At 70.6% G+C, this 56,346-nt stretch carries 54 protein-coding genes (1 of these 54 only partly in view); 20 read left to right on the top strand and 34 right to left on the bottom strand.

Annotated features, from left to right (window positions below):
- Positions 1 to 56: the start of a suppressor of fused domain protein gene (locus BIV23_RS30090; protein WP_071384139.1), read on the bottom strand. The gene continues 529 nt to the left of window position 1, outside the view; only the first 56 of its 585 coding nucleotides appear in the window; its start codon is at positions 54 to 56; its stop codon lies beyond the left edge, outside the window.
- A 504-nt stretch (positions 57 to 560) separates the two neighbouring features.
- Between BIV23_RS30090 and BIV23_RS30085 the strand changes: the two genes are divergently transcribed.
- Positions 561 to 1,682, top strand: coding sequence for a magnesium and cobalt transport protein CorA (locus tag BIV23_RS30085; protein ID WP_071384138.1), 1,122 nt, complete (start codon positions 561 to 563; stop codon positions 1,680 to 1,682).
- A 23-nt stretch (positions 1,683 to 1,705) separates the two neighbouring features.
- Positions 1,706 to 2,248, top strand: coding sequence for a hypothetical protein (locus tag BIV23_RS30080; protein ID WP_071384137.1), 543 nt, complete (start codon positions 1,706 to 1,708; stop codon positions 2,246 to 2,248).
- Positions 2,249 to 2,260: 12 nt separating this feature from the next.
- On the opposite strand, the gene BIV23_RS30075 is transcribed toward BIV23_RS30080, so the two are convergent.
- Positions 2,261 to 3,019, bottom strand: a complete 759-nt coding sequence (locus BIV23_RS30075) for a hypothetical protein (RefSeq protein WP_177240086.1) — start codon at positions 3,017 to 3,019, stop codon at positions 2,261 to 2,263.
- Between the two features lie 236 nt (positions 3,020 to 3,255).
- Here BIV23_RS30075 and BIV23_RS30070 point away from each other — a divergent pair, with 236 nt between their 5' ends.
- From BIV23_RS30070 to BIV23_RS30060, 3 genes are read left to right on the top strand one after another with little or no spacing between them, the layout of a single operon-like run.
- Complete coding sequence (locus BIV23_RS30070) at positions 3,256 to 4,554, top strand: magnesium transporter MgtE N-terminal domain-containing protein (RefSeq protein WP_071384136.1); 1,299 nt, start codon at positions 3,256 to 3,258, stop codon at positions 4,552 to 4,554.
- On the top strand, positions 4,544 to 5,149 hold the full coding sequence (locus BIV23_RS30065; protein WP_071384135.1) for a DUF1003 domain-containing protein: 606 nt from the start codon (positions 4,544 to 4,546) through the stop codon (positions 5,147 to 5,149). The genes BIV23_RS30070 and BIV23_RS30065 overlap by 11 nt, the downstream gene beginning before the upstream one ends.
- Before the next feature lie 43 nt (positions 5,150 to 5,192).
- A complete protein-coding gene (locus tag BIV23_RS30060) occupies positions 5,193 to 6,326 on the top strand; it encodes an Mrp/NBP35 family ATP-binding protein (protein WP_071384134.1) in 1,134 nt (377 codons plus the stop codon).
- Positions 6,327 to 6,407: 81 nt separating this feature from the next.
- On the opposite strand, the gene BIV23_RS30055 is transcribed toward BIV23_RS30060, so the two are convergent.
- The 5 genes from BIV23_RS30055 to sigE form a co-directional block, all read right to left on the bottom strand.
- The gene (locus tag BIV23_RS30055; RefSeq protein WP_071384133.1) at positions 6,408 to 7,073 is read right to left on the bottom strand and encodes a hypothetical protein; all 666 of its coding nucleotides are present in this window, start codon (positions 7,071 to 7,073) and stop codon (positions 6,408 to 6,410) included.
- Between the two features lie 228 nt (positions 7,074 to 7,301).
- The gene (locus BIV23_RS30050) at positions 7,302 to 7,751 is read right to left on the bottom strand and encodes a sec-independent translocase (protein WP_071384132.1); all 450 of its coding nucleotides are present in this window, start codon (positions 7,749 to 7,751) and stop codon (positions 7,302 to 7,304) included.
- Between the two features lie 84 nt (positions 7,752 to 7,835).
- Positions 7,836 to 9,806: a trypsin-like peptidase domain-containing protein gene (locus BIV23_RS47080; RefSeq protein ID WP_245790704.1), complete on the bottom strand. Its 1,971-nt coding sequence runs from the start codon at positions 9,804 to 9,806 to the stop codon at positions 7,836 to 7,838.
- Between the two features lie 135 nt (positions 9,807 to 9,941).
- Complete coding sequence (locus tag BIV23_RS30040) at positions 9,942 to 11,012, bottom strand: zf-HC2 domain-containing protein (RefSeq protein ID WP_079173487.1); 1,071 nt, start codon at positions 11,010 to 11,012, stop codon at positions 9,942 to 9,944.
- Complete coding sequence (gene sigE, locus BIV23_RS30035; RefSeq protein WP_079173486.1) at positions 11,009 to 11,719, bottom strand: RNA polymerase sigma factor SigE; 711 nt, start codon at positions 11,717 to 11,719, stop codon at positions 11,009 to 11,011. Before sigE ends, BIV23_RS30040 begins: the two co-directional genes overlap by 4 nt.
- Before the next feature lie 235 nt (positions 11,720 to 11,954).
- On the opposite strand from sigE, the gene BIV23_RS30030 reads away from it, so the two are divergent.
- Positions 11,955 to 12,653, top strand: a complete 699-nt coding sequence (locus BIV23_RS30030; RefSeq protein WP_079173485.1) for an O-methyltransferase — start codon at positions 11,955 to 11,957, stop codon at positions 12,651 to 12,653.
- 117 nt (positions 12,654 to 12,770) lie between these two features.
- Here BIV23_RS30030 and BIV23_RS30025 read toward each other — a convergent pair whose 3' ends face one another.
- A complete protein-coding gene (locus tag BIV23_RS30025) occupies positions 12,771 to 12,938 on the bottom strand; it encodes a DUF3117 domain-containing protein (protein ID WP_003985072.1) in 168 nt (55 codons plus the stop codon).
- A 372-nt stretch (positions 12,939 to 13,310) separates the two neighbouring features.
- On the opposite strand from BIV23_RS30025, the gene chcB reads away from it, so the two are divergent.
- A complete protein-coding gene (chcB, locus tag BIV23_RS30020; RefSeq protein ID WP_071384129.1) occupies positions 13,311 to 14,114 on the top strand; it encodes a 2-cyclohexenylcarbonyl CoA isomerase in 804 nt (267 codons plus the stop codon).
- 4 nt (positions 14,115 to 14,118) lie between these two features.
- On the opposite strand, the gene BIV23_RS30015 is transcribed toward chcB, so the two are convergent.
- Together BIV23_RS30015 and BIV23_RS30010 are read right to left on the bottom strand one after the other, a co-directional pair.
- Entirely contained in the window at positions 14,119 to 14,715 is a 597-nt protein-coding gene (locus BIV23_RS30015) for a DNA-3-methyladenine glycosylase I (protein ID WP_071384128.1), read from the bottom strand.
- The gene (locus BIV23_RS30010; protein ID WP_071384127.1) at positions 14,712 to 15,068 is read right to left on the bottom strand and encodes a DivIVA domain-containing protein; all 357 of its coding nucleotides are present in this window, start codon (positions 15,066 to 15,068) and stop codon (positions 14,712 to 14,714) included. Before BIV23_RS30010 ends, BIV23_RS30015 begins: the two co-directional genes overlap by 4 nt.
- Positions 15,069 to 15,191: 123 nt before the next feature.
- Here BIV23_RS30010 and folP point away from each other — a divergent pair, with 123 nt between their 5' ends.
- A complete protein-coding gene (gene folP, locus BIV23_RS30005; protein ID WP_071384126.1) occupies positions 15,192 to 16,052 on the top strand; it encodes a dihydropteroate synthase in 861 nt (286 codons plus the stop codon).
- Between the two features lie 22 nt (positions 16,053 to 16,074).
- Here the strand turns inward: folP and BIV23_RS30000 are convergent, their stop codons facing one another.
- Both BIV23_RS30000 and dapE read right to left on the bottom strand, forming a co-directional pair.
- Positions 16,075 to 16,833, bottom strand: a complete 759-nt coding sequence (locus tag BIV23_RS30000; RefSeq protein WP_071372952.1) for an LOG family protein — start codon at positions 16,831 to 16,833, stop codon at positions 16,075 to 16,077.
- A 115-nt stretch (positions 16,834 to 16,948) separates the two neighbouring features.
- On the bottom strand, positions 16,949 to 18,028 hold the full coding sequence (gene dapE / locus BIV23_RS29995; RefSeq protein ID WP_071384125.1) for a succinyl-diaminopimelate desuccinylase: 1,080 nt from the start codon (positions 18,026 to 18,028) through the stop codon (positions 16,949 to 16,951).
- Positions 18,029 to 18,146: 118 nt separating this feature from the next.
- On the opposite strand from dapE, the gene BIV23_RS29990 reads away from it, so the two are divergent.
- A complete protein-coding gene (locus BIV23_RS29990; RefSeq protein ID WP_177240085.1) occupies positions 18,147 to 19,136 on the top strand; it encodes a VldE C-terminal domain-containing protein in 990 nt (329 codons plus the stop codon).
- Positions 19,137 to 19,422: 286 nt separating this feature from the next.
- A complete protein-coding gene (locus tag BIV23_RS29985) occupies positions 19,423 to 19,845 on the top strand; it encodes an ATP-binding protein (RefSeq protein WP_071384123.1) in 423 nt (140 codons plus the stop codon).
- A gap of 73 nt (positions 19,846 to 19,918) precedes the next feature.
- Here the strand turns inward: BIV23_RS29985 and BIV23_RS29980 are convergent, their stop codons facing one another.
- The gene (locus tag BIV23_RS29980; RefSeq protein ID WP_071384122.1) at positions 19,919 to 21,010 is read right to left on the bottom strand and encodes a bifunctional succinyldiaminopimelate transaminase/glutamate-prephenate aminotransferase; all 1,092 of its coding nucleotides are present in this window, start codon (positions 21,008 to 21,010) and stop codon (positions 19,919 to 19,921) included.
- A 159-nt stretch (positions 21,011 to 21,169) separates the two neighbouring features.
- A complete protein-coding gene (fdxA, locus tag BIV23_RS29975) occupies positions 21,170 to 21,496 on the bottom strand; it encodes a ferredoxin (RefSeq protein WP_071372957.1) in 327 nt (108 codons plus the stop codon).
- A gap of 140 nt (positions 21,497 to 21,636) precedes the next feature.
- Between fdxA and BIV23_RS29970 the strand changes: the two genes are divergently transcribed.
- Positions 21,637 to 22,668, top strand: a complete 1,032-nt coding sequence (locus tag BIV23_RS29970; protein WP_079173484.1) for a GNAT family N-acetyltransferase — start codon at positions 21,637 to 21,639, stop codon at positions 22,666 to 22,668.
- Positions 22,669 to 22,675: 7 nt separating this feature from the next.
- On the top strand, positions 22,676 to 23,542 hold the full coding sequence (locus tag BIV23_RS29965) for a transglutaminase family protein (protein ID WP_071384120.1): 867 nt from the start codon (positions 22,676 to 22,678) through the stop codon (positions 23,540 to 23,542).
- 18 nt (positions 23,543 to 23,560) lie between these two features.
- On the opposite strand, the gene BIV23_RS29960 is transcribed toward BIV23_RS29965, so the two are convergent.
- From BIV23_RS29960 to BIV23_RS29910, 11 genes are all read right to left on the bottom strand, one after another.
- Positions 23,561 to 24,175, bottom strand: a complete 615-nt coding sequence (locus BIV23_RS29960) for a response regulator transcription factor (RefSeq protein WP_071384119.1) — start codon at positions 24,173 to 24,175, stop codon at positions 23,561 to 23,563.
- Entirely contained in the window at positions 24,172 to 25,365 is a 1,194-nt protein-coding gene (locus BIV23_RS29955) for a sensor histidine kinase (protein ID WP_071384247.1), read from the bottom strand. The genes BIV23_RS29960 and BIV23_RS29955 overlap by 4 nt, the downstream gene beginning before the upstream one ends.
- A 5-nt stretch (positions 25,366 to 25,370) precedes the next feature.
- Positions 25,371 to 26,108, bottom strand: coding sequence for an ABC transporter permease (locus BIV23_RS29950; RefSeq protein WP_071384118.1), 738 nt, complete (start codon positions 26,106 to 26,108; stop codon positions 25,371 to 25,373).
- On the bottom strand, positions 26,105 to 27,034 hold the full coding sequence (locus tag BIV23_RS29945; protein WP_071384117.1) for an ABC transporter ATP-binding protein: 930 nt from the start codon (positions 27,032 to 27,034) through the stop codon (positions 26,105 to 26,107). The genes BIV23_RS29950 and BIV23_RS29945 overlap by 4 nt, the downstream gene beginning before the upstream one ends.
- Before the next feature lie 167 nt (positions 27,035 to 27,201).
- Positions 27,202 to 29,559 (bottom strand): peptidoglycan binding domain-containing protein, encoded by a 2,358-nt coding sequence (locus BIV23_RS29940; RefSeq protein WP_071384116.1) that lies wholly within the window; start codon positions 29,557 to 29,559, stop codon positions 27,202 to 27,204.
- A gap of 154 nt (positions 29,560 to 29,713) precedes the next feature.
- Complete coding sequence (locus BIV23_RS29935) at positions 29,714 to 30,130, bottom strand: DUF6113 family protein (protein ID WP_071384115.1); 417 nt, start codon at positions 30,128 to 30,130, stop codon at positions 29,714 to 29,716.
- Entirely contained in the window at positions 30,127 to 30,984 is an 858-nt protein-coding gene (gene mshB / locus BIV23_RS29930) for an N-acetyl-1-D-myo-inositol-2-amino-2-deoxy-alpha-D-glucopyranoside deacetylase (RefSeq protein WP_071384114.1), read from the bottom strand. The genes BIV23_RS29935 and mshB overlap by 4 nt, the downstream gene beginning before the upstream one ends.
- Positions 30,985 to 30,993: 9 nt before the next feature.
- Positions 30,994 to 31,689 (bottom strand): hypothetical protein, encoded by a 696-nt coding sequence (locus tag BIV23_RS29925; RefSeq protein ID WP_071384113.1) that lies wholly within the window; start codon positions 31,687 to 31,689, stop codon positions 30,994 to 30,996.
- 144 nt (positions 31,690 to 31,833) lie between these two features.
- Positions 31,834 to 32,460: a Uma2 family endonuclease gene (locus BIV23_RS29920; RefSeq protein ID WP_071384112.1), complete on the bottom strand. Its 627-nt coding sequence runs from the start codon at positions 32,458 to 32,460 to the stop codon at positions 31,834 to 31,836.
- Between the two features lie 49 nt (positions 32,461 to 32,509).
- The gene (locus BIV23_RS29915) at positions 32,510 to 33,415 is read right to left on the bottom strand and encodes a helix-turn-helix domain-containing protein (protein WP_177240084.1); all 906 of its coding nucleotides are present in this window, start codon (positions 33,413 to 33,415) and stop codon (positions 32,510 to 32,512) included.
- Between the two features lie 225 nt (positions 33,416 to 33,640).
- Entirely contained in the window at positions 33,641 to 34,117 is a 477-nt protein-coding gene (locus BIV23_RS29910; protein ID WP_071384110.1) for an ATP-binding protein, read from the bottom strand.
- Between the two features lie 97 nt (positions 34,118 to 34,214).
- On the opposite strand from BIV23_RS29910, the gene BIV23_RS29905 reads away from it, so the two are divergent.
- Together BIV23_RS29905 and BIV23_RS29900 are read left to right on the top strand one after the other, a co-directional pair.
- Positions 34,215 to 35,075: a helix-turn-helix domain-containing protein gene (locus tag BIV23_RS29905; RefSeq protein ID WP_071384109.1), complete on the top strand. Its 861-nt coding sequence runs from the start codon at positions 34,215 to 34,217 to the stop codon at positions 35,073 to 35,075.
- Positions 35,072 to 35,281, top strand: coding sequence for a DUF397 domain-containing protein (locus BIV23_RS29900; RefSeq protein WP_071384108.1), 210 nt, complete (start codon positions 35,072 to 35,074; stop codon positions 35,279 to 35,281). The genes BIV23_RS29905 and BIV23_RS29900 overlap by 4 nt, the downstream gene beginning before the upstream one ends.
- A gap of 13 nt (positions 35,282 to 35,294) precedes the next feature.
- Here the strand turns inward: BIV23_RS29900 and BIV23_RS29895 are convergent, their stop codons facing one another.
- The 4 genes from BIV23_RS29895 to BIV23_RS29880 all read right to left on the bottom strand — a co-directional run bounded on the left by BIV23_RS29895 (position 35,295) and on the right by BIV23_RS29880 (position 42,371).
- Positions 35,295 to 36,878 carry a type I restriction-modification system subunit M gene (locus BIV23_RS29895; RefSeq protein ID WP_071384107.1) on the bottom strand — a complete coding sequence of 528 codons (1,584 nt, stop codon included), beginning with the start codon at positions 36,876 to 36,878 and terminating at the stop codon, positions 35,295 to 35,297.
- Entirely contained in the window at positions 36,875 to 38,485 is a 1,611-nt protein-coding gene (locus BIV23_RS49010; protein WP_143079145.1) for a restriction endonuclease subunit S, read from the bottom strand. Before BIV23_RS49010 ends, BIV23_RS29895 begins: the two co-directional genes overlap by 4 nt.
- On the bottom strand, positions 38,482 to 42,087 hold the full coding sequence (locus BIV23_RS29885) for a DEAD/DEAH box helicase family protein (protein WP_071384246.1): 3,606 nt from the start codon (positions 42,085 to 42,087) through the stop codon (positions 38,482 to 38,484). The genes BIV23_RS49010 and BIV23_RS29885 overlap by 4 nt, the downstream gene beginning before the upstream one ends.
- A gap of 89 nt (positions 42,088 to 42,176) precedes the next feature.
- The gene (locus BIV23_RS29880; RefSeq protein ID WP_071372972.1) at positions 42,177 to 42,371 is read right to left on the bottom strand and encodes a hypothetical protein; all 195 of its coding nucleotides are present in this window, start codon (positions 42,369 to 42,371) and stop codon (positions 42,177 to 42,179) included.
- 164 nt (positions 42,372 to 42,535) lie between these two features.
- Here BIV23_RS29880 and BIV23_RS29875 point away from each other — a divergent pair, with 164 nt between their 5' ends.
- Positions 42,536 to 44,656, top strand: a complete 2,121-nt coding sequence (locus BIV23_RS29875) for a S9 family peptidase (protein WP_071384105.1) — start codon at positions 42,536 to 42,538, stop codon at positions 44,654 to 44,656.
- Between the two features lie 150 nt (positions 44,657 to 44,806).
- Here BIV23_RS29875 and BIV23_RS29870 read toward each other — a convergent pair whose 3' ends face one another.
- Genes BIV23_RS29870 through BIV23_RS29850 form a run of 5 tightly spaced genes read right to left on the bottom strand, consistent with a single transcriptional unit; the run spans position 44,807 to position 50,398 of the window.
- Positions 44,807 to 45,901 (bottom strand): ABC transporter ATP-binding protein, encoded by a 1,095-nt coding sequence (locus tag BIV23_RS29870; protein ID WP_071384104.1) that lies wholly within the window; start codon positions 45,899 to 45,901, stop codon positions 44,807 to 44,809.
- The gene (locus BIV23_RS29865; protein ID WP_071384103.1) at positions 45,885 to 46,868 is read right to left on the bottom strand and encodes an ABC transporter ATP-binding protein; all 984 of its coding nucleotides are present in this window, start codon (positions 46,866 to 46,868) and stop codon (positions 45,885 to 45,887) included. Before BIV23_RS29865 ends, BIV23_RS29870 begins: the two co-directional genes overlap by 17 nt.
- Before the next feature lie 7 nt (positions 46,869 to 46,875).
- Positions 46,876 to 47,856 (bottom strand): ABC transporter permease, encoded by a 981-nt coding sequence (locus BIV23_RS29860; RefSeq protein ID WP_071384102.1) that lies wholly within the window; start codon positions 47,854 to 47,856, stop codon positions 46,876 to 46,878.
- Positions 47,849 to 48,772 carry an ABC transporter permease gene (locus BIV23_RS29855; RefSeq protein ID WP_071384101.1) on the bottom strand — a complete coding sequence of 308 codons (924 nt, stop codon included), beginning with the start codon at positions 48,770 to 48,772 and terminating at the stop codon, positions 47,849 to 47,851. Before BIV23_RS29855 ends, BIV23_RS29860 begins: the two co-directional genes overlap by 8 nt.
- A gap of 6 nt (positions 48,773 to 48,778) precedes the next feature.
- Positions 48,779 to 50,398, bottom strand: coding sequence for a peptide ABC transporter substrate-binding protein (locus BIV23_RS29850; protein ID WP_071384100.1), 1,620 nt, complete (start codon positions 50,396 to 50,398; stop codon positions 48,779 to 48,781).
- Positions 50,399 to 50,863: 465 nt separating this feature from the next.
- Between BIV23_RS29850 and BIV23_RS29845 the strand changes: the two genes are divergently transcribed.
- From BIV23_RS29845 to BIV23_RS29825, 5 genes are all read left to right on the top strand, one after another.
- On the top strand, positions 50,864 to 51,895 hold the full coding sequence (locus BIV23_RS29845; RefSeq protein ID WP_079173483.1) for an ABC transporter permease: 1,032 nt from the start codon (positions 50,864 to 50,866) through the stop codon (positions 51,893 to 51,895).
- 89 nt (positions 51,896 to 51,984) lie between these two features.
- Complete coding sequence (locus BIV23_RS29840) at positions 51,985 to 53,769, top strand: ABC transporter substrate-binding protein (protein WP_071384099.1); 1,785 nt, start codon at positions 51,985 to 51,987, stop codon at positions 53,767 to 53,769.
- Between the two features lie 92 nt (positions 53,770 to 53,861).
- Complete coding sequence (locus BIV23_RS29835) at positions 53,862 to 54,845, top strand: ABC transporter permease (protein ID WP_071384098.1); 984 nt, start codon at positions 53,862 to 53,864, stop codon at positions 54,843 to 54,845.
- Between the two features lie 11 nt (positions 54,846 to 54,856).
- Positions 54,857 to 55,882 (top strand): ABC transporter ATP-binding protein, encoded by a 1,026-nt coding sequence (locus tag BIV23_RS29830; protein WP_071384097.1) that lies wholly within the window; start codon positions 54,857 to 54,859, stop codon positions 55,880 to 55,882.
- Between the two features lie 26 nt (positions 55,883 to 55,908).
- A partial coding sequence (locus BIV23_RS29825) for an ATP-binding cassette domain-containing protein (RefSeq protein ID WP_143079144.1) occupies positions 55,909 to 56,346 on the top strand: 438 nt, incomplete at its 3' end.

Here is a 56,346-nt window from a genome sequence, read left to right as displayed (position 1 = left end):
GGTTCGCCCAGTGCGGTGCTCAACCGCGCCTCGACCAGAGGAAGAACATCAACCATGCGGCGAGCATAGAACTCGCCAGTGCCGGGCAAAGCGGCGCCTTGACAGTTCGGGCGGCTGCTACTCTGAGCCGGTGGCCCGGGGCGGCACGCGGAAGCATCGCACTCGCCCCCGGCGACGACGGGGACTCCCTTACGAGGGACCGGCCGGAGGAGGTGGGGCTGTCATGGATCGAAGTCGACCTGGTAGTACCACCCGCTCTTCCGACCACTGATCCGGTCACTGACTGAAATTCCCGGCCGACCGGCGCCCTTTCGTGCGCGCCGTGGTCCGGCCGCCGTTTTCGAACAGCTCCGGAAGATCCGGAAGAGCACGTCACTCGCTTTGCCTGATCCGTCTGATCAACGTCAGTTCCGCATCAGCAGCGAAGCCGCCACCGCGACGGTGCGGTGCTCCCCGCTTTGTGGACGTGCCAGACATCCCGTAGCCAGGACCGTCCTCATTCCGGGTGGTTCCACCCGTCGTCACGCGCTCTCGCTGCCCGCCCGCGAAGGAGCCCGCCCATGTCGATGATCCGCGACCTGCGCGCCGTGGTCCGCCCGTCGTCGCGTTCCTCGCTGCGCGGGGACGCCGCCCCGTACGACACCACCCGTGACCCCGGCACCTCCTCGGCCGTCGTGGACTGCGCCGTCTACCGCGACGGCCGCCGGCTCGAGAGCGGCAAGCCGCTGAGCCCACACGAGGCGATGCGCCAGGTGCGGCGCGACGGCGGCTTCGTCTGGATCGGGCTGCACGAGCCGACCGAGGCCGAATTCGCCGGTATCGCGGGCGAGTTCGGGCTGCACCCGCTGGCCGTCGAGGACGCAGTGCAGGCCCATCAGCGCCCGAAGCTGGAGCGCTACGACGACTCGCTCTTCACGGTCTTCAAGACCATCCACTACGTCGAGCACGACCGGCTCACCGACAGCAGCGAGGTCGTGGAGACCGGCGAGGTGATGTGCTTCACCGGCCGGAACTTCTTCATCACCGTCCGGCACGGCGGCAAGGGCTCGCTGCGGGCGCTGCGCCACCGCCTCCAGGACGACCCGGAGCTGCTGGCGAAGGGCCCCTCGGCGGTGCTGCACTCCATCGCCGACCACGTCGTGGACGGCTACATCGCGGTCGCCGACGCCGTGCAGGACGACATCGACGAGGTGGAGACCGAGGTCTTCTCGCCGGGCCCGGGCGGCAAGGTCTCGCGCGGTGTGGACTCGGCGCGGATCTACCAACTCAAGCGCGAGGTACTGGAGTTCAAGCGGGCGGTCGCGCCGCTGCTGCGGCCCATGCAGCTGCTGAGCGAGCGGCCGATGCGGCTGGTCGACCCGGACATCCAGAAGTACTTCCGGGACGTCGCCGACCACCTCGCCCGGGTCCAGGAACAGGTCGTCGGCTTCGACGAGCTGCTCAACTCCATCCTCCAGGCCAACCTGGCGCAGGCCTCCGTCGCGCAGAACGAGGACATGCGCAAGATCACCGCCTGGGCCGCGATCATCGCCGTACCGACGATGGTGACGGGCGTGTACGGCATGAACTTCGACAACATGCCGGAGCTGCACTGGAAGTACGGCTACCCGCTGGTCCTGAGCCTCACCATCGGCATGTGCGTGGGCATCCACCGGGTGCTGAAGCGCAACGGCTGGCTGTGAGCGCCGCTCGATAGGCTGGGCGCATGACGAGCGATCTGCCCGGCCGGGCCCCCCTCGACCAGGCCCTTCTCGACCAGGCCCTCATCGAGGAGGCCGCGAAGAAGTCCGGCCTGATCTGGGTCAGGGGTACCGGTGCTCCGGCCGCGCGTGCGCTGTGGCACGTGTGGCACCAGGGCGCGGTGTACCTGGTCGGCGACGGGCCCGGGGAGCAGCCGCTGCCGGCGCTGGTCGACGGCGGCTTCGCCGAGGTGACCGTGCGCGGCAAGGACAAGGGCGGCCGGCTGGTCACGTTCCCGGCGGCCGTGACCGAGCTCGCGGCCGGCTCCGAGGAGTGGGAGGCGGCCGTCGCCGAGCTGAAGGGCAAGCGCCTGAACGCCCCGGACGGCGAGGGGATGCCGGGGCGCTGGGCCCGCGAGTGCCGGGTGCTGCGCCTGGCTCCGGCCGGGTCCGTGGTGCCGTTGCCCGACGGCAGCCTGGCGGAACGTCCGGTGCCCACGGCGGCGACCACCCGGGAGCCGATTCCGGCGGGGCTGCCGAAACTGCTCGGGAAGCGGCGGAAGACGTAACCCGAAGGAGCGCTACGACGTCGGCAGCTGCTTGCCGTAGTCCACCGTGTCCCCCTGGTCCGGTTCCGTCACCGTGAAGTCCTTGCCCCAGTCCGAGAAGCTGAGCGCGCCCGCACCGCCGGCGCGGACCAGGCGGAGCGGGTAGGGGGTGCCCCGGAGGGAGACGTCGAGGGTGCCGCCGGAGCCGTTGTCGCCGGTGATGCGGATGGTGGGGGTGCCCGACTGGTCGTGGTGGCCGTCGGTCGCCAGGCTGCCGTGCAGCGTCAGCAGCCCGTCGAGCAGGACGGACTTGTCCGTGAAGCCGCTGAACTTCTTGTACGCGGGGTCCGCCTGCGGCACCTTCACGTACTTGCCGTTCAGCTTGCCGGCCGTGCTGTCGGCGCCGCCGCCGCTGTCGCTGCCGCTCGCGTGGCTCCAGAAGTCCGAGTCGGCCTTCAGATAGAGCTGCTGACCGACCCGCAGCAGCTGGAAGGTGGCCCCCTGCGCGGTCACCGAGCCGCTGCCGCCGTCCTCCTTGAGGCGCATGTCCAGCTGATACGTGCGGCCGCTGGTGACCACCGTGCCGGCCAGCCGTACCGCAGCCGCCCCGTCCGCCGCCGCGCGGGTCTTCGTCTGGATCTGCTCGGCGGGCAGCTTGCCCACACCGTTCGTCCCCGCGTCCGGATCGTCGCCGCCGCAGCCGCCCAGCACCGCCACCCCTGTCACCGCCAGTGCGCAGATCGCGGTCGCCCGCGCCGTCCGGCGGGTTCGGCCCTGGGGAATCGCAGTCACAGGTGGAGTCGCCTTTCTGACGGGTCCTGAGCGGCGTACGGCAGCGTACCGGTGCCCCGGCCGCCCGGCGGAGTCAGTCCGTCCGGACCCCCCACCAGGGCGTGTCCGACCGCCACGGGCTAGCCTGAAGCGCACCCGAGCGGGCAAATCCGAGCAATTCACTGATCACTTCACAAAAAAAGCGGAACACCCCCTAAGGGAGATTCCCAGGCCACGTCAGCAGAGGAAGCACAGCCATGGCAGCCGGCGCCCCCCGGATCTTCGTCTCGCACCTCGCCGGGGTCCCCGTCTTCGACCCCAACGGCGACCAGGTGGGCCGCGTCCGCGACCTCGTCGTCATGCTCCGCGTCGGCAGACGGCCCCCGCGCGTGCTGGGGGTGGTCGTCGAGCTGTCCACCCGGCGCCGGATCTTCCTGCCCATGACCCGGGTGACCGGCATCGAGTCCGGCCAGGTCATCATCACCGGCGTCATGAACGTCCGCCGTTTCGAGCAGCGGCCCACCGAGCGGCTGGTCTTCGGCGAGCTGCTGGACCGGCGGGTGACGCTCACGGAGACCGGCGAGGAGGTCACCGTCCTCGACGTGTCCGTGCAGCAGCTGCCCGCCCGCCGGGACTGGGAGGTCGACCGGGTCTTCGTGCGGAAAGGCAAGAAGGGCGGCGCCTTCCGGCGGGCCAAGGGCGAGACGCTGACCGTCGAGTGGTCGGCCGTCACCGGCTTCTCGCTCGAGGAGCACGGGCAGGGCGCCGAGAGCCTGCTCGCCACCTTCGAGCAGCTGCGCCCCGCCGACCTCGCCAACGTCCTGCACCACCTGTCCGCCAAGCGCCGCGCCGAGGTCGCCGCCGCGCTCGACGACGACCGGCTGGCCGACGTCCTCGAAGAGCTCCCGGAGGACGACCAGATCGAGATCCTCGGCAAGCTGAAGGAGGAGCGCGCGGCGGACGTGCTGGAGGCCATGGACCCCGACGACGCGGCCGACCTGCTCTCCGAGCTGCCCGAGGCGGACACGGAACGGCTGCTGAGCCTGATGCAGCCCGCCGACGCGGCCGAGATGCGGCGCCTGATGTCGTACGAGGAGCACACGGCCGGCGGTCTGATGACCACCGAACCGATCGTGCTGCGCCCGGACGCCACCGTCGCCGACGCCCTCGCCCGGGTCCGCAACCCCGACCTCTCCCCCGCCCTCGCCGCCCAGGTCTACGTCTGCCGCCCGCCCGACGAAACCCCGACCGGCAAGTATCTCGGCACGGTCCACTTCCAGCGGCTGCTGCGCGACCCGCCGTACACGCTGGTCAGCTCGATCGTCGACACCGATCTGCAACCGCTCGACCCGGACGCGGCGCTGCCCGCCGTCGCCGGGTTCTTCGCCACCTACGACATGGTCGCCGCGCCCGTGGTGGACGAGGCCGGGCGGCTGCTCGGCGCGGTGACCGTGGACGACGTGCTGGACCACATGCTGCCCGAGGACTGGCGGGAGCACGAGTTCCATCTGGACGAGGGATACGAGGGAGAGGGGGCGGCCGCGCATGACTCCTGAGCGCGAGAGCGGCACCCGCGAGCGCACCCCGGTGGGCGCGACGGCGGCCACCCGGCACCGCACGCCCCGCCTGGACCAGCCGCGCCCGCCCCGGCGCCGGTATCTGCCGGAGTGGGACCCCGAGGCCTTCGGTGTGATGTCGGAGAAGATCGCCCGGTTCCTGGGCACGGGCCGCTTCATCGTCTGGATGACGGTCGTCATCATCCTGTGGGTGCTGTGGAACGTCACCGTGCCCATGGCCCTGCGCTTCGACCAGTATCCGTTCATCTTCCTGACCCTGGCCCTGTCCCTCCAGGCCTCCTACGCGGCCCCGCTGATCCTGCTCGCGCAGAACCGGCAGGACGACCGCGACCGGGTCAACCTGGAGCAGGACCGCAAGCAGAACGAGCGGTCCATCGCCGACACCGAGTACCTGACCCGGGAGATCGCCGCGCTGCGCACGGGCCTCGGCGAGGTGGCGACCCGCGACTGGATGCGCTCGGAACTCCAGGATCTGCTGAAGGAGCTGGAGGACCGCCAGGGCCGCAGCGACCGTGTCGTATTCCCGGCGGAACGGTCAGAACGGTCGCCCGGACGTGACACAGACGACCGCTGAGGGGCATCCCGAACGCCCCGCACCGCGCCGTACCATCGTCCTTATGGCTACGGAAGACGCGGTGCGCGAGGCACTGGCGACGGTGAACGACCCCGAGATCAACCGCCCCATCACCGAACTGGGGATGGTCAAATCGGTGGAGATCGGCGCGGACGGAGCGGTCGCGGTCACCGTGTACCTGACGGTCTCCGGCTGCCCCATGCGCGACACCATCACCCAGCGCGTCACCGAGGCGGTCTCCCGGGTCGAGGGCGTCACCCGCGTCGACGTCACGCTGGACGTGATGAGCGACGAACAGCGCAAGGAGCTGGCGAGCGCCCTGCGCGGCGGCCAGGCCGAGCGCGAGGTCCCCTTCGCCAAGCCGGGCAACCTCACCCGCGTCTACGCGGTCGCCTCCGGCAAGGGCGGCGTCGGCAAGTCCTCCGTGACGGTCAACCTGGCGGCGGCCATGGCGGCCGACGGCCTCAAGGTGGGCGTGGTCGACGCCGACATCTACGGCCACAGCGTGCCGCGCATGCTGGGCGCGGACGGCCGTCCCACCCAGGTCGAGAACATGATCATGCCGCCGTCGGCGAACGGCGTGAAGGTCATCTCCATCGGCATGTTCACGCCGGGCAACGCCCCGGTCGTCTGGCGCGGCCCGATGCTGCACCGCGCCCTCCAGCAGTTCCTGGCGGACGTGTACTGGGGCGACCTCGACGTCCTGCTCCTGGACCTGCCGCCCGGCACCGGCGACATCGCGATCTCGGTCGCCCAGCTGGTGCCGAACGCCGAGATCCTGGTCGTCACGACCCCGCAGCAGGCGGCGGCCGAGGTCGCCGAGCGCGCCGGCTCCATCGCCGTACAGACCCACCAGAAGATCGTCGGCGTGGTCGAGAACATGTCCGGCCTGCCCTGCCCGCACTGCGACGAGATGGTCGACGTCTTCGGCACGGGCGGCGGCCAGCTCGTCGCCGACGGCCTGACCCGCACCACGGGCGCGACCGTCCCGGTCCTCGGCTCGATCCCGATCGACGTCCGCCTGCGCGAGGGCGGCGACGAGGGCAAGCCGGTGGTCCTGACCGACCCGGACTCGCCGGCGGGCACCGCCCTGCGGGCGATCGCCGGAAAGCTGGGCGGCCGGCAGCGGGGCCTGTCGGGCCTGTCGCTGGGGCTCACCCCGAAGAACAAGTTCTAGCCGTACGGGCACACCGTCCCGCCGCATGACACAGGGCGCCGAGAACGATCGGCGCCCTGTGTCATGCGGTCCCGCGCGTCGTCACGCGTAGGCGGCGACGTCCTTCACCACGGCGAACCCGAGTCCGTACGCGCTCATGCCCCGGCCGTACGCGCCCAGGTGCACCCCCGCCTCGGTCGTACCGGCGAGCACCCAGCCGAACTCGGACTCCCGGTAGTAGAAAGAGGCCGCGACCCCGTCCACCGGAAGGGACAGCGTGGACCACTCCGGTCCCTCGAGATCGTCGGCCAGCGCCCACGCGGTCTCGGTCTGCTGCTCCAGCCAGTCGTCCCGCAGGCTGTGGTCCATCTGTCCGGGCCAGGTGAACGACAACAGGCCCACCCCGGCCAGCCACGCCGCCGAGGACACGGAGGTGGCCTCCAGCAGTCCCGTACCGTCGGCGCTGCGCCGCGACGGCTGCGCGGCGACCGTGACCACCACCGCGAACTTCTCCCGCGGCTCACCGGCGGAGCCGGTCTCGCCGCGCACGGAGGGCTCGTCGCCGTGTCCCGTCGATCCGTGCTCGACGGCGCCGTCCGCCGCCGTGGCGACCTGCATCAGCCAGCGCGGCCCGGTGAACGCCTCGTCGAGGCCGTACCACGGGAAGGACGCCTGAAGATAACCGTCGACCGTACGCCGGGCGGAGGAGAACTGCTGTCCGCCCTCCGCGGCCGGCGCCTGTGCGCCCACCCGACTCGTCGTCTCCATCTTCCCGACGCCTCCTCGCTCTCGTCGGACCGGGGCGGCCCGCCCCCCTTCGGGCGTACTCCTCCGGTCCGGACAACAACTCGGCAGCATATCCACACGAACGAGTGCGGCAGGGCAGGCAGTAGGTGCGTTGGTCACACGAACGGCCTGTTCAGGCCGTGCACGCCGGGGGTGCGTTATGAAACGCGTCACGTGCGCGGCGCACGCCCGCGCGCGTGTCGGCGACGGTCAGGTGGCGTCCGCGTCGAAGGGCGGCCGGTCGTCGTTGCCGGGCTCCTCGGGCTTCTTGGTCATGTCGACACGCCCGCCGGACCCGGAGTTCGAGGACGGCGAGGACGACGACGAGGCCTCGGTGTCCCGGCTGTTGACGGCGTCCGTGACCTCGGCCATCTCCTTCTTCAGGTCGAAGCCGTTGCGGATCTCCTTCAGCCCCAGTTCGTCGTTGTCCAGCTGCTTGCGGATGAACGTCTTGGGGTTGAGGTCCTCGAACTCGAAGTCCTTGAACTCGGGACCCAGTTCATTGCGGATGTCCTGCTTCGCGCTCTCCGAGAACTCGCGGATCTTCCGGATCGTGCGCATCACGTCCTGGATGACCTTCGGGAGCTTGTCCGGACCGAAGACGAGCACGGCGATCACGACGATCGTGAGCAGCTCGAGTGGTCCTATGTCATTGAACACCTGACGCTCCTATTGATGTCCTCGGTCGCTCAACGGTACCCGGCGTTCCCGTCCGACCGGTACCGTCCCGAGGTGAGACTTGTGTCAGTTCTGCTCCGCCGCGCCCAGGACCAGCGGGACCTCCCGGTCGGTGCCGTCGCGCCGTACCGTCAGCCGTAGCCGGTCACCGGGCCGGTGGGCGCGGATCCTGACGATCAGCTCCCGGGCGGAGTGCACGGGCTGTCCGTCGACCTCGCCGACGACGTCGCCCGCCTTCAGACCGGCCCGGTCACCAGGGCCTCCCGGGGTGACGGCGGGGCCGCCGCTCGCGCTCTTGCTGTCGATACGGGCGCCGTCGCCGCTGTACGCCATGTCGAGCGTGACGCCGAGCACCGGATGGGTCGCCCGGCCGTGGTTGATCAGTTCCTCGGCGACGCGCTTGGCCTGGTTCACCGGGATGGCGAAGCCGAGGCCTATGGAACCGGACTGGCCGCCGCCCGAGTCCGAGCCGCTGTCGGCGGACCGGATGGCGGAGTTGATGCCGATCACCCGGGCCTCGGAGTCGAGGAGCGGGCCGCCGGAGTTCCCCGGATTGATGGGCGCGTCGGTCTGCAGCGCGTCGACGTACGACACGTCGCTGCCGTCGCCCTTCTCGCCGCCGGCCGTGATGGGCCGCTCCTTGGCGCTGATGATGCCGGAGGTGACGGTGTTGGCCAGGTCGTAGGGAGCGCCGATGGCGACGACGGGGTCGCCGACCCGGACACCGTCGGAGTCGCCGAGGGGCAGCGGGGTGAGTCCGTGCACGCCGTGCACCTGGACGACGGCGAGGTCGTAGCCGCTGTCCCGGCCCACCACCTTGGCCTGCACGCTGTCACCGCTGCTGAAGGTCACGGATATCGCGCCGCTCGATCCGGCGGGGGCGACGACGTGGTTGTTGGTGAGGATGTGCCCCTGGGTGTCGAGCACGAAGCCGGTGCCGGTGTCGGTCTGGTCGGTCCCGCTGACATGCAGGGTGACGACGCTGGGCAGGGCGCGGGCGGCTATCCCGGCCACGCTGTCCGGCGCGCGCCCGGCGGGCACCCGCCCGGCCTGCGGCAGACGCACCTCGCCGTCGAGCCCCTGCCGCTCGGCATACGCGCCGACGATCCCTCCGACACCGGCGGCGACCAGGGCGACGACCGCCGTCCACCCCACCACCAACCGCCTCCTCCCCCGCCCGGCCCCGCCGTACTGGAGCACCCCCCGCCGAGCCGCCTGCTCCTGCGGGGACCCGGGCGCCCAGGGGTCGTACCGCCCCCAGGGATCGTCATCGACCCCGCCGAGCCCACCGGGGGCGGGAGCGCCGAGTGCGGGTACAGCAGGTGCGGGGGGCGTCGGACCGTGGGGTGCGGGCCCGGGGGCCGGCGCCTCGGTACCGGGCACGGGTGCGGGGGGCGTCATGCCGAGGGACAGCGCCCCGGTGCCGGGCGCCGGGGCCGGGGCTTCGGGGTGTGAGACCAGGGGGACGGGGGCGGACGCACCGGGCGTGGGGGCGTTCGGCGTGGGCGGGGTTGCGCTCGGCGCCTGCGTCCCCGGTGCCGTCGGTGCGGGCGTCGGCCGGGCCGCCGGGTGCTGGACGGGCGGTGCGGGGGCCCAGGGGCCCGGCTCGCCGTACGGCGGGGTGCCGTAGGGATCCGGGGCGTGCAGGGGTCTGGGGCGCTCGGTGGGGGCCGCCCAGGCGTTTTCTCCGAGGACGCTCTCAGCCGGTACGTCGGCCGGCCGGGCGGTGCTCTCCTCAGCCCTGCCCTCCTCCGCTCCGCCTTGTTCAGCCCCGCCTTGCTCAGCCCCGGCTTCCTCCACCTCGCTCGGCCCGGCCAGTTCGAAGTCGGCGTCGGCCACAGCCTCCGGCGCCTCCGGCCGCGCCAACTCGAAGTCGGCCGACGCGGAATCAGCCGGCCCGGAACCCATCGCACCGGAGGTCCGTGCCGAGTCGCCCGGCGTGGTCTGCGCGCGGTGCCCGGCCGGCCGGCCGGTCGGCTCCGGCGCCGCCGGTCCCTCCGGCTCCTCCCCCGGCGGGACACGGTTCCCCTCGTTCATGCTCTCCCCACAGCTGGCCGCGGCCGCACGCCTCGGCGGCGGACGCGGAACGTCGACTGCGCCCCCGGGTCATCGCCGCGGGAACGGCCCTCACAGGATTCAACCAGGTTCCCGGGGCCGGGGCGCTGTGGCAGGTCAGGGGGTCTGCGTCGGTGGGGAGGGGGAAGGCGTGGCGGACGCCGTGGGGGACGCGGGGGTGGGGACGGGGCCGGGCAGCAGGCCGGAGCCGGTCGCTCCGGGGATCGCGGACCATGCGGCGAGCGGATAGGCCACGGTGTCGTCGAGCGGACGTATCAGCGGGGAGAGGGCGGCCACGCCGGCCATCACCGGCGACGTGAGACCGCGCAGCGCGCCGCTCTGGGCCAGTCCCGTACCGGGGGGCGGCACTCCGGGCACCAGCGGCGCGGACATCGAGGTCGGTGCCACCGAGGTCTGTCCGAGCAGCGTGCTGCCCTGGACGGCCAGCGGGCCGGTCGCACGGCGGCGCTGGCCGTCGGGCGTGACCGCGCCCCCGCCCGCGCCCGAGCCGGCCGAGCGGGCCGGGACGACGCTGCCGCTGCCGCGCGCGTCCGCCGTCGTGTCGGAGGGGAGGGCCGCGGTCACGCTGCCGAGGGCGACCGCGGCCAGGGACACCGCACCGGCGGCGGCGACCGCGAACCGCAGACCGCGCGAGGCGCCGCGCCCGTCGTCCGGGCGGCCGACGGGATGGATGCGGAAGCCGCGCTCGGGGTCCGCGGGGACGGCGGGCCGCGAGGGGGCGGGCAGGTAGCCGAGGGCGAAGCGCTCACCGCCGCGCCGCGATCCGAAGATGCCGGAGCCGCCGAAGACCCCGCCCGGTACGGCGGTCAGGCCGGACGGACCGGGCTCGTCGCCTCGCGTGGCGCTCTCCTCCCGGGGATCGCCTCCGAAGAGGCCGCCGCCGGGCGGGGACATGCCGTCGCCGCCGGGCAGGCCCTGGAGGCGGGCCAGGAAGCTCGCCGAGGGCGGGGGCGGGGCCGCCTCCGCGAACACGTTCTTCAGCCGGCGCTGGGCGTCCGCCTCCGCCTTGCACCGGGCACACGTGGCCAGGTGCGCGAGGACCCGCTCACGCGACTCATGACCGAGCTCTCCGTCCACCAGGGCGGAGAGTCGGTCTCCCAGATGCTGTTCGGCGAGATGCGCCTTCTGATGCGCCTTCTCCACAGGTTTCGGCCGGGATCCACTCACGCGGTCGCGCCCCCTCCCCCCAGAGCGGGGACACGGGCCACGAGGGAGCGCCGCTCGGCCGCACGAGCCTGAGGGGAACGGTGCGCGAGGGCCTTGCGGAGCTGGGAGCGGCCGCGGTGGATACGGGAGCGGACCGTGCCGAGCTTCACGCCGAGGGTCGCGGCGATCTCCTCGTACGACAGTCCTTCGATGTCGCACAGGACGACGGCGGCGCGGAACTCCGGCGCCAGGGTGTCGAGGGCCTGCTGGACGTCGGCGTCGAAGTGCGCGTCGTTGAAGAGCTGCTGCGGGGTGGGCTCACGGCTGGCCAGGCGCTCGGCCGCGTCCTCGCCGAGGGCGTCGAAGCGGATGCGCTGCTTGCGCCGGACCATGTCCAGGAAGAGGTTGGTGGTGATGCGGTGCAGCCAGCCCTCGAAGGTGCCGGGCGAGTACGTCGACAGGGAGCGGAAGACACGGACGAAGACCTCCTGGGTGAGGTCCTCGGCGTCGTGCTGGTTGCCCGTCAGGCGGTAGGCCAGGCGGTAGACCCGGGCGCTGTGCGTGCCGACGATCTCCTCCCACGTGGGCGGAGTCCACGCCTGCCCGTCCGCGTCGGTGGAGAAGGTCGCGGTCTGGGTCTCGCCTGCGGCGAGACCGGCGTGGTGGTCAGCAGCGGTGTCGGTCACGGATTTCGGCCTGCCCGCCGATCCGAGGAAGCGCCGCAGCACTCCGCCCCGGTCCCCGGGCGCAGCCGCACCTCCCCTGTCGGCTCTGGTGGTGTCCAGTGGAGCCCCTACCATAGCCACCTCGCCCGTTAGCTCCGGATAAGCGGTTTTACGAGAATTTGATACTTGCTGGCACGGCTCATGCGGCTGCGTCAGCAGTTGCTCGCTGCCCTGATCCACCTCATACCCCCCGTCGCGCATCCGGCCACCGGTCTCTTCCCCTTAAACGTCCGGTCCCATCTGCGGGTTCCCGCCGCCAACGGATACAGTCACGCCCAGGCAACCACGGGGACAGGAGAGGGTCATTACCGGCAACCGGCAGACGAGCTGGGCGTTCGCCGACGCCTACGTCGCCGAGGACGCAGCGCTGCTCTGGGCCCGTGACCGGGCCCGCGAGGCAGGGCTGCGCTCGGTGTCGCCGGCCACGGGTGCGGCCCTGCGACTGCTCGCCGCCTCCGTGGACGCCAAGGCCGTCGCGGAGATCGGCACGGGCTGCGGGGTGTCCGGAATTCATCTGCTGCACGGCATGCGCCCGGACGGGGTGCTCACGACGGTCGATCCGGAGCCGGAGCACCAGCAGTTCGCCCGGCAGGCCTTCCGCGCCTGCGGTTTCGCCAGCAACCGGGCGCGGTTCATCCCGGGCCGCGCGCTGGACGTCCTGCCCCGGCTCGCGGACGCGGGCTACGACCTCGTCTTCTGCGACGGCGACCGCCAGGAGTACGCGGACTATCTCGCTGAATCGTTGCGCCTGTTGCGGCCGGGCGGTCTCGTGGTGTTCGAGGGCGTCCTCGCCAACGGCCGTACGGTGGACTCCGCGCCGCAGCCGACGGAGGTGCTGCGCCTGCGCGAGCTGCTGCGCTCGGTGCGCGAGAGCCAGGAGCTGCTGTCGTCGCTGCTGCCGGTCGGCGACGGGCTGCTGTGCGCCGTCAAGAGGTGAGCACGGTGCGCACGGTCGGCACTCGGCCGACAAGGCCGGGCGGCGGGGCCGCGAACGCGTCTGCCCCGACACCGCGTACGATGCCGGGGCAGACGTAAGGACAAGATCGCTGGCGCGTCAGACGGTGACCTTCTCCAGGGCCTCGCCGAGCGCCTTGGCCTCGTCAGGGGTCAGCTCGACGACGAGTCGACCGCCGCCTTCGAGCGGAACGCGCATGACGATGCCCCGCCCCTCCTTGGTCACCTCGAGCGGGCCATCGCCCGTCCGCGGCTTCATGGCCGCCATGCTCGTTCCCCTTCCTGAAACCAGCTCATCGTCTGCCGACAGCCCCGAGGAGGGCATCCGCGGCCCGGGATCGGACACACGCCACCGGCATCGAACACATTGCTTCCCGGCCATTATCCCGCATCGCAGGACCCGATGACCAACATCAGTCGGCATCGCTTGGGCAACGCGCGCGAGCAAAACCACCCAATTCGGGGATGTGGCTGCGATACTGCGCCACCGCACCGACGCCCACCGGCGGACTCCGCTCCGTTTTTCTTTGACGCAGGTCACACGTCCGGTCCGGTCCTTGGCCCGTGATCTCCGCCATGCTGTGCTCGTACGCGGACGTACTGAGCGGTACGTCACCCGCGACCCCGAGGAGGATGTCCCATGGCCGACACCGTGCTCTACGAGGTGAGCGACGGACTCGCGACCATCACGCTGAACCGCCCCGAGGCGATGAACGCGCTGAACATCGCGACCAAGGTCGCCCTGCGGGAGGCGGCGGAAGCCGCGGCCGGGGACACGGCCGTACGAGCGATCCTGCTGACCGCGGCCGGGGAGCGGGCGTTCTGCGTGGGCCAGGACCTCAAGGAGCACATCGGGCTGCTCGCGTCCGACCGCGAGACGGGGGCCGGGCAGACGATGAGCACGGTCAAGGAGCACTACAACCCGATCGTGACGGCGCTCGCCGGGGCACCGAAGCCGGTGGTCGCCGGGGTGAACGGCGTCGCGGCCGGGGCCGGCTTCGGCTTCGCGCTCGCCGCGGACTACCGGGTGGTCGCGGACACGGCCGCCTTCAACACGTCCTTCGCGGGCGTCGCGCTGACCGCCGACTCCGGCGTCTCCTGGACCCTGCCCCGGGTGATCGGCCCGAGCCGCGCCACCGACCTGCTGCTCTTCCCGCGCAGCATCGGCGCGCAGGACGCGCTGGAGCTGGGCATCGCCAACCGGGTCGTACCGGCGGCCGAACTGCGCGCGGAGGCCGAGAAGGTGGCGCGGGAGCTGGCCGAGGGGCCGACGGTGGCCTACGCGGCGCTCAAGGAGGCGGTGGCCTACGGGCTGACGCACTCGCTGAAGCAGACCCTGGAGAAGGAGGACGAGCTCCAGGCCGGGGCCGGGCAGTCCGAGGACCACGCGATCGCCGTGCAGGCCTTCGTGAAGAAGGAGAAGCCCGCGTACCTGGGCCGGTGAGCGGTCAGCGGGCGTGCGGACCGGTGCGGCTCACGCAGTCCGCCAGGTGGTCGTCGACCAGTCCGCACGCCTGCATGAGCGCGTACGCCGTCGTCGGGCCGACGAACCTCAGCCCGCGCTTCTTCAGGGCCTTGGACAGGGCCGTGGACTGGGGGGTGACGGCCGGGACCTCGGCGAGGGTCCGCGGGGCGGGGCGGCCGGCCGGGTCCGGGGCGTGGGACCAGATCAGCTCGTCCAGCTCGCCCTGCGCCCAGTCCGCGAGCACGCGCGCGTTGGCGAGCGTGGCGTCGATCTTGGCGCGGTTGCGGATGATGCCCGCGTCCGCCAGCAGCCGCTCGCGGTCGTCGTCCGTGAAGGCGGCGACCTTCTCGATGCGGAAGCCCGCGAAGGCGGCCCGGAAGCCCGGGCGGCGGCGCAGGATGGTGATCCAGGACAGGCCCGACTGGAAGGCCTCCAGGCTGAGCCGCTCGAAGAGGGCGTCGTCGCCGTGGACCGGGCGGCCCCACTCCTCGTCGTGGTACGACACGTAGTCCTCGGTGGACAGGGCCCAGGGGCAGCGCAGGGCGCCGTCGGGTCCGGCGAGGGCACTTCCGTCGCTCATCGCTGGTCCTCCGGGTGCTCGGGCTTCTCCAGGTGGACGTGTGCGGCCGCGGCTCTGGCGCCGGCGAGCGCCGACTCCAGGTCGGCGATGCGGGCGTCGCGCTCGGCCAGCTCGGCGCCGAGGCGGCCGAGGGCGTCGTCGACGTCCGCCATGCGGTAGCCGCGCGGGGCGAGCGGGAAGCGCAGGCTCTCCACGTCGGCACGGCCCACCGGGCGGTCCGGGGGCAGCGGGTCCTGGAGCCGCTCCGGCGCCACCTCGGGCAGCGGGGCGCTCTCGCCGCCGCCCACCACGGCGAGCGTCACCGCGGCGACCACGACGGCCAGCGCGACGACCAGGAACAAGAACATCACCATCGCCAGGGCCCCACGCTCTCTGCCGGACACAGAAACTGTCAGGGTCCGATCGTGCCATGCGAGTCTGACAGTTAGGGTCGCAGGCGGCCGTAGTGCGGGACGTTCTGGGAGAGGTCACAGCGGATGCTCAGGCTGGGCAAGCGGGAATTCGGGGCGCACGAGCCGGTGATCATGGCGATCGTGAACCGGACGCCCGACTCCTTCTACGACCAGGGGGCCACGTTCCGCGACGAGCCGGCCCTCGCGCGCGTGGAGCAGGCGGTGGCCGAGGGCGCCGCGATCATCGACGTCGGCGGGGTGAAGGCCGGGCCGGGCGAGGAGGTCACGGCCGAGGAGGAGGCGCGGCGGACCGTCGGCTTCGTGACGGAGGTGCGGCGGCGCTTCCCGGACGTGATCATCAGCGTGGACACCTGGCGGGCCTCGGTCGGCGAGGCGGTGTGCGAGGCGGGCGCGGATCTGCTGAACGACGCGTGGGGCGGGGTCGACCCCGCCCTGGCGGAGGTGGCGGCGCGGTACGGGGTGGGCCTGGTGTGCACGCACGCGGGTGGCGCCGAGCCCCGTACCCGCCCGCACCGGGTGACGTACGACGACGTCATGGCCGACATCCTGGACGTGACGGTCGCTCTGGCGGAGCGGGCGGTGGCGCTGGGCGTGCCGCGGGAGTCGGTGCTGATCGACCCGGGGCACGACTTCGGCAAGAACACCCGGCACAGCCTGGAGGCGACGCGACGGCTGCCCGAGATGGTCGCGACGGGCTGGCCGGTCCTGGTCTCGCTGTCCAACAAGGACTTCGTGGGCGAGTCCCTGGACCGCCCGGTCAAGGAACGGCTGATCGGCACGCTGGCGACGACGGCGGTGTCGGCGTGGCTCGGGGCGCAGGTGTACCGGGTCCACGAGGTCGCCGAGACCCGTCAGGTGCTGGACATGGTCGCCGCCATCGCGGGCCACCGCCCCCCTGCGGTGGCCCGCCGCGGCCTGGCCTGACCGGCCGGCCCGACGAGAGGTCCTAGCGGGCCGCCTCCTTGGAGACCAGAGCCACCGCTTCCGAGACCTCGTCCGTGACGTGGAAGAGGAGGAGGTCCTTCTCCGCGGCCTTGCCCTGGGCGACCAGGGTGTTCTGGAGCCAGGAGACGAGGCCGCCCCAGTACTCGCTGCCGAAGAGGACGATCGGGAAGCGGGTGACCTTCTGGGTCTGGACGAGGGTCAGGGCCTCGAAGAGTTCGTCCAGGGTGCCGAGGCCGCCGGGCAGGACCACGAAGCCCTGCGCGTACTTCACGAACATCATCTTGCGGACGAAGAAGTAGCGGAAGTTCAGGCCGATGTCGACGTAGGGGTTCAGGCCCTGCTCGAAGGGCAGCTCGATGCCGAGGCCGACGGAGGTGCCGCCGGCCTCGCAGGCGCCCTTGTTCGCCGCTTCCATGGAGCCCGGGCCGCCGCCCGTGATCACCGCCCAGCCCGCCTCCACCAGGCCCCGGCCGAGCCGGACGCCCGCGTCGTACTCCGCCGAGTCCACCGGGGTGCGCGCCGAGCCGAACACGCTGATCGCGGGCGGGAGTTCGGCGAGCGTGCCGAAGCCCTCGATGAACTCCGACTGGATCCGCAGGACCCGCCAGGGGTCGGTGTGGACCCAGTCCGTGGGGGCGCGCTCGTCCAGCAGCCGCTGGTCGGTGGTGCTCGGGATCACCTGCCCGCGGCGTCGGAGGACCGGGCCCAGGCGCTGCTCGTCCGGCGGGATCTTCTTTCCCTCAGGGTTGCCGGTAGGCATGTGCGCTCCCTCCACTTGCGGGTAGTTCGATCTCAGACTAGATCGCCTCGGGTTACGGAGGGGGGACGTGCGCATGTCCGGACCGGCACCAGCGGTTCCGGCGCCGTGGCGGTCCCTACGCCGTCAGCCAGTTCCGCAGGCGCTCCTCGCCCGCGAGGATCCTGGCCGTCTCCACCCGCTCGTCCCGCTTGTGCGCCAAGTGCGGGTTGCCCGGGCCGTAGTTGACGGCGGGGACGCCGAGCGCGGAGAAGCGGGACACGTCGGTCCAGCCGTACTTCGGCAGCGGGGTGCCGCCCACGGCCTCGATGAAGGCCGCCGCGGCCGGGTGGGAGAGGCCGGGCAGGGCGCCGCCGCTGTGGTCGTCGACGACGAACTCCGCCACCCCGCAGTCGGCGAAGACCTCGCGGACGTGCGCGATGGCCTCCTCCTCGGTGCGGTCGGGGGCGTAGCGGAAGTTGACCGTCACCACGCACGCGTCGGGGATGACGTTGCCCGCGACCCCGCCGCTGATGCCGACCGCGTTGAGGCCCTCGCGGTACTCCAGGCCGTCGATGACCGGGTAGCGGGGCTCGTACGCCGCCAGGCGGGCCAGGATCGGGGCCGCCGCGTGGATGGCGTTGGCGCCCATCCAGGAGCGGGCCGAGTGCGCCCGCTCGCCCTCGGTCTTCAGCAGCACGCGCAGCGTGCCCTGGCAGCCGCCCTCGACCTGGCCGTCGGACGGCTCCAGCAGCACGGCGAAGTCGCCCTCCAGCCACTCCGGGTGGGCCTCGGCGACGTGCTTGAGGCCGTTGAGGTCGGCGGCGACCTCCTCGTTGTCGTAGAAGACGAACGTCAGGTCGCGGTTGGGGGCGGGGACCGTGGCCGCGATGCGCAGCTGCACCGCGACGCCGGACTTCATGTCGCAGGTGCCGCAGCCCCACAGCACGCCGTCCTCGTCCAGCCGCGAGGGGACGTTGTCCGCGATCGGGACGGTGTCGATGTGGCCGGCCAGGATGACGCGCTCGGCACGGCCCAGGTTCGTCCGGGCGATGACGTTGTTGCCGTAGCGGTCCACCGTGAGGTGCGGCAGGGCGCGCAGGGCGGCCTCGATCGCGTCCGCGAGCGGCTTCTCGGTGCCGCTCTCGGAGCGGAGGTCCACGAGCTGCGCGGTGAGCGCGGCGGCGTCGAGCGTGAGGTCAAGCGAGGTGTCGGCCATGCCAGCGACCCTAACGCGTCACCCGCGGCCGCCGGCTTCCCCGCGCTGCTCCGGCCTGGCCGACGGCAGCGGCCGGACCCCCCGTAGGGACCGGACGGGGCTCCAGTACCTTGTACGCGTGTCAGAGCCCCCCACCCGTATCAAGCGTCGCGGCCGTCTCTTTCGTTTCTCCGCGGCCCTGTTGGTCCTCTGCGGCGTCGCCGCCTACCTCGTGGTGCAGTACGTCACCGGAGGCGGCGGGGCGCACGGCTGCAAGGTGGTGTCGGCCGACGCCGACGGGACGTCGTACGAGTTCTCGCCGGAGCAGGCGCAGAACGCGGCGACGATCGCGGCCGTCGGCACCGGCCGCCACATGCCCGAGCGGGCCGTGGCGATCGCGCTGGCCACGGCCATCCAGGAGTCGGGGCTGCGCAACATCCAGCACGGCGACCGGGATTCGCTCGGCCTGTTCCAGCAGCGGCCCTCGCAGGGCTGGGGCACCGAGGAGCAGATCATGGACCCGGCGTACGCGGCGGGCATCTTCTACGCCCACCTGGCGAAGGTGCCGGACTACACCGGCCTTCCCCTGACGGTGGCCGCGCAGCGGGTGCAGCGCAGCGGCTACCCGGAGGCGTACGCCAAGCACGAGCCGGACGCCACGTTGCTGGCGGCGTCCCTGACCGGCACCGCGTCGGCCACGCTGACCTGCGACGGCCGCCCGCAGCCCGGGGCCTCGGCGATCGGCCCGGACGCCGTACGCGGCGCGCTGGTACGGGACTTCGGGCGCGACGCGCTCCAGGAGACCGGTGCGGAGGTGGGCGGCGTCCCGGTGCCCTCGCCGTCTCCGTCGCCGAGCGTGACGGCGACCGCGCAGGGGCGGACGGTGACCGTTCCGGTGCCGCGGGGCCGGCAGCCGGACGCCGGCGGGTACGGGGAGCGGCAGCGGGGCTGGCAGCTGGCCCAGTGGGCGGTCGCGAACTCCTCGGCGCTGCACATCCAGCGGGTGTCGTACGCCGGGCGCGAGTGGGTCGCCGGGAGCAGCGACAGCCAGTGGAAACCGGTCGCGTCGGACGGGACCGGCGGGGCGGAGCAGTCCGCGGGGGCCGTCCGGATCGTGACCGGACAGTAGTACGAGGGGGTCACTCCGGAGGGTTGCTCGGCCGAGGTTCACCGCGGCGGGCGGCCCGATTTCGCACCGGACGCGGAAGCCCTTGGAAATCAAAGGATGTAAGGATTCTGCGCTGATTCAGGGTGACGTTCTTTGCCCGTTTTTATCCACACCTGATTATGCGATGCGTTATCTATTCGTTACCTGAGGCGTCCGCAACCTTCGCGGGCTTCGAGCGGTAGTCACGGCGTCCGAGCCCGGACCCGAGCCCGGACCAACACCGTTCTCTCCCGTCGAATGGAGCATCATGTCCCTCCCTCTGACCCGCCGGATCGCCCGTACCGCGCTGCTCGTCGCAGCGGGAGCGGCAGCCGGGGTCGGTGCGGCCGGCTCCGCCAGCGCGGCCCCGAGCCAGCCCACGGTGGCCCCGAACCTGAGCGGTCTGTCCGCCGTGGACGCGTCGCAGCTCGCCAACACCGCCGACGGTGCCGCCCAGAACGCCACCACGCTCGCCGGCAACGCGGGCGGCCGTGTGGTCGGCACGGCGGTTCCGGCCGCGGGCCAGGCGGCCGGCGGCGGCCTGAAGAAGGCGGCCCCGGTGGCCCAGCAGGCCGCGGGCAGCGTGGCCGGGTCGGCCGGGAACGTCCTCGGGGACGCCGCGTCCGGCGCGACGAAGGGCGGCGCCCTGCCGACGTCCGGCCTGCCCGTGCAGGGTGTGCCGCTGAGCTGACGCCCACAGCACGACGAAGGGGTCCGGGGAGCGTGCTCCCCGGACCCCTTCGTCGTGCGTGCACGGCAAGCGGCTACAGGCGCTCCACGGCCGCGCGGATCCGTTCGTCCGTCGCCGTCAGGGCCACGCGGACGAACGTCTCGCCCGCCGCGCCGTAGAAGTCGCCCGGGGCCACCAGGATGCCCAGGCCGGCCAGGTGGGCGACCGTGTCCCAGCAGGACTCGTCCCGTGTGGCCCACAGGTAGAGGCTGGCCTCGCTGTGCTCGATGCGGAAGCCGTGGCCGAGCAGGGCCGTGCGCAGGGCCGCGCGGCGGGCGGCGTAGCGCTCGCGCTGCTCGTGCACGTGCGCGTCGTCGCCGAGGGCGGCCACGACGGCCGCCTGGGTCGGCGCCGGAGTCATCATGCCGCCGTGCTTGCGGATCTCCAGCAGCGGGCCGAGGACGGCCGGGTCGCCGGCGACGAACGCCGCGCGGTAGCCCGCCAGGTTGGAGCGCTTGGAGAGGGAGTGCACGGCCACGATGCCGTCGTACGAGCCGCCGTTGACGTCCGGGTGCAGGACCGAGACGGGGTCGGCCTCCCAGCCCAGCTCCAGGTAGCACTCGTCGGAGACGACGAGGACGCCGTGGGCGCGGGCCCAGGCGACGATGCTCGTCAGGTCCTCCTTGGCGAGCACCTTGCCGGTCGGGTTCGACGGGGAGTTCAGCCAGAGGAGCTTCAGGTTCGCCGGGTCCAGGTCGCGCGGGTCGTCGTAGACCTCGTACACGGCGCGGGCCAGGCGGGCGCCCACCTCGTAGGTCGGGTAGGCGAGGCGCGGGTAGGCCACCGTGTCGCCCGGGCCGAGGCCGAGCTGGGTCGGCAGCCAGGCCACCAGCTCCTTGGAGCCGACCACCGGCAGGACATGGCGGTGGGTGAGGTCGCGGGCGCCGAGGCGGCGCTCCAGCCAGCCGGTGATCGCGTCGCGCAGCGCCGGGGTGCCCCACACGGTCGGATAGCCCGGCGAGTCGGCCGCGTCGATCAGGGCCTTCTGGATCAGCTCGGGCACCGGGTCGACCGGGGTGCCCACGGAGAGGTCGACGATCCCGCCGGGGTGCGCGGCTGCCGTCTTCTTGTACGGCTCCAGCTTGTCCCAGGGGAAGTCGGGCAGGCGGTCGGAGACTGCGGACACGGTCAGTGGCTCACTTTCGTACGTGCGCGGCTGCTGCGGCAAACGCCTCGGTCCCGTGCGGCGTGATCGGAGCGATCGGGGCCGTACGGGACCGAGGCGGCGTCGGGGGTCCCCCGGTTCGGGCGGGGCCCGGAACAGGGGGAGCGGGCCGCTACCGGATTACTCGTCGTGCGACTGCGGCGGCAGCGCGGCGACGAACGGGTGGTCGCGCTCGATCAGCCCCAGCTTGCTGGCACCGCCGGGCGAGCCCAGCTCGTCGAAGAACTCGACGTTCGCCTTGTAGTAGTCCTTCCACTCCTCCGGCACGTCGTCCTCGTAGAAGATCGCCTCGACCGGGCAGACCGGTTCACAGGCGCCACAGTCGACGCATTCGTCCGGGTGGATGTACAAGGACCGCTGGCCCTCGTAAATGCAGTCGACCGGGCACTCCTCGATGCACGCCTTGTCCTTGAGATCGACACAAGGCTCTGCGATGACGTAGGTCACGCTGTCGTTCCTCCTCGATAGGGCGCTGGCGGGCCTCCTCAGGCTCCGCCGCCTGGCGCGCGGGAGCGCGGCGTCGTCGATGCCCGCCCCTAGTATCTCCGTTCCGGAGCATGATCCGAACAGGAGGGGTGAACTGACCGGTGGAAATCTCGGCGGCAGGACGTCTGGTGGTCCGTATTACCCCTGCTGACGTGGGAAAACGCGTCTCCGTGCGGCGCTTGGAAGCCTCTGGAGGGAGATCGGAGAAGTTCACCGACACGGTGGGGGTTCTCACATCCTGGACTGATGGCGTGCTCATGATCACGCGGCGGAACGGCGAGAGCGTCCGCATCGCGGAGAACTCCGTGGTAGCCGCCAAGGTCGTGCCCGCCGCGCCCGCGCGCCGCCGGGGGCCCGCCGCCTCGTACGAGGAACTGGCGCGCGTCGGCGCGCGCGGCTGGCAGCCCGTGGAGAGCGAGCGGCTCGGCCAGTGGGAGCTGCGGGCAGCCTCCGGCTTCACCCGGCGGGCCAACAGCGTGCTGCCGCTCGGCGATCCGGGACTCCCCCTCGACGCGGCCCTGGATGCCGTACGACGCTGGTACGGCGAGCGTGGGCTGCCCGCCTACGTCCAGACCGCCACCGGCGCCGAGGGCACACAGGAGCTGCTCTGCGCGGAGCTGGAGCGGCGCGGCTGGGTGCGGGAGGTGAGTGCCGAGGTGTGGACCGGCGCCCTGGCGCCGGTCGCGGACCGGGCCGAGGGCGCCGGTGTGACCCTGGCCCGGGAGGCGGACGAGGCGTGGCTCGCCCGGTACCAGCGCAAGGGAGTGAGCGAGGTGGCCCTGCGGGTGCTCGGCACGGGACCCTCGGTGTGGTTCGCGACCGTGCCGGGGGACACAGGAGACGCTGCCGCGCCGCCGGCGGCGATCGGGCGGTGCGTCGTGGACGGACGGTGGGCCGGGTTCGCCGCCGTCGAGGTGGACCCCGCCCGGCGCCGCGCGGGGCTCGCCACGGAGGTGATGGCCGCGCTGGCCCGGCGGGCGCTGGACGAGGGCGCGTCGGCGGCCTGGCTCCAGGTCGAGACCGACAACGAGGGCGCGCGGGCGCTGTACGCAGCGCTGGGCTTCACGCCGCACCACACCTACCACCACTACCGGGCGCCGGACGCACCGGACGAGCGCCGTGGAAGGGCCTGAGCCTGTCATGCCGCACCCGCACCTGCCGCCGCCCTATCCGCCGCCGCCGGAGCGCGCCGCCGAGCTGCGCCGCAGGTTCGCCGAGGAGGCGCGCGCCGAGCGGCCGGACCTGTCCGCGCTGTGCCTGCTGATCGGCGCCGCGGCGGACGGCTCGCTGGACGAGCACGGGATCGACGCGGCACAGCTGGAGCTGGACCGGCTGGCGGGCGAGCTGCCGTACCGGCCGGGCGGGCCGCGTGCCTGGGCGGAGGCCGTACGGCGGCTGCTGGGCGGGTGCTACGCGTTCCACGGGACGCCCGGCGACTACCAGCGGCTGGAGTCCTCGCTGCTGCACGAGGTGCTGCGGCGCCGGCGCGGGCTGCCGATCCTGCTGTCGGTGGTGTGGCTGGAGGCCGCCCGGCGGGCGGGGGCCCCGGTGTACGGGGTCGCCCTGCCGGGGCACTTCGTGGTGGGGTTCGGCGCGGCGCAGGAGCAGGTGCTGGCCGATCCCTTCGAGGGCGGCCGGGTGCTGACCGGGACCGACGCGGAGCTGCTCGTGGTCGGGGCCACCGGAGCGCCGCTGGATCCCGCCGTGCTGGAGCCCGCGGCGCCGCTGGAGGTCGTCCAGCGCGTCCTGAACAACATACGGGCCTGGGCCGCCGCCCGTCCCGAGCGGTCGGACGTGGCGCTGTGGGCCGTGGAACTGGCGCTGCTGGTGCCGTCACACCCGGCCCGGCTGCGCTACGAGCGGGGGCAACTGCTGGTGCAGCGCGGCGAGTTCGTCTCGGGGGCGGCGGAACTGGACGCCTACGCCGAGCTGATCGAGGTCGTCGACGAGCCGGCCGCCCGCAAGGTGCGCGAACAGGCGCACACCGCGCGGGCCATGCTCAACTGACGTGCCCGCCGGGCGCTTTCAGAGCCACCCCTTCTCCCGGGCCGTCCGCACCGCCTCCGCGCGGTTGCGCACCGCCAGCTTCTGGATGGCGGTGGAGAGGTAGTTGCGGACCGTGCCCTGGGAGAGGTGCAGGGCGCCGGCCAGTTCGGCGTTGGTCGCGCCGTCGGCCGCCGCGCGCAGCACCTCGCGTTCGCGCTCGGTGAGAGGGTTGGCGCCCTCGGCGAGCGCGGCGGCGGCGAGGGTCGGGTCGATGACCCGCTCACCGGCGAGCACCCTGCGGATCGCCTCGGCGAGCTGGGCGGCCGGGGCGTCCTTGACGAGGAAGGCGTCGGCGCCCGCCTCCATGGCGCTGCGCAGATAGCCGGGCCGGCCGAAGGTGGTCAGGACGACCAGCTTGACCTGCGGGAACTCCCGGTGCACCCGGGCGGCCGCCTCGATGCCGGTGCAGCCGGGCATCTCGATGTCGAGCAGGGCCACGTCCACGTCGTGCGCGCCGACGGCGGCGAGCACCTGGTCCCCGCGCGCGACCTGGGCGACGACCTCGATGTCCGCCTCCAGGCCGAGCAGCGCGGCCAGCGCCTCGCGGACCATCGACTGGTCCTCGGCCAGCAGGACCTTGATCGTGCACGTCATGCCCCGGATCCTACGTCCCCCGCCGGGGCCGTGGGGACGCGGGCGACGAGCCGGAAGCCGTGCCCCGCACGGCCCGCCTCCAGGCTGCCGCCGGCCTTCTCCAGCCGCTCGGTGAGCCCGGTCAGACCGTTGCCCGGGACGCTCCCGGCGCCGCCGGATCCGTTGTCCTCGACGGAGAGTTCGAGGACCGGCCCGTCGAGGGTCTGCCGGTGGGTGAGCTGGACGAGGCAGCGGTCGGCGCCGCTGTGCCGGACCACGTTGGTGACCGCCTCGCGCAGCGCCCAGGCGAGCGCGGACTCGGACTCCTCCGGGACGCCGGAGAGGTCGGGTTCGGCGGGCATGTCGGCGGCGACACCGGCGGCGGTCAGCGCGACCTGGGTGCCGGCGAGTTCGGCGGCGAGCCGGGGCCGCCGGTACCCGGTGACGGCCTCGCGCACGTCGACCAGCGCCTGCCGGCTGACCTGCTCGATGTCGGCGACCTGCTGGGCCGCCTTGTCGGGGTGGTCGGGCAGCATCCGGCCGGCCAGCTCGCTCTTCAGCGTGATCAGGGAGAGCGAGTGGCCGAGCAGGTCGTGCAGGTCGCGGGCGAGGCGCAGGCGTTCCTCGTTGGCGGCGAGATGGGCGACGGTGGCCCGGGCCTTGCGCAACTCGATCGTCGTACGGACCAGTTGGCCCACCCCGACCATCGCGAAGCCGATGAGGAAGACGAGGAGCAGGGACTCGTCCCAGCCGGGCCGGCCGTTGTGCAGGGCGACCAGGTACATCACCACGGCCGTCGCCGGGATCGCCCAGGACGCGGCGCGCAGGGGCAGGGTCACCCCGCAGGCCACCGAGACGTAGACGAACAGTCCGCCCCAGGCGTCACCGAGGGTGTAGTTCAGCAGCGGGGCGAGGACGCCCATCACCGCGAGCAGCGTGACGGCGAACGGCGGGTCGAAGGGCCGGCCCATGTTCCGGAAGACCAGCATCAGATAGGCGCCGACGAACGCGGTGAGTCCGATGGCGCCTGCCACGGTGGCACCCTGGGTGTGGTCGCCGGCCACCAGGTCGTGGACCGGCGAGCTGAGGAAGACCAGCCAGACGCCGATCCACAGCGCCTTGACCAGCACCTCGCGCCGGACTCGGGGCGCCTGGCCGATCCGTACCTGGGTCTCCGGCCGCTTGTCGCCGGCCCCCTGGTCTTCCGTCATGGTGCTCACGCCTTCAGCGTGTCCTTCCGGTACAGCCAGGCAGCGCCGCCCGCGAACAGGACGAAGTAGACGGCGAGGATGGCGATGTCCGTCGTGTGCGGGGCCTGGCTCTGCTCGATCGCCCGCCCGAGAGCAGCGTACGCGTGCGTGGGCAGCCACTTCGCGATGTCCTGCAGGAACTGCGGGAAGGTCGTGGTCGGCATCCACAGGCCGCCGAGGATCGACAGACCGAAGTAGACGATCATCGTGATGGGGCGGACCGCGTCCCCGGAGGCGACGTAGCCGATGGCGACGCCGAGCGCGGCGAAGACGAGGCTGCCGGCCCAGATGATGCCGGTGAGCGCGAGCCACTGCCAGGCGTCCAGCCGTACGTGCTTGATCACGGCGCCGGCCAGGAAGACCACGACGATCGACGGCAGGCTCACCACGGCGGCGCTGGCGGTCTTGGCGAGGACGTAGCCGCGCCCCGGCAGCGGGGTCAGCCGCAGCTGCCGCACCCAGCCGCCCTCGCGCTCCTTGGCGATGCGCTCGCTGTTGCCCATCAGCACGGCGGTCAGGGCGCCGAAGGAGGCCATGGAGACCATCATGTACGTCGGGAGAGTCAGGCCCGTGCCGTCGACCCTGGTGTCCTTGGCGTTGCCCGCGATGATCAGGAAGAGGATCGCCGGGTAGAGCACCGAGAAGAACAGGAACTTCTTGTTACGGAAGGCGCGGACCAGTTCCAGCTTGATCAGGGCGTTCATGACTGCTTGGCCTCCTCGGCCTGCGTGATGGCGACGAAGGCCTGCTCCAGGCCGAGGCCGGCGACTTCGAGGTTGCGGGGGTAGACGCCGAGGCCGTACAGGGCGTGGACGGTGGCGTCGGCGTCGGACGACTGGATGCGGACGGTCTGCCCCGACACGTCGACGGAGGTCAGGAAGGGCAGGGCGCGCAGGGCGGCCTCGTCGATGGCGCCCTCCAGGTCGAAGGCGATGCGGCGGGCGCCGGCCTTGGCCTTGATCTCGGCGGCGGTGCCGTCGGCGAGGAGCCGGCCGCGGTGCAGGACGAGCACCCGGTCGGCGATCGCGTCGGCCTCTTCGAGGTAGTGGGTGGCGAAGAGGACGGTACGGCCCTGGTCGGCCTGCTCGCGCATGGTGGCCCAGAAGGCCTGGCGGGCGGAGACGTCCATGCCGGTGGTCGGCTCGTCCAGGATGATCAGGTCGCTGTCGCCGGCGGTGGCGAGGGCGAAGCGGACGCGCTGGGACTGTCCGCCGGAGAGCTTGTTGACCTTGCGGTCGGCGATCTGCGTGATGCCCGCGCGGGCCATCACGTCGGCGGCCTTGTACGCCTTGGGGTGCAGCGAGCAGGCCAGCTTCACCATCTCGCCGACGGTGACCTCGTCCATCAGGCCGCCGCTCTGCAGCATGGCGCCGACGCGCCCGGCGACGATGGCCTCGCGCGGACTGGTGCCGAACACGTTCACCGTGCCGCTGTCGGCGTTCTTCAGACCGAGGAGCAGATCGAGGGTGGTGGACTTGCCGGCCCCGTTCGGGCCGAGGAGGGCGACGGTCTCGCCGGGGTGCAGGGCGAGGGAGAGCCCGTCCACGGCCCGCACACTGCCGTACGTCTTGGTCACCTGGTCGAAGCCGACCACCGGTGTGGCGGTGGCCGGTGCCGCAGTCGTTGTCATGCCCCCATGCTCGCCGAACGGGCACCGGACCCGGCAGTGTCGCGGGTCCTGGGAGGCGGATGACAGATGTCATGCGGATCGGGTGACAGACACGGCGGGGCCGGGAGACGGGTACGACGGAGGGGCGCCCGGTGTCCGCACCGGGCGCTCCTCCAAGTACCGCGTGACTAACTGGGGTTGGTCGAGATGACCGCGACCCGGTTGGTCCTGCTCATCAGCGCCTGGCGCAGAGCGCCGTAGATGTCCTGCGGCGTGACCTGCGTCTTCTTGCCGTTGCCGCGGGTGATGAGCACGCCGTTGAAGGCGTTGCCGTAGAGCTGCTGCAGGGCGGCCATGTCGGGGCTGTCGACCAGCTTGCCGTTGACGGCCTTCACCCGGAGGAACTTCCACAGCGACTTCTGCGGGCTCATCCGGATCGAGTGCGCGGCGTCCGTCTGCACCGTCACTATGCCGGACATCGCCGGCTCCGCGAACTCCTTCATCTCGCGGTCGACCTCGGCGTTGGGCACCGTCGGCTGCTGCGTGGTCGTCGGGACGGCGACCGGCGTCGCGTTGTCCGTCTCCACGGCGGTGCGGTAGGCCTGTTCGACCGCCTGGGTCGAGGAGGCCGCGTCGATGCCCTTGCCCGGCTTGCCGTAGACGGCGACGGCCCGGCCCGCCTCGAACCTGATGGTGCCGTCGGACGAGAGGCCGGAGCCGCCGCCGGCCTGCTGGAGGGCGGCCTGGAGCTTCTCCTCGTCCACCGGCATCTCGGGCGCGATCACACGTTTCTGCCCGAAGAGCGAGCCGACGACGCTGATGGGGTTGTAGTCGCTGGTCGCGGCCTTGCCGACGGTGGCCTGGAAGTCGAACTGGAGCCCGGCGTTCTCCGGCGTGAGGGCCACCGTCCTGCCGTCCACGGTGAGCTTCAGCGGCTTGTTCACCCGGCTGCCGAACGCGTCGTCGAGCTTCTTGACGGCGTCGTCGCGGGTGCCGCCGCCGATGTCGACGCCGAGCACCGTGGTGCCCTTGGGCACGTCGGTGTGGTTCATCAGCAGTCCGGCGCCGTAGGCACCGCCCGCGACGACGACCACGCCGACGCCGAGCAGCACCAGCTTGCTGCGGCCCTTCTTCCTGGGCGCGGCCTGCGCCTTGGGCTTCGGCGCGGGGGCGGGCTCCGGTGTGGCGGCCGGGTCGGTCCGGTTCCCGGGGCCGCCGAACGGGGAGTTGCCGCCGCTCGGGACGACCGGGATGCCGCTGGTGACGGTGTGTCCGGAGACGTTGTCGCTACGGCGGTAGCCGGGCGTGCCCGGTTCCGGGGCCGGCTTCTGCGGGGTGAGGATCGCGGTGTCGTCGCTGATCCCGCCGCCGGGGCCGAGACCGCCGGGACCACCCGGGGCAGCGGCCGGAGCGCCGGGCGCCGTGGGACCGTCCAGGTCGGCGATGTCGGCGAGGGCGCTGCGCGGGGGCGGAGTGCTCCGGCCGCCGGGGGCGTCGAAGCCGCCGGCCGGGCTGCCGAAGGGCTCGCCGCCACTGCCCGGGGCGGCGAACGGATCGCCGCCCGGGCGGGGACCGCCGGGCGACGGGGCGAGGGCGCCGTCGCCGGTGACCGGGCCGCTGGTGGGGCCGGCCGGGCCGCCGCCCAGGCCGCCGGGGCCGTTCGGACCGCCCAGGCCGCTGGCGCCGCCGTGCCCGTTGGCACCGCTCGCGCCCGTGCCGAAGCCGTCGTGCCCGGGGGTGCCGGCACCGCCGTAGGTGTCCTGGCCGCCGTTCTCCGAGAAGTACGGCAGCTCGTCGCGGCGGGGCTCGGCGTTCGCGGCCGGGCCGGAGCGGGAGCCGCCCGCCAGCGGGCCCGCGTTCAGCGCCTCGGTCACGTCGAAGGAGCCGGTGCCGCCGCCGTGTCCGGGGGCGACGGGGCCGCCGGTGGCGCCGGGCAGACCCGAGCCGTTCGTGGTGCCGGAACGGCCGGCGCCGGGCACGCTCATGGAGCCGACGACACCGCCGGGACGGCCGCCGCCGGAGCGTGCGCCGGTGGTACCCGTCGTACCGGACGCCCCCGGACCACCCGGACGGGCGGCCGGTGCGCCCGTGGCGCCGGTGGCCCCGGCGGAACCGGCCTGGGTTCCGGCACCGCCCGCCCCGCCACCGCCCGGACCGCCCTTGGGGGCCGAGGACTTGCGGGGCGCGAACCAGTCGCTGGGCTTCTCGTCGGCCTGGGCCGGCGGTCCGGCGGGGGCCTCGCCGGCGGCCGGACGCTCGGGCGCGGGCCGCGTGTCGGCGGCGGGCGCGTCCTCACCGGCGTCGGTGTCACCGACCGGCTTGCGCACGACGACCGGCGGAATGGGCCGGGATCCGGGGATGTTGATCCGGATCCGGGTCGTCAGCGTGGTCTCGGTCTTCTTCTCCTCCGGCTGCGAGCCCGAACGGCCCGCACCCGAACCGTCATCGGTAGCCATGGGGGTCCCGTACGGCGGCGTGCCGGAGGGGTATGCGGCTCCCCCGCGCCCGTTGGGCCCGGAGGACGGAGTGTCAGTTTCACGACTCAAGGCAGGTTCTCCCAGTTGGCTCCGCCGCCCGTTACGACCTCGCGGGCGGCTCGGCGGCGCGCACCACCATACTGGCCACTTCTGGCGCTTATCCCATGGCCGCTGAGGAAACCCACACCGGACTCGCACGTGTGCGGTACGGCGAAGTGGTACGTCACTTGCCAAGTCGGGCGGGGCCGCCGCCGGGTTGCCGCCCCGCGCCGATGGTGGCGCAGATCACAGCGACCACCATGCCACCCAGCAGGAAGAGATAGGACGAACCCCCGGCACTGAACAGGAAGTCGCCCTCGGGGCGCGAGGTGGTGAGCAGGATGACGGCGATGATCCAGCCGGCCACCGGCGCCACGGCCCCGCCCCGCCCGCCGGTGGCGTACGCCCCGCCGAGGAAGAGCCCGGCCGCGCCGACGAGGGCGAGCAGCAGCCCGCCGGGGAACCAGCCGGCCTGCACGAGGGTCCCGGCGAGGCCGACGACCGCGCCGAGCAGGAAGAGGCCGACGTACGCGGCGACGCGTCCGGCGGAGGGCCGCTGCAGCGGCTGGGCGAGCAGCGAGCCCTGTCCCGGGTTGCTCATGCCCCCACCCCTTCGACGCCCGCGAACAGGTCGCTCTCCCCGGGCTCGGCCGTGCCGCGCACCAGCTCGTAGTACTCGGTGGTGAACAGCGGCTGGGCCAGCTCGTTGGAGAGCGCGAAGTACGGCTCGGCCACCTCGATCTGGGTGCCGTGGGCACGCATCGCGGCGGCCTTGGCGGCGGCGTACGGCGCGCCGTCGACGGCGGTGGTGATCAGCTCGTCGTCCACGACACCCGGCACGTCGGCCAGGGACGCGCTCTTGTCGAACGGCAGTCCGGGCAGCTCCTCCTGAAGCCGCTCGAAGGCAGCCTCGGCGACAGAGCGCGGGACACGGTTCCAGTAGACCTTGGCGATGCGGTGGCCCCGCTCGTCCGCCAGTTCGACGGCGCGCATGGCGACACGGTGGGCCTGGATGTGGTCCGGGTGGCCGTATCCGCCGTTGTCGTCGTAGGCCACGAGCACCTGGGGCCGGACCTCGAGGATCACCTCGGCGAGCCGCCCGGCGGCCTCGTCGACGTCGGCCTGCCAGAAGCACCCGGGGTCCTCGTTGTCGGAGATCCCCATCATCCCGGAGTCCCCGTACCGCCCCGCGCCGCCGAGCAGCCGGGCGTCGCTCACCCCCAGCGCGCGCACGGCGTCGGCCAGCTCACCACGCCGGTGCAGGCCCAGCGCGGCACCGGTCAGATGCCGCAGCTCGGCCGGAATGACCTCGCCACGCTCCCCCAGGGTGCAGGTGACCAGGGTCACATGGACCCCCTCGGCCGCGTACCGGGCCATGGTCGCGCCGTTGTTGATCGACTCGTCGTCCGGATGCGCGTGCACCAGGAGAAGACGCCGGTCGGGCAGTTCCGTCATGGGTCCACCCTACGAGGCGGCCGGGCTCCCTTCGGGCACCTCCCGACCTTCGCCGTCGAGAACGTGAGCGATGGCCAGCGCGATCCGCTCGATCCAGTCGATGGCGTCCGTCACCTCTGCCTCGTCAATGGGGCGCCTCTGCTTCAGGTCGCCGTCGATGAGGTCGGCGTCATGCGCGATTTTGTTACGCCGCTGGGTGATCTCCAGATAGCGGCTGCGGAGTTTCTTCTCATTGAGCGAGGTGCGCCCCTGGAAGAACTCTTTGTTGATGCACCCAGCGGCCTCGTACCAGACCTTTTTCTCGGTCACGAGTTTCAGCACTTCGGAAATCTTCCCGGGATGCTGGAGTGCCTGGGGCGCGAGCTTCTCCCGCAAGTGCTCGACCACGGCTTCGGACAGTGTCACCTCCCCTCGCCGCACTGCCTCCACCCTGTGCAGGGGAAGCTCGTAGACCCGGAGCTGGTACGGCATCTCGGGGCTGTCCATGGCCGCCAACTCCGCGACCCGGCGCAGGACCTCCTCATGGAGCCAGTGGTCTATGGCTGCCACCGCCTGCACCCAGGCCGCCCGGTAGAAGTCGTCGATGTCGATGGTCGGGGAACGGAACGGAGTCAGCATCCCGCCCGTTTTGACCATGCGTCGGGCGTAGGACAGGTTCGTCATGAACGCCTCGAACTGGCGTGTCTGCGGTGTGGAAATGGCCATGCCCTACCCCGTGAGAACTCATCGCGAAGATCTTTACGAGAACGATTCCCGAGGGGCAGGGGGGTCAGTCAAGCCGGGCGACGACGCCTCGGACCAAGGTGGCCGAAAACTGCTCCCCCGTATCCGGAAGACGCCCCTCAGGTGTCAGGGCTGTGGCTCGCCCTCGCCGCGGGCGTTCTCGTCCTGGTAGCGCGGCAGGCCGTCGGTCGGGATGGTCCAGTCGGCGATGGTGACGTCCTCGCCGTAGACGAAGTCCTTGCGGGTGGCGTAGCGGGGGCCCTCAGGGGTGGGGTGGATGTCGGAGAGGACCGCGCCGGTGCCGGTATGTGGGTCGAACACGGCGTACACGGGGACGCCGATCAAGGGGTAGTCGCGCATCTTGGCAACCCAGTCGTTGTCGGGGTTCGAGCGCGAGACGACTTCGACGGCGGCGATGAGCGTGCGGGGATCAAAGGTGCCCTCTCCCTCCATCTCCGCCTCGGCGATCACCATCACGTCGGGGCGGCGGAGGATTCTCTCGGGCTCGTCCTCCACGTCGGGTTCGCCTGTATGAGCCACGAGTTCTTCCGGCATCACCTTCTCCAAGCGCTTCCGGATGCGCAGCACGGTGAGCTCGTGCGGCTTCACGGGCGACATCATGTCGAGGACGATCCCTTCCTTGGTGATCTCGAACTTGCCGGGGAGGGTGTCGTCCGTGGACTGCACGAAGTCACGCATGGCCCGGTAGAGGTGGGAGGCGCCCTGTCGCGCGTCGTCCGGTGCGATGGTCATGGCGCTCGCTCCTCGTCTGTGCCCAGGGGCAAGGATCGTCGCTTTCATGCTAGGCGGCCTCCAGGAGATCGGATCGGCAGTCGCGGCAGCGGCCCGGTCCGGGCGCCCGGAAGGCGCGGTCGCAGCCGTCGCAGGTCTGAAGCGGGTGTCGTGCGGCCGGCGGGGCTGCTGGTGCGCGGAACGGGGGTGGGGGCGGCAGCTGCGTGGCGAGGCGGTGGGCCAGCAAGGCGGCGGGGCGTCGTGGTCCCTCGGGTGGCAGGTCGGCGGTCAGGGCCTGGCGTACGGCGGTGGGGCTGACGTCGCGCTCCAGCCAGGCGGCGACGCCGGGGGCGAGATGCGCCGTGTCCTTCTCCGAGAGGAGGAGGCATGGGTCGTGGCGGCGCAGGTCGGCGAGGAGGTCGGTGGCGGCCCGGAGGAGGGCGGGAGCGGTGCAGGCCGGCTGGGGGACGGCGGGGAGGGGTTTCGGGGCGGTGCGATGGGGGCGCTTTGCCGGTGCCGGTACCAGGGCCGGTCCTGCCGGGCGCCGGGTGGGGCGGCTGGGCCTGTCGGGGTGGTGGCGCCGGGCTGCCGGCTGGTTGCAGGAGATGGTCCGGGTGACGATACGGCCGCCGGGGATGCGTGCACGTTCGCGGCGCAGGTAGCCATGGGCCTCCAGCTCACGCAGGGCGGCGGCGATGCGGGTGGCGCCTTCGGGGAAGCGGGCGGTGAGGGTCTTGATGTCGACCCGGGCGCCCTTCGGCAGCGACTGGATGTGGCAGGCCAGGCCGATCGCGAGAAGGGAGAGGTCGGGGTGCTGGGTGAGGTGGTTGCCGATCACCGTGAAGCGGGTGGTGTGGCGGGTGTTGTGGTGGATCAGTCCGCCGGAGTGGGGGGCTTGGGGGTGCCGGTTCGGGTGGTTGTTGCCCGCGATAGGGGGCTGGGCGTGCATGGGCACGCTAGGGTTCTGGTTACCCATCGGGAAGTTGCCTCTTCCTCGGTGGTCAGGCCCTCGCACTGGGATTGCCGTCCCGGCGAGGGCCGTCGCATGTCTGCGGTGGTGTTGCGCTGAGCGTATGGGTGTCCGGGGCTGTGAAATCCAGCTGACGCAGGCATATTCACCCGGCCGAGTGAGCGGGCGGCGGCGCGGCCGGGAGGGGGGTGGGGTTTGGTTGGGGTCCTTTTCCCCGTCCGTTCTTGGCTTTCAGTCGCTGGTGTCACCGGAACCCGTGGGGGCGGGTTCCGGTGCGGGGAGCGCCAGTTCGGCCCAGATGGTCTTGCGCGGATAACGGCCCTCGGCGACATCCCAGCGGTCCGCGAGCGCGTCCACGAGAAGGAGGCCACGACCGGATTCGGCATGGCTGTCCGGCACTTGCAGCTCGGGCAGACGGTCACCGCGCGTGTCGGTGACCTCGATGCGGAGGGTGCGGCCGACCACGTAGAGCGTGAGGCGGAAGCTGCGGCCGGGCAGGCGACCGTGAGTAGCGGCGTTGGCCGCCAGCTCGGCCACGATGTGCGTTGCGGGGTCGGTGGGGAGCCTCCAGCTTCGGAGCTGGTCGGCCGCGAGCAGCCTGCCCAGGCGGGCACCGCGCGGGGTGGAGGACAGCAGGACGGTGAAGTGGGGGATTCCGCTGCCGAGTTGGGTGTCGGGGTCGGCGAATTTCTGATTCACGTCACTCAGAGTGGCCGATGGCCTCTACCGTGATGAGTGATTACGCCGTTGCGTACGGTGACTGTCCGGCGGTTGTCCGGTGTGTCGGCGCTTGTCAGGAGGGGTGATGACGGACGAGCTCAAGGTCGAGTCGGACGAGCCGGGTTGGGAGGTGGATCCGGACGACGAGTGGGGTGTCGCGGTCATCGCCACCGTCGGGCGGCAGTTGAAGCTGCGGCGGGAGTCGGCGGGGATGAAGGCCGGCGAGTTCGGCAAGGCCATCGGCTATGGCGAGGACCTGGTCTACAAGGTGGAGGGGGGCAAGCGGATTCCCCAGCCGGGGTATCTGGACAACGCCGACAGGGTGTTGGGGGCGGGTGGGTTGGTGTCGGCGATGAAGGCGGACGTGGCCAAGGTCCGGTATCCCAAGAAGGTGCGGGCGCTGGCGGAACTGGAGGCCAAGGCCGTCGAGATCGCCCTCTACGAGAGCCACATCATCGCTGGGTTGTTGCAGACGCGAGAGCACGCACGAGCGGTGATCGGAGCAGCGCAGCCGCCATATTCGCCGGACGACGTGGAACGCATGGTGTCCGCTCGCCTGGCTCGCCAGTCGATCTTCGAACGCTCGCCCTCTCCAGCCCTCAGCTTCGTCCTGGAAGAGGGGGTCCTGCGGCGTCCCATCGGGGGCACAATGGTCTGGCGTCAGCAGCTCGAACGTCTGCTGGAAGTCGGGCGACTGCACAACGTCGTGCTTCAGGTGATGCCGATGAACTGCGACACCCACTCCGGGCTGGACGGTCGGATCGAACTACTGAAGTTCGCAGACGGCGCGGCCGTGGGTCGCTCTGACGGCCCGTTCAACGGCCGACCGATCACAGAACCCAAAGACCTGCGCATTCTTGAGTTGCGGTATGGCACGATCCGGGCTCAGGCACTCTCTCCGCGGGAGTCGCTGGCCTTCATCGAGCAACTGCTGGGAGAAGCATGATCCGCAAGACCACTGCCGGGGACGCGTCCGAGCTGGTGTGGTTCAAGAGCAGCTACAGCGGCGGCAACGACGGCAATTCTTGTGTCGAAATCGCGATAGCGCCTCGCACTATCCACGTCCGCGACTCCAAGAACGACGACGGCCCCCGGCTCATGCTGACGCCAGGGGCCTGGACCCGCTTCGTGTCGTACGCGTCCGAAGACTGACCCGACGGGCCGGTTACTCGACCTCGGCCTCCGGTACGTCCACCTCGCCGCCCAGGGAGCGGGCGATGGCCGTGAACTCGTTCAGGGCGGACTGGAGGTCGCGGACGATCTCCTCGGCGATCACCTCGGGCGGCAGGCCGCTGTCGGCGTCGTCGAGGGCGGGGTCCTTCATCCACGTGATGTCGAGGTTGACCTTGTCGCGGGCGACCAGGTCCTCGTAGCTGAACTTCTTGAACGGCCCGTTCTCGTCCTCGGACTCGACGCGGGCCGAAGCGGGCTCGCCGGGACGGTAGGCGGTGACGAAGTCGTCCAGATGAGCGCGGGTGAGAGGCCGCTGCTTCATCGTGAAGTGCTGGCCGGTGCGGAAGTCGTAGACCCACGTCTCGGTGGTGTGCGGCTTGCCGTCGGCGCGTGGGGCCTTCTTGTCGAAGAAGAGCACGTTGGCCTTGACGCCACCTGCGTAGAAGATGCCGGTGGGCAGTCGCAGGATGGTGTGAAGGTCGAACTCGTCCAGCAGCTTGCGGCGGATCTTTTCGCCAGCGCCGCCCTCGAAGAGGACGTTGTCAGGCAGAACGACTGCCGCGCGTCCCCCAACTGCCGTGAGCGACATGATGTGTTGCAGGAAGTTGAGCTGCTTGTTGGTGGTCGTCGCCGTGAAGTCGTCGCGATCGTACTGGATGTCCTCCTTCTCGACCTCGCCGTCCTGACCGACCACGGTGATCGCGGACTTGCGGCCGAAGGGAGGGTTCGCGAGGACCAGCGTGGCGTGCTTGCCGCTGGGCTTGTCGGCGAGGGCGTCGCCGACGGTGATGAGGCTGGGGCCGTCGCTCTTGCCGATGCCGTGGAGCAGCATGTTCATCGCGGCGAGACGGGCCGTGCCCGTGACCAGCTCGTTGCCCCAGATCTTCCGGCCGCTGTCGTAGGCCATGCGCTCGTCCAGCGACATGGTCTTCATGTGGTGGTTGCGGATGTAGGAATGGGCCGCGATGAGGAAGCCGCCGGTGCCGCAGGCCGGGTCGGTGATGGTGTCGTCCGAGTCGGGCTGAACGACGTCGACGATGGCGTCGATGAGCGGGCGGGGCGTGAAGTACTGGCCGGCGCCGGTCTTGGTGTCGGAAGCGCCCTTGGCGAGGAGCCCTTCGTAGGCGTCGCCCTTGAGGTCCGTTCCGGTGACGGTCCACTCCTCGCGACCGATCAGGTCGACCACGAGCTTTTCGAGGAGGGCGGGCTTGGTGATGCGGTTCTGGGCGTCGGCGAAGATCGTGCCGATGGTGGTGTCGGGCTGGCTGCCGAGGTGTTCGAGAACGTCGCGGTAGTGCTTCTCGAGCTCGGGGCCGCGCTTACCGACGAGTGACGTCCAGTTGTAGTCGGCGGGGACGATGGCACTCATGTCCTGGCCGTCCCACGGATCGTTCTCGATCTCGTCGACCATCTTGAGGAAGAGCAGGTAGGAGAGCTGCTCGACGTACTCGATGGTGGACATGCCGTTGTCGCGGAGGACGTTGCAGTAGTTCCAGAGCTTGGCGACCAGGGTGTTGGTCTGCGCAGCGACCTTGGCCTTCTCGGCGGGCTGCTGGGCATCTGCGGCGGCGGTCACAGGTCGAACTCCTGCTGTACGGCGAGGGCGGGGGCGGGGGTTGGTTCGGGGGCGGAGGCGGATGCTTCGGCGGCTCGTGGGGCGGGCGCCTTGGTCAACTTCTTCGCCCTGGCCGTACGTGGACGCTTGGCCTCGGGTCGGGCAGCGCGCTCGGCAGTGACACGGGCCAGGAGGTCGGCGGCGGGCTCATCATCGGGCGACTGCCGCACGAGGCTGCCAGCAAACGCTGCACGGAGCAGCGATTTGCGCAGTTGCCCAGCCCGAAGGTTTGCAGTTTCCCGTGCCTTGTCAGACCGCCCTAGAAGGCGATACCACTCACGCAGAGCTTCCATAATATTCGCCTGCTCTCCAGCAGAGGGAACAGGAATCGGCAAACTCGCGAGTTTGGCGCTATTGACGTTGGCTTGGCCAACTTGCTGCGAAAGTACCGATGTGATGTATTTTCTCCCACCGGGACTGTTCACGTATGCGCTCACCCAATCGGGATCGATCCCGTCCGCGAGGTGACAACGAATCAGGTAGGAGGCGAATACAGCCTCACCTATACCATCTCGGTACACCGCGGATTTTCCGACCAGTTCAGCGCTATTGGTGCGGTTAAAAAGGAGGTCTCCGTCCAGAAGTCGCAGGGGCTCGACATCCGGATGCCCACCAGGCAGGTACTTCACGTCATCCAGCACGATTTCCCCTGATTGGATGTTGCCCATCCGGATCACGGGGACAGCACCATCGCCAGCCGAAGACTCCGCCTTCGCCGAGCTACCGTACTGAATCAGCAACGCCAGCGATCCCAGCGTCCTCCATTCCCAGCCCTCAGGAAGATCGCGGCACCACTCCTGCGCGGGAGTGCACTCCTGACTCCACCGCTTCTTCCCAGCATGTGCGGAAACTTGAGCATCTACCCGTTCCAAGAGCGGCCGGGCCGAACAACGTGGGCCACCGTTATCCGGAAGCAGCACCCCAGAGAAGGCTCTGACTAGTAGCGACCTTCGCAGACTCGTGCTGCGTGCGGCAGAAGATTCAAGGGACTTGAGGGCCACTTCAAGCCGCGACAACTGCTCTTCGAGTGCCTCGACAATACGGTGCTGCTCCGCGAGCGGCGGCAAAGGGACCGGCATCCTCCTCAATGCCTCTTGCGACAGATTGCGCATCGCGTCCTTGGTACCACTTGCCTTCGCCTCTACGTACGACCGGGCCTCGGGGGAGCGCAAAAAATGGACTAGCCAGCGCTTACTCACGCCATCACGCGGCACAAGCCGCAGGCTCTTGTCCGACAGGAGTAGCCTGGGGCGGCATGCGCCCACGAGAACAGGAGCCCCAACATACGCCTTCGTATTGGCTCGGCTGACCAGCACATCACCTGGAGAGATCTCGTGGCCGGGGTCAAATGCGCGCCCCTTCGGGACGGCTTTGTTCTCCTCAGCGTTGAATTCCCCCCAGGTCATAGCACTGACCTTGACCACGCCCCACTCGTTGAGCTGAGCCGGACGCGGCTCGCACGTGAACGACTTGCCAGCCTCGATACGGTGAAGCAAGTCTCCCAACGTCGCCCAAGCCCACCCCGCCGGAAGCTCCCTGTCCCCGTCCACGCCCGCGCTCACACTCACGCCAGTTCCTGATTCAGCTCATCCAACAGTTCCAGCGCCTTGTCCTTGTCCCCGAACGCCCGCATGAAGCCCCGGCCTCCGCCGCGCTCGGAGAAAGGTGCGTGTCCGAAGTCTCCCGGCTCGATGCCGATGTCGGTGGCGATGGCGTCCTTTATCCGGTCCAGCCACCACAGCTGGTCCTCGGTGAACTCCACGCCCGCCTGCCGCTGCCGCAGCAGCCAGCCCTCGAAGCGCTCCTCGACCACCGTACGGTATGGACGAAGCTCGTCGTCCGCGCCGAGCTCGTAGCGGATGAGGCGCATGAGGTCGCCCAGGCCGGCCTCCTTGCCGGGGCCGGCCGCGGCTTTGCCGAGTTGCTCGTAGTGGTCCCAGAGGACCGTCGCCGTCCAGGCGCGATTGGTGGCTCGCACCTTGGCCGCGAGTTCCTTCAGCGCGTTCCGCGCCTCCTGGGGACTGACTCGGGCACCACTGCCCAGGGCGACCCGGATCGCCGCGTTCTCGTCCCGCTGCTCCTTTTCGAGCAACGAGTTCCACTCCGCGAGTTCCTTCCGGGCCCGCTCCTCCCGCGGTATCTCGCGCAGCTCTGTGACCAGGACCTCTGTCGTCTCGTCGTACGTCAGGTCCTGCTGGTGGCGGATTTCGAGGATGAGCTTGCGCAGCTCCGGCCGGGAGGTGAGCGGAGCCACCGCATCCCGGACCAGCTTCTTGGCCAGCTCCGGGCCGCCCTCGTGACGGGCCCGATCCTGCGTGTCCACGTCCACCGCGTCCGCGATACGACGCGCCAGGTCGGCCAGGCTGACGCCTCCGGCGGCCTCGGCGACCAGCTGCTTGTCCGCGTCATCCAGCTGGCGGTCGATACGCGACAGGCGCCGGCCGAGCGTCTCCGCCTCGTCGGCGGTCAGAGACACTGAGCCCGCCTTCTCCAGCAGCTTCGCCAGAGGGATGCCCTTCTGCTCGCCCGCCGGAATCAGCGGGCGGGCGTCCACCAACGGGGAGTCGGTGACACCGACGGCGTCGATCAGGACGAAACGGTCCTTCTTCAGGTCCGAAGCCGCCTCCGGAGTGACCGCCTTCAGCTCGTTCGCGTCGATCGAGCGAGCACCCCGCCCCTTCATCTGCTCGAAGAGCACCGGGCTCTTGACCGACCGGAGGAATATCACGCACTCCAGCGGCTTGACGTCCGTGCCCGTGGCGATCATGTCGACCGTGACCGCGACCCGCAGCCGGGGGGAGTTGCGCAGGTCGTTGATCAGGGAGTCGGGGTCGTCGCCCTTCGCCCGGGACCGGTAGGTGATCTTCTTCGCGAACTCGTCACCTCGCCCGAAGACCTCCTTGACCTGCTTCAGCACCTCCTCGGCGTGGTCGTCCCCCGCCGCGAAGACCAGGGTCTTGGGAAGATCGGCCCGGCCCGGGAACCACCGCTGCCAGTTGTTCCTGTACGTCGTCAGCACGGCACGGATCTCGTCCTCCGTGATGACCGTCCGGCCGATCTGCGGAGCGGCGTAGGTGAAGTCCTCGTCCAGCTCCTCGTAGCGCTGGGCGCGGGTCTGGCGGTCGCGGATCCGTACCGTCGTTCCGGCCTCGATCTTCGCGACGACACCCTCGTCCCGAATGTCCGTCTTGAGGCGCACGATGTCGAAGTCGACGTTGACGCCGTCGGCCACGGCCTGCTCGTAGGTGTACTGCGACACCATGTTGTTGTCGAAGAATCCCTTGGTCTGGCGGGTGGGAGTCGCCGTCAGACCGACGAGGTGGGCGTCGAAGTACTCCAGCACGCCCCGCCACAGGCCGTAGATCGAGCGATGGCACTCGTCGACGACGATCACGTCGAACGACTCGATCGGCACGTCCGGGTTGTACTCGACGGTGATCGGTTCGTCCGCCGCGTAGGTCTCGGTCAGCGGGGAACCCGTCGGGCCTCCCGCCGTCTCCTCGCTCTCCGGCTCGTCCGTCGTCTCCGGCTCGTCCGTCAGCGGCTCACCCTTGAGGAGCGCGTACATCCGCTGGATCGTCGAGACGACGACCGAGGACGTCTCCTGGAGCCCGGTGCGGCCCAGCATGTCGACGTTGTAGAGGTCGGTCAGCTTCCGGTTCTCGTCGGGCGTCCGGTACTTGTCGAACTCGGCGCGGGCCTGGCGGCCCAGGTTGTTGCGGTCGACGAGGAAGAGGATCCGGCGGGCGCCCGCGTGGCGGAGGAGCCGGTAGGTCTCCGTGACCGCCGTGAAGGTCTTGCCCGCGCCCGTGGCCATCTGGATGAGGGCACGCGGACGGTCGGCCGCCAGAGACTCCTCCAGGCCCGTGATGGCATCGACCTGGGCCATGCGCAGGCCGTGCGTCTCCAGCAGCGGCATGCTCGTGCGCAGAGCCCCCCGGAAGGTGGGCGCGTCAGGGTGCTCGTCCGCGTACCGCATCCACGCAAGGAAGGTCTCAGGGCGGTGGAAGGCGAAGACCTCGCGTGAGCGCGCCTCGGGGTCGATCCGGTTGAGGAAGTACGTCTCCGCTCCGGTGGTGGCGTAGCGGAACGCGAAGGGCTCCTCGCGGCGCCACACGGCCATCGCGTGTTCCTTGAGCACGCCCGCCGCGTATCGCTCGTTCTGGGCCAGCGCACCGGCCAGCGGCGTGCCTTCGCGCTTGGCCTCGATGACGCCGACGATCCTGCCGTCGACGTAGAGGACGTAGTCGGCGCGGCCCGTCGCCACGGTGAACTCGCGGATGGCTACGCCCTTGCTGCGCTCGTCCAGCGGGTTCGCGTCCGCCTTGTCCTGGATCACCCAGCCCGCCTTGACGAGCATCGCGTCGATCTTCGCCCGTGCCTGGACCTCGTTGAGCGGTGCGGGTCGCTGAGCACGTTCCACGATGGCGTCGCGAGCGGCAGAGGCGATCTTGCGGGGCTGGAGGCGCTCACGGTCGTACTGCTGCTGGTGCGCTGCCCGTAGCTGAACGACCTGAGCCCGGAGGTCCTCGACCTCCGCGGCGTACGTCACCTTGGCCCGCTCCGCGCTGGCCATGAGTTCCTCGGCCTTGGCGCGGGCACGGCGCTCGGCCTCCAGGCGGTCGCTGGTCTCCGAGAGTTTCACCTGCGACTCGGCGAGCGTACGGCGGTGCTCCGCCACGGCCTCCTGGAGCTCTGCGAGCTCTTCGGGGGAGACCGAGGGCGCCTCGGCCGGCAGCGTGGGCGGCACGAAGGCCGTCACCGTGCGCGTGCCGCCCAGGGCCCGGTCGAACAGGTCGCCGAGCTGCCAGCACAGCTTCAGGGCTTCCAGGGCCTTCGTCGTGTCGAAGAGGTGGTTGTGCGCGGCGTCGTTCCGGCCCCTGCGGAGCTTGTCGAGGGCATCACGGCTCCAGCCGACCAGGACGCCGGCCCTCGTCAGTGCGTTCAGGCGGTCGACCTGGTGGGTGCCCTCGACGCGGGTGCCCGTACGGGTGACGAACTCCTCGGCCAGCACCTCACCGAACTGTCCGGCACTGACGTAGGCGGCGTTCGGGTTGCTCAGCACCGTCAGCTCCGCCTGCGATCCGTAGATCGCCAGGAGTGGTTGATGCCGGTACAGACGCCCGAAGTTGGGCGACGTCTTGGCCAGCTCCCGGAGTCGTCTGTCCATGCCCTGCTCGTCCACCCGCTGCCCCCAGCCTCACTCGTCCCAGGACGGTCAAGCTTACGAAGTGAGGCAGCCGGCAGAAGCAGAACCGGTCAGAACTTGATGCTGCCGATCATGCTCGCGACGTTCGTCGTCAGCTGGCTGATGGTGGGTGCGATGGTCGAGGAGGCGAGGTAGAAGCCGAGCAGCATGCAGACGACCGCGTGCCCGCCCTTCAACCCCGACTTCTTGATCAGCAGGAAGACGATGATCGCCAGCAGCACCACCGCCGAAATCGAGAGTGCCACGGCGGCTCACCTCCAAAGATCGCCAGATCCGGATCAGTTGACCAAGTCCACACGGACGCCAGCGGGTTCATACCCACACAGCGGTAGTGATCATAACTATGCGTGCTCGCGCATCGCTCGGCGCACGGCCGCACAAGGGGGCGCATGGCCAATATGGTCAGGGTATGACGACCGAGGCTGACTCCTTCCCCCGACGGCACGCCCGGACACAGCGGTTCACGCTCGGCGCGCCGCGTTCGTTCACCGTGGCGCCCGACGGTTCGCGTGTCGCGTTCCTCCGCTCCGGCTCCGGCGACGACCGGGCCAACTCCCTGTGGATCCTGGACCTTCCGGACGGCACCGAGCGGCCGGCCGCCGATCCGCGCGCGCTCCTCGCGGGCGCCCGCGAGGAACTGTCCGCGCAGGAGCGGGCGCGCCGCGAGCGCAGCCGGGAGGGCGGGGCCGGGATCGTCGGCTACGCCACCGACGCGGCCGTGGAACTGGCGTCTTTCGCCTTGTCAGGGCGGCTTTTCACGGCCGAGCTGCGAGCCGGCACCACGCGTGAACTCCGGGTCCCGGGGCCGGTGATCGACCCGCGCCCCGCGCCCGACGGCCGGCATGTCGCGTACGTCGCGCGGGGTGCCCTGCGGGTCGTGGGCGCGGACGGGGAGCAGGACCGGGCCCTCGCCGAACCGGAGTCGGAGCACGTCGCCTACGGCCTCGCCGAGTTCGTCGCGGCGGAGGAGATGGGGCGTTCGCAGGGCTTCTGGTGGGCGCCGGACGGGCGCCGACTGCTCGTGGCGCGCGTGGACGACACGCCGGTGAAGCGGTGGTGGATCGCGGATCCGGCCCACCCGGAGCGTGAGCCGGTCAACGTCGCGTATCCGGCGGCGGGAACCCCGAACGCGGACGTACGGCTGTTCGTGCTCGGCCTCGACGGGGAGCGTACGGAGGTCGGCTGGGACCGGGAGCGCTACCCCTATCTCGCGCGTGTGCACTGGTCAGCGGCGGGTGCGCCGCTGTTGCTGGTGCAGGCGCGGGACCAGCGCAGCCAGCTGTTCCTGGCCGCGGATCCGGACACCGGGGCCACGCGGATGGTGCACGCCGACGAAGATCCGATTTGGCTGGAACTTTTCCCCGGAGTGCCCTGCTGGAGCCCCTCCGGGCAGCTTGTCCGCATCGTGGACGAGGGCGGCACCCGGGCCCTGGCGGTCGGCGAACGACCCCTGACCAGCGGTCAGTTGCACATCCGTGCGGTGCTGGACGTGGGCGAGAGCGACGTGCTGGTTTCCGCCTCGACCGGCCACGAGGCACATGCCGGGGAAATTGGCGAAGTTCATGTGTACCGCGTGAACGAACTGGGTGTGGAGCGTGTGTCCCAGGAGCCCGGTGTGCACACGGCGACGCGTGCGGGGGATGTGACGGTGCTCGTGTCCGCGAGCCTGGAGCGGCCCGGCGCCCGGGTGCAGGTGCTGCGTGACGGAAAGGCGGTGGCCACTGTCCGGTCGTACGCCGAAGATCCCGGTCTGTCCCCCAGGGTGACGCTGATCGAGGGGGGCGCACGTCGAATTCCGTGCGCCGTACTTATGCCACGGGACTACCCCGGGGACACGCCCCTGCCGGTTCTGCTGGACCCCTACGGCGGTCCGCACGGCCAGCGGGTGGTCGCCGCGCACAACGCCCACCTCACCTCGCAGTGGTTCGCCGACCAGGGCTTCGCGGTGATCGTCGCCGACGGGCGTGGCACCCCGGGGCGTTCTCCGGGCTGGGAGAAGTCGATCCGGGACGAGGTCGCGGCCGTCACGCTGGAGGACCAGGTGGCCGCGCTGCACGCGCTCGCCGAGCGGTTCCCGCTGGACCTGGGCCGGGTGGCGATCCGGGGCTGGTCCTTCGGCGGCTATCTCGCGGCGCTCGCGGCACTGCGCCGCCCGGACGTCTTCCACGCGGCGGTCGTCGGGGCGCCGGTCACCGACCTCCGGCTGTACGACACCCACTACCAGGAGCGCTACCTCGGCGACCCGGGCGAGCGGCCCGAGGTCTACCGCCGCAACTCGGTGGTGGACGACGCGGGCCTGGTCGACCCGGCCGAGCCGCACCGCCCGATGATGATCATCCATGGCCTGGCGGACGACAACGTGGTGGTCGCCCACTCCCTGCGGCTGTCCTCCGCCCTGCTGGCCGCCGGCCGCCCGCACGAGGTCCTGCCGCTGTCCGGGGTGACGCACATGACCCCGCAGGAGACGGTCGCCGAGAACCTGCTCCGGCTCCAGCTGGACTTCCTCAAGCGGTCGCTGGGCATCGCATAGCCCCGCGAACACCCGCCAACCGCGTTAACACACAGGCAACTTCGCGGAAGCCGTACCGATATACGGACGCTGGATCCTGAACAGCGTACGGCCGTGCGGGTGCCGTGAGCGGGCCGGGACGCGCCAAGTCGTCCCGGCCCGCTGCCGTTGTCATCCCGGCCCGCTGCCGTTCTCCTCGGCCACGCCCTGCGCGGGACCTTCCGCGGCGCCCTGCGCCGGGACCACCCGGAGCTCCTCCGCGAAGTGGCAGGCGGAGTCGTGGACCGCCGAGCCCGTGCCGCCCCGGAAGGCCTCCGGGACCGCCAGCGCCGGGACCTCCACCACGCACCGCTCCCGGGCCTTCCAGCAGCGGGTGCGGAAGCGGCAGCCGGAGGGGATGTTCGTCGGCGAGGGCACGTCACCGGCGAGGATGATCCGCTCGCGCCGGTCGCGGGCCTCGGGGTCGGGGACGGGGACCGCCGACAGGAGCGCCTGGGTGTAGGGGTGCGTGGGGTGGTCGTAGATCTCGGCGTCCCGGCCGGTCTCCATGATCCGGCCCAGGTACATGACCCCGACCCGGTCCGAGATGTGCCGCACGATCGACAGGTCGTGGGCGATGAAGACGTAGGAGAGGTCGAACTCGGACTGGAGCCGGTCGAGCAGGTTGATCACCTGGGCCTGGACCGAGACGTCGAGGGCGGAGACGGGTTCGTCGGCGACGATGACCTCCGGGCGCAGCGCCAGCCCCCGGGCGATGCCGATGCGCTGGCGCTGGCCGCCGGAGAACTGGTGCGGATAGCGGTTGACGTACTCAGGGTTGAGGCCGACGACGTCCAGCAGCTCCTGGACCCGGCGGCGGCGGTCGCCCTTCGGGGCCGCCTCGGGGTGGATGTCGTACGGCTCCCCGACGATGTCGCCGACGGTCATGCGCGGGTTGAGGGACGTGTACGGGTCCTGGAAGACCATCTGGATGTTGCGGCGTACGGCCTTCAGGGCGCGGCCGGACAGCCGGGTGATGTCCTCGCCCTTGAACCGGATCGCCCCGGCCGTCGGTCGTTCCAGGTTGCACAGCAGCTTGGCGACCGTGGACTTGCCGCAGCCGGACTCCCCGACGACGCCCAGGGTTTCGCCCCGGCCGAGGGTGAAGTCGACGCCGTCGACGGCCCTCACCGCGCCGATCTGCTTCCTGAAGAGGACGCCCCGGGTGAGCGGGTAGTGCTTGACGAGCCCGCTGACCTGGAGGATCGGCTCACTGCTCGGGGCCATGCAGGCACTCCCTCCAGAAGTGGCAGGCGCTGCCCCGGGCCGGGGAGACCGCGTACAGGGCCGGCTCGTCCGTGCGGCAGACGTCCTGGGCCATCGGGCAGCGGGGGTGGAAGGCGCAGCCGGGCGGGATGTTCATCAGGTTCGGCGGCAGGCCCTTGATGGCGTAAAGCTCCTGGCCCTTCTGGTCCAGGCGCGGGATGGAGTCCAGCAGGCCCCGGGTGTAGGGGTGGGCGGGGGCCTTGTAGAGGTCGCGGACGGGCGCGGACTCGACGATGCGGCCCGCGTACATCACGGCGATGCGGTCGGCGACGTCGGCGACGACGCCGAGATCATGGGTGATGAGGATGAGCCCCATGCGGTACTCGCGCTGCAACTCCGCGAGCAGGTCCATGACCTGGGCCTGCACGGTGACGTCGAGGGCGGTGGTGGGCTCGTCGGCGATGACCAGTGCGGGCTCCAGGGCGAGCGCCATGGCGATCATGATGCGCTGGCGCATGCCGCCGGAGAACTGATGGGGATAGTCCCGCACCCGCTGGGCCGCCCCGGGGATGCGCACCCGCTCCATCAGCTCGACGGCCCTGGCCCGCGCGTCCTTCTTCGACATGCCCCGGTGCACGACGAACATCTCGCCGAGCTGGTCGCCCACGCTGACCACGGGGTTGAGGGCCGACAGGGCGTCCTGGAAGATCATGGCCATGTCGGCGCCCCTGATCCTCCGCCGCTCCTCTTCCTTCAGCCTCAGCAGATCCCGTCCCTCGAAGAGGATCTGGCCGCCGGTGATCCTGCCGGGCGGCGTGTCGAGGATCCCCATCACGGCCTGCGCCGTCACCGACTTGCCCGACCCGGACTCCCCGAGCACGGCCAGCGTCTCCCCTTCGTCCACGGCGTACGACACCCCGTTGACCGCCTTGGCGACCCCGTCCCGGGTCCGGAACTCCACGTGCAGGTCCCGCACTTCGAGCAGCACGGCACGATCACCTCAGCTTCGGGTCGAGAGCGTCGCGGACCGCGTCGCCGAGCATGATGAAGGCCAGGACCGTGACGGCCAGGGCGCCCGAGGGCCACAGGAGGGCGTGCGGGGCGTTGCGGATGTAGGGGGAGGCGGCGGAGATGTCGATGCCCCAGGAAACGCTGGGCGGTTTGAGGCCGACACCGAGGTACGACAGGGTCGCCTCCAGGGCGATGTAGGTGCCGAGGGCGATGGTGGCGACCACGATCACCGGGGCCACCGCGTTCGGGGCGATGTGGCGCAGCAGGATGCGGGTGTCCGAGGCGCCGAGGGCGCGGGCGGCCTGGACGTAGTCGTGCTGCTTGGCGGTGATGACCGAGCCGCGCGCGATGCGGGAGATCTGCGGCCAGCCGAGCAGCACCATGAACCCGATGACCGGCCAGACCGTATTGCTGGTCACCACGGAGAGGAGGACGAGACCGCCGAGGACGACCGGGATCGCGAAGAAGATGTCGGTGATCCGGGACAGGATCGCGTCCCACACGCCGCCGAAGTAGCCCGCGAGACCCCCGAGGACGGAGCCGAGGACGGACACCCCGAGGGTGGCCAGCACGCCGACCGTGACGGACGTACGGGCGCCGTAGACGGTGCGTGTGTAGACGTTGCAGCCCTGGCCGTCGTACCCGAAGGGCGCGCCCGGTCCCGGGCCGTCCTGGGACCGGGCCAGGTCGCAGGTCAGGGGGGAGCCGGAGGCGATCGCCGAGGGCCACAGGGAGACGAAGACCAGGAAGACGATGACCAGGGCGCAGAGCAGGAAGACCGGGTTGCGGCGCAGGTCGCGCCAGGCGTCGGACCACAGGGAGCGGGGCTTGCCCACCGGGCCTGTGCCGAGCGGGCCGGCCGGCGCCGGTTCCAGGGTCGTCGCCTCGCTCGCCGCGAGGTCCATGGCGCCGCCCATGCCGGTCCCGGCGATCGCGCGCTCGGGCTCGTACGGCTGCTCAGGCATAGCGGATCCTCGGGTCGAGTACGGCGTACAGGAGGTCGACGACGAGGTTGGCGACCAGGAAGACCAGGACGAGGACCGTCACGAAGCCGACGACCGTCTGGGTGTTCTGGCGCAGGATGCCCTGGTACAGCTGGTAGCCGACGCCGTGGATGTTGAAGATGCGCTCGGTGACGATCGCGCCGCCCATCAGCGCGCCGATGTCGGTGCCGATGAAGGTGACCACGGGGATGAGCGAGTTGCGCAGCAGGTGCCGTACGACGACACGGCGGCGGGGCAGGCCCTTGGCGACGGCCGTGCGGACGTAGTCGGAGCGTCTGTTCTCGGCGATCGAGGTGCGGGTCAGCCGGGTGACGTAGGCGAGGGAGACCGAGGCGAGGACCAGGCCCGGCACGATCAGCTCGTCGACCGGGGCGGCCGGCGAGACGGACGGTCTGATCCAGCCCCACCGGACGCCGAGGAGGAGCTGGAGCAGCAGGCCGGTGACGAAGGTGGGGACGGAGATCACCACCAGGGTGCCGAGGAGGACGCCGGTGTCGACGGGGCGGCCGCGGCGCAGGCCGGTCACGACGCCGAGCGTGATGCCGATGACGATTTCGAGGACGATCGCGACGAGGGTCAGCCGGATGGTGACGGGGAACGCCGTCGACATCAGCTCGGTGACCTTCTGCCCGTTGAACGCCGTACCGAAGTCGCCGGTGAAGACGTTCCCCATGTAGGTCGCGTACTGCTGCCAGACGGGCTGGTCCAGGCCGAACTCGCGGCGCAGCTGGGCGGCGGTGCCCGGATCGCAGGCCCGCTCGCCGCACAGGCCCGCGACGGGGTCGCCCATCACGTTCACCATGAGGAAGATCAGCAGCGTGGAGCCGATGAACACCGGGACCATCTGCAGGAGTCGCCGGACGACGTAGCGCCCCATGCCGGCTCAGCTGACCTTGATCGCGTAGTAGACGGGGACGCTGAACGGATCGAGCGCCACGTCGGACAGCCGCTCGGAGTACCCGCCGCTGCCGTTCTGGTACCAGAGCGGGATGGCGGCCATGTCGTCGCGGACGACCTCCTCGGCCTTCTGGAAGTCGGCCATCGCCCTGGGCCGGTCCGTCTCGGCGTTGGCCCGGTCGATGAGCCGGTCGAAGTCCTTGTTCGACCACTTGCCGTCGTTGGAGGAGGCGTCGGTGTAGTAGAGCGGCTGGAGGAAGTCCTGGATGAGGGGGTAGTCCATCTGCCAGCCCGAGCGGAAGGGGCCGGTCATCTTGTGCTGCCCGATCTGGTTGCGGTAGTCGGCGTAGGTGCCGACGGGGTTGCCGACGCAGGCCCTGCCGTTGCCGAGGGCGTTGTTGATGGAGTTGCACACGGCGTCCACCCACTGTCTGTGCGAACCGGTGTCCGCGTTGTACGTGATCCTGACCTGGCCGCCGGGGATCCCGCCGCCCTCCTTGATCAGCTTTCTGGCCTCGGCGGGGCGGTAGTCGCAGGCGCTGCCGCACAGGCCGGGCTTGTAGCCGCCGGCCAGGCCGAGCACCGGGGAGGTCCAGTCGGTGGCCGGGGTACGGGTGCCGCGGAAGATGGTCCGCGTGATCTGTTTCCGGTCGATGGCCATGGAGAGTCCGGTGCGTACCTTCTGCGAGCCCGGCTTGTTCCAGCCGGGGTCGTAGTGGGGGAAGGCGATCGTCTGGATGATGCCGGCGGGCGTGTTGATGTAGCGGTTGCCCAGGTCGCTCCTGACGTTCTTCAGCTGGGCGGCGGGGATGTCGTCGACGAGGTCGAGGTTGCCGGACATCAGGTCGGTGTAGGCGGTGTTGTTGTCGGTGTAGACCCGCAGGGTCACGCCGCCGTTGCGGGCCTTGTCGGGGCCGGGGTAGGCGTCCCACTTCCTCAGGGTCATCTGCGAGCCCTTCGTGTAGGACTCGATGGTGTACGGGCCGTCGCCGACCGGCTTGTCGAGCCAGGCCGCGTGGTGCGTGAAGAAGGCGCGGGGCAGCGGGGCGAAGGCGGCGTAGCCGAGGGTGTCGGGGAAGCCGGAGAACTTCTGGTTCAGCCGGACGGTGAAGGTGTGGTCGTCCACGACCCTGAGCCCGGACAGGGTGTCGGCGCTCTGGGTGCCGCTCCCCGGGTGGACCTTGTCGTACCCGTCGATGTAGCCGAAGAAGTAGGCGTTCTTCTGGTTGTTCCGCAGGCTCGCCCCGTAGTTCCAGGCGTCCACGAAGGAGCGGGCGGTCACCTTCTCGCCGTTGGAGAAGCGCCAGTCCTTCAGCCTGACGGTGAAGTTCTGCGAGTCCGTGGTCTCGACGGACCGCGCGACCCAGTTCTCGGCCTGGGCGGTGCGCGGGTTGTACCTCTTCAGCCCGCGGAAGATCATGTCGAGGACCTTGCCGCCCTGCACCTCGTTGGTGTTGGCCGGCTCCAGCGGGTTCTGCGGGTCGCCCCAGGAGGAGCTGAGCACGGCGGTGCCGACGCTGCCGCCGGTGCCGCCCCCGCAGCCCGTCGCGACGAGCGCCAGGCCCCCCGCCCCGGCGGCCCATCGCGCGAGCGCTGTTCCCCTCATGGCCGCCTCCTCCGCGATCAACAACCCGGTACCGGTCAATATCGGACGATTGCCAGCATTCCGCATGCGCGCCGCCGGATTGAGGGGCCTTTAGGGGGACACGTCAGCCGAATGCAGGCACCCGTCCGCGGGCGGTCGGACGATCTTGCGGGAGGAGCGCAACAGATCTTCGTGTAACGATGCCGAAACGTTGGATTGAGACGGGTCGATGTACGCATGTCGACACACCACCGTCCGCATATCGAACTCATTGACTGTTTTGCGCAATTGGTCCGATGAGAAGCACGGATTGATTACAGCGCACTACCCGCGTAGCTACGGAACAGTCAAGCCCGAGTAAATAAGGTAAAGACGCAACCAAGGCGACCGAGAATTTATTGACCTTGAATGAATTGCGTTGAAAAAGTCCGGCGTAGCCCGTAGGGAGCGCCCTGCGGAGCCTTGACCCACAAGGCACGGAGCATCATGACCACCCCCGCATCCCCTTCCCCGGCCGCCCCACTCGAGGTGACCGACGAAGACAGCGCCGCATCGGCGAAGCCCGGCAACCCCAAGGGCTCCGAGAGCCGCTCCCCGGGGCGCCTGGCCTGGATCCGCTTCAAGCGGGACCGGACGGGCGTCATATCCGCCCTTGTGGTGATCTTCTTCTTCGTCATCGGCATCGCCGCGCCGCTGATCGCCAAGGCGTACGGGAAGGACCCGTACACGACGTACGGCCAGAACGACCCCAGCCTGCTCAACGACTTCGGTTTCCCGGTGAAGCCCAACGGCGGCATGAGCGGCGACTTCTGGTTCGGCATCGACCCCCAGCTGGGCCGGGACGTCTTCACGTTCCTGCTCTACGCCATCCGCAACTCGCTGCTGATCGCGACGGCGACGGCCCTGCTGGTGACCGGCCTCGGCATCGCCATCGGCCTCACCGCCGGCTACCTGGGTGGCAAGACGGACTACCTGGTCGGCCGGATCATCGACGTCCTGCTGGCCTTCCCCCAGACGCTGTTCTTCATCTCGTTCTGGCCTGTGGTGCTGAACATCCTGGTCGCCCCGAACGAGGCGACCCCGACCTGGCTCACCGTCGTCAGCCTCATCTCCATCATGACGGCGTTCGGCTGGGCGTCCATCGCCCGCCTCCTGCGCGGTGAGGTACTCGCCCTGCGCGAGCGGGAGTTCGTCGAGGCGGCCAAGGTCACCGGCGCCTCCCCGGCCCGCATCATCTTCAAGGAACTGCTGCCCAACCTGTGGACGCCGATCCTGATCCAGGCCACCCTGGCCCTTCCGATGTACGTGACCACGGAAGCCGGCCTCGCCTTCCTCGGCGTCGGCCTGTCGGACCCGACACCGGACTGGGGCGTGATGATGCAGTACGGCGCCCAGTACTACCAGTCCGACATCACGTACATGCTCTTCCCCGGCCTGACGATGGTGATCTTCGTCATCGCCTTCAACCTTCTCGGTGACTCGGTGCGCGACGCTCTGGACCCCAAGGCCAGGCGCTGAACAGTCCCTCCCACCTTCCGGCGCGGGCGACGGGGCCCACCACCGGAGCAGTCCGTATCTCCCCATCGACAGAGCAGGATCAGGAACCCATGTCCCTTTCCCGCAGAAACTTCGTCATCGCCACGTCGGTCGCGGCCGGCGGCTCCATGGTCCTCTCCGCGTGCAGCAGCGGCGGAGGCGGCGGGAACAGCACCTCCAACGGTGCGGGCACCCACACGTACACGGGGCACGTCACCGTCGGCACCGCGCAGGACTCCCAGGGCCCGGCCCCCGAGATCCAGGGCGCGGTCAAGGGCGGCAACATCAACGGCCTGTCCCCCTCCGACTTCTCGCACCTGGACCCGCAGCGCATCTACTTCGCGTGGAACTCCGCCCTGGCCCTCCTGTACGTCCGCTGCCTGACCGGCTACAAGATCGCCCCCGACGGCTCGCAGAAGCTGGTCGGTGACCTCGCCACCGACACCGGCACCATGTCCAACGGCGGCAAGACCTGGACCTTCACCCTGAAGGACGGGCTGAAGTGGGAGGACGGCAGCGACCTCACCGTCGAGGACGTCCGCCACGGCATCGAGCGCGGCTTCGCCTCCTTCACCACCGAGGGCGCCCAGTACTTGCAGACTGCGCTCACCGGTTCCGCCGACTTCCGTTCGGTCTACAAGGGCCCGTACGACGGCAAGCACCTCGAGGGCGTCGTCATCGACAGCGCCAAGAAGACCATCACCTTCAACCTGAAGACCGCGCAGCCGCAGCTCAACTTCATCCTGGCGATGCACTCCTACGGCGCCGTGCCGGTCAAGCACGACACCAAGGAGAAGTACGACAAGGACCCGGTGTCCTGCGGTCCGTACAAGCTGGCGGCCCACGCGCCGGACAAGTCCCTGAAGATGGCCCGCAACCCGCACTGGGACCCCAAGACGGACCCCATCCGCAACGCCTACCCGGACAGCTTCAGCTTCGAGTTCGGCGTCGAGTCGCTGCCGGAGTCCGACCGCCTGATCGCCGACAGCGGCAACGACCAGTACACGATCATGGCGTACAACGGCGTGCCCGCCGAGCGCATCCAGAAGGTGCTGACCACCCCCGCCCTGAAGCAGCGCACCATCAACGGCCTGCTCACCGGCCTGTACTACTACGCCATCAACTGCAAGCGGATCACCGACCCGAAGGTCCGTCAGGCCCTCAACTACGCCTGGCCGTTGGAGCAGATCCGCCGCATCTACGGCGGTCCGTCCGCGGGTGACTACGCCACCTCCGTCCTCAGCCCCGACATCCTGGGCTACGCCCACCAGGACGTCTTCGGCAAGCTGAAGAAGCCGCAGGGTGACACGGCCAAGGCCAAGGCGCTGCTGAAGGAGGCCGGCAAGCTCGGCCAGACGATCGTCTACACGTACCCCCAGGGCCGGGAGAGCGCGTACGAGAAGACCAAGATCGTCATCGCCAACGCCCTGAAGGAGGCGGGCTTCAACCCCGTCATCAAGCCGGTCGACTCGACCAGCTACTACGACCAGGTGCAGCAGATCAACAACCAGTTCGACGTGATGTGGTTCGGCTGGTCCCCGGACTGGCCGTCCGGCTACAGCGTGATCCAGCCGCTGTTCGACGGTGCCACCATCGCCAACGGCTCGAACAACGTCTCCCAGCTGAACGTCCCGTGGATCAACCAGGCGATCAAGCAGAACGCCCTGATCACCGACCCGGCGAAGGCGGGCGATGCCTGGGCCGCGCTGGACGAGAAGATCATGACGCAAGAGGCGCCGATCATCCCCGAGACCTTCCAGCGCCGCTTCTACCTGCACGGCAGCAAGGTCGGCGGCGCGCTGTTCGACCCGAACTTCTCCGCATTCGTCCTGTACAAGCTGTACGTCAAGGCCTGACGCCTGCCGGTCCAGGGGCGGGGCGCCCGTCGCGGCGCCCCGCCCGCCCCCCATAGCCCCTCTCACAGGCGTCCCCAGGGAATCCCATCGCCATGATCCGCTTCCTCATCCGCCGGACACTCGGCGCAGCGGTGATCCTTCTGATCATCAGCGCCATCACGTTCTTCTTGTTCTACGTCGCGCCCCGCGACCCCGCCCGAGTGGCCTGCGGCAAGGTCTGCACACCACAGACCCTGAACCTGGTGCGGCACAACCTGGGGATCGCCGATCCGATTCCGGTGCAGTACTGGCACTGGCTCGAAGGCATCTTCGTGGGCCGTGACTACTCCTCCTTCGGCCACTGCTCGGCCCCCTGCCTCGGCTACTCCTTCCAGTCGCAGACGCCGGTCCTCAGCCTGATCCTCGACCGCTTCCCGACCACGATCGGGCTCTCCATCGGCGCCGCCGTGGTGTTCGTGATCTTCGGTGTCGGCACGGGCATGATCGCCGCGGTCAAGCAGGGCAAGGCCCTCGACAAGATCGCCTCCTCGGCCTCCCTGATCGGGTCCTCGCTGCAGATCTACATCGTCGGCATCATCGCGATGTACTACCTCTCGGACCAGTGGCACCTCGTCACCCGCCCCAACGACCACGCGGGCTTCACCCAGGACCCGGCGGCGTGGTTCGGCGGCCTGCTCCTGCCGTGGCTGGTCCTGGCGATCATCTTCACCGCCAACTACACCCGTATGACCCGCTCGCAGCTGGTCGAGACGCTCAGCGAGGACTACGTCCGCACCGCGCGCGCCAAGGGCCTGTCCCGGCGCACGGTGTTCTTCCGGTTCGCCTGGCGGGGTGCGATGGCCCCCATCGTGACCATCTTCGGCATCGACCTGGGCACGCTCCTCGGTGGCGCGATCATCACCGAGCAGACCTTCGGTCTGCACGGCATCGGCGCCCTGTCGATCAAGGCCGTGCGCGACAACGACCTGCCCATGCTGCTCGGCGTGATCCTGGTGGCCGCCGCCGCGATCGTCGTGTTCAACATCATCGTCGACGCGATCTACGCCGTCATCGACCCGCGCGTGCGCCTCGCGTAAGGAGAGAAACCGTGAGCACCCCCTTCCTCTCCGTCCGTGATCTGCATGTGCACTTCTCCACCGAGGACGGTGTCGTCAAGGCCGTCGACGGGCTCTCCTTCGACGTGGTGAAGGGCAAGACGCTCGGCATCGTCGGCGAGTCCGGCTCGGGCAAGTCGGTCACGAACCTGGCGATCCTGGGTCTGCACAACCGCGAGCACACCACCCTCGAAGGCGAGATCCTGCTCGACGGCCAGGAACTGCTGACCGCCGGCGAGCGGGACCTGGAAAAGCTGCGCGGCAACAAGATGTCCATGATCTTCCAGGACGCGCTGGCCTCGCTGTCGCCGTACCACACCGTCGGCGCGCAGATCGCCGAGACGTACCGCAAGCACACCGGCGCCTCCAAGAAGGAGGCCCGGGACCGGGCGATCGAGATGCTGCGCCGCGTGGGCATCCCGCAGCCGGACGTCCGCGTGGACGACTACCCGCACCAGTTCTCCGGCGGTATGCGCCAGCGCGCGATGATCGCCATGGCACTGGTCTGCGACCCCGAGCTGCTGATCGCCGACGAGCCGACCACGGCCCTCGACGTGACGGTCCAGGCCCAGATCATGGACCTGCTCAAGGACCTCCAGCAGGAGTTCGGCACCGCCATCATCTTCATCACCCACGACCTCGGCGTCATCGCCGACATCGCGGACGACGTGCTGGTGATGTACGGCGGCCGGTGCGTGGAGCGCGGCACCAAGAAGCAGGTGCTGAGCACCCCGGACCACCCCTACACCCTGGGTCTGCTGAACTCCATGCCGACCCTGGACGGTTCGGTGGACGTACCCCTGACCCCGATCCCGGGTTCGCCCCCCTCCCTGCTCAACCCGCCGTCCGGCTGCCGCTTCCACCCGCGCTGCGCGTTCGCCGAGAAGGTGTCGGACGGCCGGTGCTCCACCGAGCGACCCAAGCTCGACGTGGTCGAGGGCCGCGGCTCCGCCTGCCTCCTCACCGCGGAGCAGAAGCAGGACCTCTTCGCCGACTTCGCCGGAACCCGGCACAACTGACGGACACCAGACGGGACTTCACGACCATGAGCAACACGAACCCCCTCCTGGACGTCTCCGGGCTGACGAAGCACTTCCCGATCAAGGGCGGCTTCCCCATCCGCCGTACGGTCGGCGCGGTGCAGGCGGTCGACGGCCTGGACTTCCAGGTGGCCGAGGGCGAGAGCCTGGGCCTCGTCGGCGAGTCCGGCTGCGGCAAGTCGACCACGGGCCGGCTGATCACCCGCCTCCTCGAACCGACCGGCGGCAAGATCAGCTACCGCGGGCAGGACATCACGCACGCGGGCCGCAAGGAGCTGGCGCCGATCCGCTCCGAGATCCAGATGATCTTCCAGGACCCGTACGCCTCGCTGAACCCGCGGCAGACGGTCGGCAAGATCATCTCCGGTCCGATGGAGATCAACGGCATCGACCCGAAGGGCGGCCGCGAGAACCGGGTCCGTGAACTCCTGGAGATCGTGGGC

Origin of the sequence: Streptomyces monashensis (genome assembly GCF_001866665.1) — a bacterium.
GTDB classification, from domain to species: domain Bacteria; phylum Actinomycetota; class Actinomycetes; order Streptomycetales; family Streptomycetaceae; genus Streptomyces; species Streptomyces monashensis.
The sequence above is the reverse complement of the archived record's forward strand: the minus strand, read 5'-3'. Positions and strand labels throughout refer to the sequence as shown.

Coding starts and splice junctions, on each gene's coding strand:
- BIV23_RS29915 (WP_177240084.1), bottom strand. CDS start 33,415: ATGGGTAACCAGAACCCTAGCGTGCCCATGCACGCCCAGCCCCCTATC.
- BIV23_RS29945 (WP_071384117.1), bottom strand. CDS start 27,034: ATGACAACGACTGCGGCACCGGCCACCGCCACACCGGTGGTCGGCTTC.
- folP (WP_071384126.1), top strand. CDS start 15,192: ATGCTCAGGCTGGGCAAGCGGGAATTCGGGGCGCACGAGCCGGTGATC.
- BIV23_RS29875 (WP_071384105.1), top strand. CDS start 42,536: ATGACGACCGAGGCTGACTCCTTCCCCCGACGGCACGCCCGGACACAG.
- BIV23_RS29835 (WP_071384098.1), top strand. CDS start 53,862: ATGATCCGCTTCCTCATCCGCCGGACACTCGGCGCAGCGGTGATCCTT.
- mshB (WP_071384114.1), bottom strand. CDS start 30,984: ATGACGGAACTGCCCGACCGGCGTCTTCTCCTGGTGCACGCGCATCCG.
- BIV23_RS30015 (WP_071384128.1), bottom strand. CDS start 14,715: ATGAGCGACGGAAGTGCCCTCGCCGGACCCGACGGCGCCCTGCGCTGC.
- BIV23_RS29985 (WP_071384123.1), top strand. CDS start 19,423: ATGTCCCTCCCTCTGACCCGCCGGATCGCCCGTACCGCGCTGCTCGTC.
- BIV23_RS29965 (WP_071384120.1), top strand. CDS start 22,676: ATGCCGCACCCGCACCTGCCGCCGCCCTATCCGCCGCCGCCGGAGCGC.
- BIV23_RS29870 (WP_071384104.1), bottom strand. CDS start 45,901: ATGGCCCCGAGCAGTGAGCCGATCCTCCAGGTCAGCGGGCTCGTCAAG.
- BIV23_RS29955 (WP_071384247.1), bottom strand. CDS start 25,365: ATGACGGAAGACCAGGGGGCCGGCGACAAGCGGCCGGAGACCCAGGTA.
- BIV23_RS29960 (WP_071384119.1), bottom strand. CDS start 24,175: ATGACGTGCACGATCAAGGTCCTGCTGGCCGAGGACCAGTCGATGGTC.
- BIV23_RS30055 (WP_071384133.1), bottom strand. CDS start 7,073: ATGGAGACGACGAGTCGGGTGGGCGCACAGGCGCCGGCCGCGGAGGGC.
- BIV23_RS29905 (WP_071384109.1), top strand. CDS start 34,215: ATGACGGACGAGCTCAAGGTCGAGTCGGACGAGCCGGGTTGGGAGGTG.
- BIV23_RS29855 (WP_071384101.1), bottom strand. CDS start 48,772: ATGGGGCGCTACGTCGTCCGGCGACTCCTGCAGATGGTCCCGGTGTTC.
- BIV23_RS29860 (WP_071384102.1), bottom strand. CDS start 47,856: ATGCCTGAGCAGCCGTACGAGCCCGAGCGCGCGATCGCCGGGACCGGC.
- BIV23_RS30070 (WP_071384136.1), top strand. CDS start 3,256: ATGGCAGCCGGCGCCCCCCGGATCTTCGTCTCGCACCTCGCCGGGGTC.
- BIV23_RS30010 (WP_071384127.1), bottom strand. CDS start 15,068: ATGGTGATGTTCTTGTTCCTGGTCGTCGCGCTGGCCGTCGTGGTCGCC.
- BIV23_RS30080 (WP_071384137.1), top strand. CDS start 1,706: ATGACGAGCGATCTGCCCGGCCGGGCCCCCCTCGACCAGGCCCTTCTC.
- dapE (WP_071384125.1), bottom strand. CDS start 18,028: ATGGCCGACACCTCGCTTGACCTCACGCTCGACGCCGCCGCGCTCACC.
- BIV23_RS30085 (WP_071384138.1), top strand. CDS start 561: ATGTCGATGATCCGCGACCTGCGCGCCGTGGTCCGCCCGTCGTCGCGT.
- BIV23_RS29925 (WP_071384113.1), bottom strand. CDS start 31,689: ATGGCCATTTCCACACCGCAGACACGCCAGTTCGAGGCGTTCATGACG.
- BIV23_RS29840 (WP_071384099.1), top strand. CDS start 51,985: ATGTCCCTTTCCCGCAGAAACTTCGTCATCGCCACGTCGGTCGCGGCC.
- BIV23_RS29850 (WP_071384100.1), bottom strand. CDS start 50,398: ATGAGGGGAACAGCGCTCGCGCGATGGGCCGCCGGGGCGGGGGGCCTG.
- BIV23_RS29845 (WP_079173483.1), top strand. CDS start 50,864: ATGACCACCCCCGCATCCCCTTCCCCGGCCGCCCCACTCGAGGTGACC.
- BIV23_RS30065 (WP_071384135.1), top strand. CDS start 4,544: ATGACTCCTGAGCGCGAGAGCGGCACCCGCGAGCGCACCCCGGTGGGC.
- BIV23_RS29950 (WP_071384118.1), bottom strand. CDS start 26,108: ATGAACGCCCTGATCAAGCTGGAACTGGTCCGCGCCTTCCGTAACAAG.
- BIV23_RS47080 (WP_245790704.1), bottom strand. CDS start 9,806: ATGAACGAGGGGAACCGTGTCCCGCCGGGGGAGGAGCCGGAGGGACCG.
- BIV23_RS29900 (WP_071384108.1), top strand. CDS start 35,072: ATGATCCGCAAGACCACTGCCGGGGACGCGTCCGAGCTGGTGTGGTTC.
- chcB (WP_071384129.1), top strand. CDS start 13,311: ATGGCCGACACCGTGCTCTACGAGGTGAGCGACGGACTCGCGACCATC.
- BIV23_RS30025 (WP_003985072.1), bottom strand. CDS start 12,938: ATGGCGGCCATGAAGCCGCGGACGGGCGATGGCCCGCTCGAGGTGACC.
- BIV23_RS29920 (WP_071384112.1), bottom strand. CDS start 32,460: ATGACCATCGCACCGGACGACGCGCGACAGGGCGCCTCCCACCTCTAC.
- BIV23_RS29935 (WP_071384115.1), bottom strand. CDS start 30,130: ATGAGCAACCCGGGACAGGGCTCGCTGCTCGCCCAGCCGCTGCAGCGG.
- BIV23_RS30000 (WP_071372952.1), bottom strand. CDS start 16,833: ATGCCTACCGGCAACCCTGAGGGAAAGAAGATCCCGCCGGACGAGCAG.
- BIV23_RS30060 (WP_071384134.1), top strand. CDS start 5,193: ATGGCTACGGAAGACGCGGTGCGCGAGGCACTGGCGACGGTGAACGAC.
- BIV23_RS29885 (WP_071384246.1), bottom strand. CDS start 42,087: ATGGACAGACGACTCCGGGAGCTGGCCAAGACGTCGCCCAACTTCGGG.